This window comes from Duganella phyllosphaerae (genome assembly GCF_001758785.1).
Taxonomy (GTDB): Bacteria; Pseudomonadota; Gammaproteobacteria; order Burkholderiales; family Burkholderiaceae_D; genus Rugamonas; species Rugamonas phyllosphaerae.
The window spans coordinates 1-56,394 of the sequence record NZ_LROM01000097.1 but is presented as its reverse complement, the minus strand read 5'-3'; the positions used below and the strand labels follow the sequence as shown (position 1 = coordinate 56,394).

Genomic DNA, 56,394 nt, shown 5'->3' with positions numbered 1-56,394 from the left:
TTGGCCATGCCTTGCGACAGGCGCAGCAGCCGTGAGGCCAAAAGAGCCCGAGCCTGTGGATCGCGCAGTCCATTGGCCCACTTGTTGAATGTTTCTGATTGGATGATCTTCATCATCCATCGAGACTAGTTTAGTCAAACCGGCCGGCTTTGCTCAAGCTCTATCGTGCACAAACTTCACTGCTCGCGATGCCGTATCACCACGCGCTCGCTGGCGTGGAAGTACGCCGCCAATTTTTCGGCGATATAGACCGAGCGGTGCTGGCCGCCGGTGCAGCCCAGGGCGACGGTCAGGTAGCTGCGGTTGTCGGTCTTGAACGACGGCAGCCATTTTTCCACGAAGGCGCGGATGTCTTCGAGCATTTCTCCGGCGCTGGCTTGGGCGTCGAGGAATTCGATTACCGGCGCATCGCGGCCGGTCAGCGGGCGCAGTGACAGGTCGTAGTAGGGATTCGGCAGCGCCCGCACGTCGAAGACGAAATCGGCATCCATCGGCACACCGAGCTTGAAGGCGAACGATTCGAAGAACAGGGTCAGTGGCGCGTGTTCGAGCTCGACCAGGTCTTTGACCCAGGCGCGCAGTTTATTCGCGCTCAGCTCCGACGTATCGACCACGTGGCCCAGCTGCTCGATGGCCGAGAGCCGCTCGCGCTCTTCAAGGATGCATTCGATCAGGGTGCGGCGCGCGGCCGGGTTCTGGCCCGGACGCAGTTCGTGCGACAGCGGGTGGCTGCGCCGGGTCTCGGAAAACCGCGCCACCAGCGAGTGGGTATTGGCAGTCAAGAACATCACGCGCACGTCGTGGCCTTCCTCGCGCAGGTGCGCCACGTCGGTGGGCAAGGTCGCCAGCGACTCGGCGCTGCGCGCATCGACCGCCACCGCCAGCGAGCGCAAGCCTTCACCCACCAGGGTGGATACCAGGTGGGGCAGCAGCGCTGGCGGCAGGTTGTCCACGCAGTAATAGCCGAGGTCTTCCAGCACATTCAGGGCAACCGATTTGCCGGAACCGGAAATGCCGGTGATAAGGACGATACGCATGACTTTAGTCTCCGCTCATGGCCAGGCGTTGCCGTTCCATGAACTCTTGCAGGGTGTCGATCCCGCGCAGTTGCAAAATGGTGTTGCGCACGGCCGCTTCGAGCAGCACGGCGATGTTGCGGCCGGCTGCCACCGGGATCACGACCTTGCGGATCGGCAGGCCCAGCACGTCTTCGGTAGGGAACTGGAACGGCAGCCGTTCGACTTCCTCTTCCTGGCCGCCGCGTTTGACCAGGTGCACGATCAGTTTCAAGCGCATCTTGCGCCGCACGGCTGTCTCGCCAAAAATCGCCTTGATGTCGAGCAGGCCCAGGCCGCGCACTTCCAGCAGGTTTTGCAGCAGCGCCGGGCAGCGCCCTTCGATCATATTGGGGGCGATGCGCGAAAATTCCACCGCGTCGTCCGCCACCAGGCCGTGCGAGCGCGAAATCAGTTCCAGGCCCAGTTCGCTCTTGCCCAGTCCCGAGTCGCCGGTGATCAGCACGCCCACGCCCAGCACGTCCATGAACACGCCGTGCATGATGATGCGCTGCGCCAGCTTTTTCGACAGGTACACGCGCAGGAAGTCGATCACCTGCGCGGCCGGCAGCGGCGTGGAGAACAGCGGGATATTTTTTTCGTCGCAAATGGCCAGGATGTCGGGCGGGGTTTCCAGCCCTTGCGCGACGATCAGCGCCGGCGGATTGCCGCCGATCAGCTCGCCGATCAGGTGGGCGCGCGTGAGCGATTTGAGGCGCTGGTAGTAATTGATTTCCTGGTGGCCGAACACCTGGATGCGGCCCGGGTGGATCATGTTCAGGTGGCCGACCTGGTCGGCAGCCGAGGCCACGTCGCCGGAAATCAAGCGTTCGCCGCCGGGAAAGCCGGCAAACCAGCCGAGTTGCAAACTTTCGCGATTGTCGTCGTACAGGCGTTGTATCGTCAGCGGGGTCTGCAGCATGGGCATCGGGGTCCGAATCAGGAGAAAGAGAGCCTAGTGTACTGCAAGTTGCTGGTGGTGAATCAGCCCGCAGTTTGCAGGCTGGGCAGCCAGTTGATGATGCGCGAGTGCACTGATTTTGGATCGGGATCCTCGGTCAGCGCGGTGCGGAATGCATCATCGGAAAACATTTCCGCGATCTCGGACAGGATTTCCAGGTGTTGCTGGGTCACGTGATCGGGGATCAACAGGAAAAACAACAGGTTGACCGGCTTGCCGTCGGGCGATTCGAACGGAATCGGCTCGGACAGGCGCACAAACGCGGCCAGCGGCGACTTCAGGCTTTTCATGCCCTTGATGCGCCCGTGTGGCACGGCCACGCCGTGGCCGAGACCGGTGGAACCTAGCCGCTCGCGAGCGAACAGGTTGTCCGACACGGTCGAGCGGGCGATGCCGCAATTGTTTTCGAAAATCAGGCCAGCTTGCTCGAAAGCACGTTTTTTGCTGGACACTTCCAGGTCCAGCAGGACGTTTTCGAGGGAGAGAATTTTGCTCAGGTTGTTCATATGACGACAATAGTGTTGCGGCGCACGGCCCGAATTATAGGCTTGTTTGCGCGCCGTGTAACATGAAATCGCTCGCGTCCGAGTTGTATTTCAATCAACGGACCGAAACCCCGGCCCGACCCGTCATCATACGCCTGATTTGAATCCGATATTACTGCCGGGCGCCACGCAGGTTGGGCGGGTTGCGGCCGGTGCTGAAGTTGCTGCGCCACGGGTTGATGTCGAGGCCACCGCGCCGCGTGTAGCGGGCATACACCGCCAGTTGCTGCGGTGCGCATTCGCGCAGGATATCGACAAAGATGCGCTCGACGCACTGTTCGTGGAATTCGTTGTGCTCGCGGAAACCGATCAGATATTTCAGCAAGCTTTCCTGGTCGATCTGCGGGCCGCTGTAGTGAATTTGCACACTGGCCCAGTCCGGCTGCCCGGTAACCAGGCAGTTCGACTTGAGCAGGTGCGACACCAGTTTTTCCTCGACCGGCTCCTCGTCCAGCGCGGCCTTGAGCAGTTCCGGGGCCGGGCTGTAATGGTCGATCTCGATGTCGAGGCGGTCGAGCAGCAGGCCATCGAGCTCGCCCATGGCGATCTTGCTGAAACCGTCAGGCTGGGTCAGCACGATGTGGATGCTGGCGCCCACGGCTTTCGACAAATCCTGTTGCAGCAGCGCCTGCAGCGCATCGACACTGTCGAGCCGGGTCTGGTTGAACGAGTTCAGGTACAGTTTGAACGACTTCGATTCGATGATGTTGGGCGAATCGGCCGGCACGGTGATACGGGCAATCGCCACCTGCGGCTTGCCGCGGCTGTTGAGCCACGAGATTTCGTAGGCATTCCAGATATCGACGCCGAAGAAGGGCAGCGTGCCGGATAATCCGAGCTCGTCGCGCTTGCCCTGGCGCGGGATCGGAAACAGCAGTTCCGGCGCGTAATCGGTGCGGTAGGCGGAGGTTTTTCCCAGCGGGGACAAGTCGACGGTGTTGGTCATGGCGGTGCGGTGGTGGCGTGATAACCGCCACATTGTACATGCGCCCCTCATGGCACGCTGGCGGCACAACTGCCGCTCAGCGCAGTGCAGGGTTTAGCCCAGGAACAGCTTGTACACCGGGTTGGCCGTCTCATCCCAGTAGCGGTAACCGAGCGTGGTCAGGAATTGGCCGAACTGGTCCATCTCGCCCGGCGGCACCTGCAAGCCGATCAGGATGCGGCCGACGTCGCCGCCCTGGCTGCGGTAGTGGCACAGCGAGATATTCCAGTTTGGCGCCATGCTGTTCAAGAAGCGCATCAGCGCGCCCGGGCGTTCGGGGAACTCGAAGCGGTACAGCAGCTCGCTCTCGGCCAGCGCGCTCTTGCCGCCCACCAGGTGACGCACGTGGGCCTTGGCCAGTTCATCATGCGTGAGATCCAGGGTGCGGAAGTCGTTAGCCTCGAACGTGCGCGCCAGCGCGCTCGACTCGCTGCGGTCGGCAATCTGCACACCGACAAACACGTGGGCTTGATCCTTGTCGCTGATGCGGTAGTTGAACTCGGTGACATTGCGCGGGCCGACCAGCGCGCAGAAGCGCTTGAAGCTGCCGCGCTGCTCGGGCAGGGTCACGGCAAACAGCGCCTCGCGCGCTTCGCCCAGTTCGGCCCGTTCGGCCACGAAACGCAGGCGGTCGAAGTTCATATTGGCGCCGCAGGCGATCGTGATCAGGGTTTCGTTCCTGATCGGATTTTTCGACAGCGCCGCCCGTTCCACGTAGGCCTTGGCGCCGGCAATGGCCAGCGCGCCGGCCGGCTCCAGGATGCTGCGCGTGTCGGTAAACACGTCCTTGATGGCCGCGCTGATGGCGTCGGTATCGACGATGATGATGTCATCGACGTACTGCTGGGTCAGGCGGAAGGTTTCTTCGCCCACCAGGCGCACGGCGGTGCCGTCCGAGAACAGGCCAACGTCGGCCAGGGTGATGCGCTCGCCGGCCTTGATGCTGCGCGCCATCGCGTCCGAATCCATGGTCTGCACGCCGATGATCCTGATATCGGGACGGATCGCCTTGACGTAGGCAGCCACGCCCGAGATCAGGCCGCCGCCGCCGATGGCGACGAAAATCGCGTGGATCGGGCCCGAGTGCTGGCGCAGGATTTCCATGCCGATGGTGCCCTGGCCGGCGATCACGTCGGGATCGTCGAACGGGTGCACGAAGGTCAGCTTCTGTTCTTTCTCGAGCGTGAGTGCGTGGTTGTAGGCGTCGGTGTACGACTCGCCGTGCAGCACCACTTCGACGTCGGAGCCGCCGCGCGCCTTGACCGCGTCGATTTTTACCTGCGGGGTGGTGGTGGGCATCACGATCAGCGCCCGGCAGCCGAGCTTGGCCGCTGACAGCGCCACGCCTTGCGCATGGTTGCCGGCAGAGGCGCAAATCACGCCACGCTTGCGCTGTGCTTCGCTCAGGTGCGCCATCTTGTTGTAGGCGCCACGAATCTTGAAGCTGAACACGCTCTGCATGTCCTCGCGCTTGAAATAAATGCGGTTGTCATAGCGCTGCGACAAGGTCGGCGCCAGTTCCAGCGGGGTTTCCTGGGCAACGTCATAAACGCGCGCGGTCAGTACTTTCTTCAGATAGTCGATAGTCATGGTCTGCAAACAAGAAAAAGAGCAATGGAGCCTCAACTTCGGGGTCAGTGCCGACATTTGGACACGGTCTCAGCTTTCAGTCGCAGAGCTTGTGTCCGAATGTCGGCACTGACCCCGAAGTGGGGGGGGCTCCGCAGTGTTCGATGCTAACTATCCGGTGGGTGACCGGGTGGAGCAGGGGCGCAGGTCCGCGCGGGTGGGCATGGACCGAACTGTTCAATCGTGCGGTGTGCGGATCATTATAATGGACACCCTTATCAGACCTCAAAGAAACCGATGATCGAATCTGCAATCGCCTGGCTGCTGAACGTGATCGCCGCGCCGGAAGTGGGCCTGACGTCGGTGTTCATCATCAGTTTCATCTCGGCCACCTTGGTGCCGCTCGGTTCGGAGCCGGCCGTGTTTGCGGTGATCAAGGCCAATCCCGAACTGTTCTGGAGTGCGATTGCGGTGGCCACCGTCGGCAACACGCTGGGCGGCGCGGTCGATTACTGGATCGGCTACCAGGCCAAGCAAACCTTTGCCAAGGAGCGCAAGAGCCGCTGGTTCCACTGGCTCGAGCGCTACGGCGCCAAGACCATGTTGCTGGCCTGGCTTCCAGTGGTCGGCGATCCGCTGTGCACGCTGGGCGGCTGGCTCAAGCTGCCTTTCTGGCCCAGCCTGGCCTACATGGCGGTGGGCAAGTGCCTGCGCTATCTGACCATGACCACGCTGCTGTTGTATGTGCCGGACGGCTTCTGGCACCGGATTGGACAAATGCTGGGCTAAAACGGTGCAGCCGATCGTACTGCGGTAGCGCCAGGATACTGAATTAAATTCCGATTAACTTGCAAAGTTGAATTTAATTGCTAATAAGTCGCGGTTTTTACGTAGAAACTGTGGATTGATTGCGCGGTGAATGCCCCTCGGTGAACCGGGGGTGTACCGGCGTGGTGCGCCGCAATACGTTAAAATGATCCTCCCGGGTTCAGTAGACAAGTCCAATCGCACAATGAATGCCCCTGCACAGATCCAAGCATTACTGGCGGAAACGCCGCACGGTCCGGAGGCCTCGCGCCTGCGCGAAATCCCTTATAACTACACGTCGTTTTCCGATCGCGAGATCGTCATCCGGCTGCTGGGCGAGGAATCGTGGAGTCTGCTGGATGCACTGCGCGGCGCCCGCCAGACCGGCCGCTCGGCGCGCATGTTGTACGAAGTCCTTGGCGACATCTGGGCCGTGCGACGCAATCCGTACCTGCAGGACGACATGCTGGACAACCCCAAGCGTCGCCAGGAACTGATCGACGCCTTGCACCACCGCCTGGCCGAAGTCGATAAACGCCGGCTGACGGTGGAAGACGACGGCGCAGAGAACGATGCGCACGCGCGCCAGCGCAGCGACAACGTCGTCAAGCTGCTGCGCGCAGCCAGCAAGGCCGTGGCCGACTTCGGCGAAGAATTCAAGCAAGTCTACGACCTGCGCAAGCGCACCACCAAGGTGCTGGGCCGCTACACCGAAAAGCACAACGTCTGCTTCGACGGCATGAAGCGCATCTCTCACGTGACCGACGCCACCGACTGGCGCGTCGAGTATCCGTTCGTGGTGTTGACTCCTGATTCCGAAGAAGAAATGGCCGGCCTGGTCAAGGGCTGTATCGAACTGGGACTGACCATCATCCCGCGCGGCGGCGGCACCGGCTACACGGGCGGCGCGATTCCGCTGACGCCGATGTCGGCTGTCATCAACACCGAAAAACTGCTCAACATGGGCGCGGTGGAAATGAAGGTGCTGCCGGGCCTGGACCAGGAATATGCGACGATTTACACCGGCGCCGGCGTGATCACCAACAAGGTGTCCGAGGCGGCCGAAAAGGCCGGCTTCGTGTTCGCGGTCGATCCGACCTCGGCGCACGCGTCGTGCATCGGCGGCAATATCGCCATGAACGCGGGCGGCAAGAAAGCCGTGTTGTGGGGCACCGCGCTCGACAACCTGGCCTCGTGGCGCATGGTCGATCCGAACGGCGACTGGCTGGAAGTCACGCGCCTCGATCACAACCTGTCGAAAATCCACGATACGCCGCTGGCCCGTTTCAAGCTCGAATGGAGCCATCCGAACCGCCTGGGCGAAGTCAAGGGCGAGCCGTTCAAGACCGAGATCCTGGAAATCGAAGGCCGTAAGTTCCGCAAGGAAGGCCTGGGCAAGGACGTCACCGACAAGTTCCTGTCCGGCCTGCCCGGCATCCAGAAAGAGGGTACCGACGGCCTGATCACGTCCGGCCGCTGGATCCTGCACAAGATGCCGAAATTTGCGCGCACGGTCTGCCTGGAGTTCTTCGGCCAGGCCCGCGACGCGATTCCGTCGATCGTCGAAATCAAGGATTACCTCGACGGCCTGCCGGCCACCGGCGAGCAATTCAAAACCCTGCGCCTGGCCGGCCTCGAGCACCTGGACGAGCGCTACCTGCGCGCGGTCGGCTACGCCACCAAGTCCAAGCGCGGCGTGCTGCCGAAGATGGCGCTGTTTGGCGACATCGTCGGCGACGACGAGAACGCGGTCGCGATTGCCGCCTCCGAAGTCGTGCGCCTGGCCAATACCCGCGTCGGCGAAGGCTTTGTTGCCGTCAGCCCCGAAGCGCGCAAGAAATTCTGGCTCGACCGCGCCCGCACGGCCGCGATTGCCAAGCACACCAACGCCTTCAAGATCAACGAGGACGTGGTCATTCCCCTGAACCGCATGGGCGAGTACACCGACGGCATCGAGCGCATCAACATCGAACTGTCGATCAAGAACAAGCTGCAACTGGTCGATGAACTGCAAACCTTCTTCGCCGCTGGCAACCTGCCGATCGGCAAGAGCGACGACGCCGAAGACGCGGTCGGTGACGCTGAAATGCTGGGCGACCGCCAGCAGCAGGCCGAAGCCCTGCTCACGCAAGTGCACGCGCGCTGGACCTATTTGCTGGCCCACCTCGATTTGCCGCTGGTGGGCGTCACGAACGAACTGGCCGAACATGGCATGGAGCGCCTGCTGCCGGTCTTCGAAGAACGCCTGAAAACCCAGCCCGACGCCACCCTGTTCGACATCGTCCAGGACCGCACCATCCGCGTGACCTGGAAGCAGGAACTGCGCGCCCAGCTGCGCCAGATCTTCAATGGCGCCGCCTACAAACTGATCCTCGACGAAGCGAGCGCGATCCACAAGCGCGTGCTGCGCGGCCGGGTGTTCGTGGCGCTGCACATGCACGCTGGCGATGGCAACGTCCACACCAATTTGCCGGTCAACTCCGACCACTATGAAATGCTGCAACTGGCGCACCAGGCCGTTGCCCGCATCATGGTGCTGGCCCGTTCGCTCAACGGCGTGATCTCGGGCGAGCACGGCATCGGCATCACCAAGCTCGAGTTCCTGACTGAAGAAGAAATCGGCCCGTTCCGCGACTACAAGATGCGCGTCGATCCGGAAGGGCGCTTCAACAAGGGCAAGCTGCTGAACCTGCCCGGCATGGAAGCGGACCTGTCCAACGCGTACACGCCATCGTTCGGCCTGATGGGTCACGAATCGCTGATCATGCAGCAAAGCGATATCGGCGCGATTGCCAATAGCGTCAAGGACTGCCTGCGCTGCGGCAAGTGCAAACCGGTGTGCTCGACCCACGTGCCGCGCGCCAACTTGCTGTACTCGCCGCGCGACAAGATCCTGGCGACGTCGTCGCTGATCGAGGCGTTCCTGTACGAAGAGCAAACCCGGCGCGGCATCTCGATCAAGCACTGGGAAGAGTTCGAGGACGTGGCCGACCATTGCACCGTGTGCCACAAGTGCGTGACGCCATGCCCGGTCAATATCGACTTCGGCGACGTCTCGATGAATATGCGCAACTTGCTGCGCAAGATGGAGAAGAAGAGCTTCAAGCCGGCCCTGGCCGCCACCATGTTCTTCCTCAACGCCAGCGATCCGACCACCATCAACGCCACCCGCCAGGTGATGTCCAACTGGGGCTTCAAGGCCCAGCGTCTCGGTCACGATTTGCTGAAGAAATTTGCCAAGAAGCAGACCAAGGCGCCACCACCGACCGTCGGCAAGCCCAAGGTGCGCGAGCAGGTGATCCACTTCATCAACAAGAAAATGCCGGGCAACCTGCCGAAGAAATCGGCGCGGGCGCTGCTCGATATCGAGGACGATAAAGTCATCCCGATCATCCGCAACCCCAAGACCACCAATGCCGATACGGAAGCGGTGTTCTACTTCCCCGGCTGCGGTTCGGAGCGCCTGTTCTCGCAGGTAGGGCTGGCCACGCAGGCGATGTTGTGGGAAGTGGGCGTGCAGACCGTTTTGCCGCCGGGCTACCTGTGCTGCGGCTATCCGCAACGCGGCAACGGCGAGTTCGACAAGGCCGAGAAGATGATGACGGACAACCGCGTGCTGTTCCACCGCATGGCCAACACGCTCAATTATCTCGACATCAAGACCGTGCTGGTCTCGTGCGGCACCTGCTACGACCAGCTGGCCACCTACGAGTTCGACAAGATCTTCCCCGGTTGCCGCATCATGGACATCCATGAATACCTGCTGGAGAAAAAGGTCAAGCTCGAAGGCGTCAACGGCACCCGCTATATGTACCACGAGCCGTGCCATAACCCGATGAAGCTGCAGGAGTCGGGCAAGACCATCAACGCGCTGATTTCCACGGTCGATCACGTCAAGATCGAGAAGAACGACCGCTGCTGCGGCGACTCGGGCACCTTGCAGGTCTCGCGTCCCGACATTTCCACGCAGGTGCGTTTCCGCAAGGAAGAGGAAATGATCAAGGGCGCCGAGAAACTGCGCGCTGACGGCTTTGACGGCGAAGTCAAGATTCTGACCTCGTGCCCGTCCTGCCTGGGCGGCGTGTCGCGCTACGGCGAAGACGCCGGCACCACGGCCGACTACATCGTGGTCGAGATCGCCAAGCACCTGCTGGGTGAGAACTGGATGCCCGACTACGTCAAGCGCGCCAACGACGGCGGCATCGAACGGGTGCTCGTGTAATGGCCTGCGACCTGTGCACGCTGTTGCAGGCGCCCGGCGCGGCCCTGGTCTGGGCCGACCACCAGCTGTCGGTGGTGGCCGTCGATGAGACCGAATACCCGGGTTTTACCCGCGTGGTGTGGAACGCCCACGTCAAGGAAATGACCGACCTGGCGCCGCAAGAGCGTACCCGCGTGATGGAGGCGGTGTGGGCGGTGGAAGCGGCGCAGCGCGCGGTGATGGCGCCGGAAAAGATCAACCTGGCCAGTTTTGGTAATATGACGCCGCACGTGCACTGGCACGTGATCCCCCGTTACCTGGACGACGCGCACTTCCCGAACCCCACCTGGGCGCCGGCAGTGCGCACGTCCACGCCGGAAGTGCTGGCCGCACGGCGCGCCTTGTTGCCGGCCCTGCACGCGGCCATTGTAAAAAATCTGAAAGCATCATCATGACCAAGAATCCCACCGAACTGACCGTCCACAACCTGTCGAAGGTGCTCGACATCGCTTTCGACGACGGCGCCAAGTTCTCGATCCCGTTCGAGCTGTTGCGCGTGTATTCGCCATCGGCCGAAGTGATGGGCCACGGCCCCGGCCAGGAAGTGCTGCAAACCGGCAAGCGCGAAGTGGGCATCGCTGGCGTGGAGCCAGTGGGCAACTACGCGGTGCAGCCGACCTTCTCGGACGGCCACAACACCGGCATCTTCACCTGGGACTACCTGTACAAGCTCGGTAACGAGAAAGACGCGCTGTGGGCGACCTATATGGACCGCCTGCATGCGTCCGGCTTCGAAGGCGACAGCGGCCGCGAAGGCGGTATCTCGCTGACCGGTCCGGGGGCGGGCAACACCATCGCCAAGCAGAGTGGTGGTGGGTGTGGCAGCGGTAGCTGCGGTTGCAAGAGCTAGTACGTAATATCGTGCCGGTATAGATAGGCGAAAATCGCCTGCATGCGTGGGGGTAATTCGCGCAGCGCGGCAATATTTAGCGTCGGTGCGCGCGCGGGCCGGTGATCGCAGCGCATGCGGCCTATCATTTCCTCGTGGGTAGGAATCGCGTAGCCTTCGGCGCGCCGCCGCTCGACCAATGCATCGGCCTCTGCCTTGTCACGCAACATGGCGGCGTGCAAGGCGTCGATTTCTGCCCTGGTGTGGGTGTCGAGGTCGGGGAAGGTAAAGTCTGGCGGCATCTCAATATTGTAGATCTTCATACCTGTTCTCCATCAGCGCGAACGGTGTGACCAGCTCCGGCAGTTCGAGGTCTTTCAACATCATCAGCTTGCGGAGCACCGCGCAGTTGCGCGCATTGGCAATGTCGACACAGTTCCACGACAGCAGGACATCGATATCCTGGAACGCCGCGCTGGCGATATGCTGCGCCGGGATTCTGGCCTTGGCGTTTAGACCCCCACCCAATATCAAAAGTTCAGCGAAGGTCTGCACCTCGGGATCGGGGCGAAAATAGATCAGCTTTTCTGCAATCGCCATGCGTGCGCTGATCAATTTGGGATCGCCGGCCCTGATCTCATCGAGGACGGCGTCGGAGATATAGGTCATGGAGGGTTCGCAACGGGTGGCCCACCACTGCCGGGTGAGTTTCTGGCATCCGCGAACAACCGGATCGCGACTCAGCGGAGTGGTCAGGTAGCGGATCACTGACGTGTCGATGTAGACGGTCTGGAGCATGGAGTCGCCCTCGCGCTGGCTGCCGCGCAGTTGGCGGACCGGACCAGCGTAGCATCGAACTCATCAAGGAGTTTCGGCTACATCAATCGCGCCGCACGCCAGACCTCGGTTGCCAGGCCCATACGCGGCCGGCGATATCGACCTGCTTGGGAATCAGTTTCTGCTCGTAAAATAGATTTGCCACGCGCTGCTGGTTGGCCACGATCGCAGGCGTAACCGGCGTGGCGCCAAAGCGCGAGCGCGCCAGCCAGGTGGCGACGATGTCGGCCGGCAGCCCGGTCAGCTGCGCCAGGCTGGCGGCAGTTTGTTGCGGATGCGAATTAGCCCATTGGCCCGATGCCGACACCTGTTCCAGCAAGGTGCCCACCAGCTGCGGCGACTGCTGCACAAAGCGGCGCGAGGCGAGATAAAAGCCGTTGGCCAGCGGCAGGCCGGTGTAGTCGGCCAGCACCCGCACCTGGTAAGCCTTTTGTGCGGACGCGAAATACGGGTCCCACACCACCCACGCATCGATGCTGCCCGAGACAAACGCCGCCCGCGCATCGGACGGCGACAGGTACACCGGCACGATATCGGCAATCTTCAAGCCCGCCTGGTTCAAGGCGGAAGCGAGCAGGAAGTGCGAACCGGACCCCTTCTGGAACGCCACCCGCTTGCCCTTGAGTGCGGCGACCGTGCGCAATGGCGAATCCTTCGGCACGAAGATCGCCTCGCTGTGGACCGGCGCCGGCTCGGCGCCGACGTACAGCAGTTCGACGCCACCGGCCTGGGCAAACACGGGCGGCGGCGCGCCGGTGCTGCCGAAGTCGATGCTGCCGGCGTTGAGCGCCTCGAGCATCTGCGGCCCGGCCGGGAATTCGATCCATTTGACCTGGTGGCCCGTGAGCGCTTTTTCCATCGAGCCCTGGGCCTTGATCATGCTGAGCAGGCCGCTGCCTTTCTGGAAGCCGATTCTTATTTCAGCGCTGTGGGCGGCCAGGGGCAGGGCGGCTGCCGCGAATAGTGCAACGATCCATTTCTTCATCTTGTTTTTCATGCGCTCGCGCGCGCTATCAATTCACAGGCCAGCACGCATAGTCCAAAAAAGACATAACGATGATTTTTTTAATTCTTTGACTTCAAAACTGCACGCCTCGACACTAAAAAAGGTATCGGTGTCATCGCAGTGTAGCAAACGGCAGCTGCCTGGCTAAGTTGGTTTTGCACCGATCCAAAACGAATTTATGCATATGGCGCAAGGCGCGCTTCTCAATCAAGGGCAGAGCAATGAAGAGCAAGACGAAAAAAATCGGCGTACTGGCGACGGGCGCTCTGCTGGTCGGCAGTGCATGGGCAAACGATGCGGAAGACGCGGCGCCGATTGCGGACCGCAGCGATACCGCCTCGATTCCGTCGGTGACGGTGAGCGCCACGCGCCGCAGCGCCTCGCTGCAATCGGTGCCGGTGGCAGTGTCCGTGATCGACGGCGAGCAGCTGGCGCAGGCCAACCGTAACAGCATCGACACCATCATCCAGGAAGTGCCGAGCGCCACCTTCCGCCAGCAGGGCGGCAACAAGGACTCCACCATTTTCGTACGCGGTATCGGTACCATCTCGACGTCGCCCGGCGTGGAACCGACTGTCTCCACCGTGGTCGATGGCGTGGTGTTTGCGCGCCCCGGCCAGGCCACGCTCGACCTGCTCGATATCGACCGCATCGAAATCCTGCGCGGGCCGCAAGGCACCTTGTTCGGCAAGAATGCATCGTCGGGCGTAGTGAACGTGATCGGCCGCAAGCCGGGCGAGCAGGCCAGCGGCTATGTCGATGCGTCCTGGTACGAGGGCAACGAGAAGCGCGTACGTGCCGGCGTCTCGGGCGCGATCGCGCCGGGCGTGGTGCGCGGCTCGCTCACCGCGCTGTATGCCGACTACGACGGCAACGTCGATAACATCCATGCCGGCGGCAAGCTCAGTGGCAACCTCAACGGGTATGACCGCAAGGGCGCCCGCGCCCGCGTCGATATCACGCCGAACAAGGAGGTCGACATCACGCTGATCGCCGACTACCTGCGCTCGAATGCCTCGCCCAGCCTGACCGCCTACAAATCGACCAGCGCACCATTTTCGGCGGCGATCGCGCCGGTGGTGGCCAGCGCCGAAAACCGCCAGGTGGTCACCGACATCCCGAGCGACATCCGCGACACCAACAAGGGCCTGTCGGCACAGGTGGACTGGCGCCTGGGCGGCCACACGCTCACGTCGATCACGGCGGTGCGCGACTGGGACAACGGCCAGTACACCAGCACCTCGGCCATCGGCAATGCCGCAGAAACCGGGCGCATCACGGCAGCGTACCCGGCCACGCGCGATATCGGCACCGTGGACTTTCGCCAGGTCTCGCAGGAAGTGCGGCTGGCGTCACCCAAGGACAGGTTTTTCGATTACGTGGTGGGCGCGTACTACCTGCACGGCAAGGACCGCGAGACGTACCAGCGCCTGGTCACCACCAACTTGTTCAATGCTGGTCGCGCCGACTACGGCGTGAAAAACGACAGCTATTCGCTGTTCGGCGAAAGCACGATCAATTTTGCTGCCGACTGGCGCGCGATTGCCGGCGCCCGCTGGACGAAAGATGAACTGTCCTACGACCACGTACGCACCTCGACCTCCACCGCCGCCTTCCCCGGCGTGCAACCGGCCGTGCAAAACAGCGGCTCGACCAGTGAGGACGGCTACTCGGGCCGCCTGGGCCTGCAATACGACGTGTCATCCAGCGTCAACACCTACGCCACCTACTCGCGCGGCTACAAGGGCCCGGCCTACAACGTTTTCTTCAACATGCTGGCGCGCGACACGCTGGCGCTGAAACCGGAGACGTCCGACTCGTTCGAGCTGGGACTGAAAACCAGCGCCTTCGACCGCCGCCTGACCGCCAACCTGGCCGTGTTCCACACCAGCTACGACAACTACCAGGCCAACTTTTACGACACCGTGGGCGGCACCGTGATCACGCGCCTGATCAACGCCGGCAAGGTGTCCACCCGTGGCGTGGAGCTCGACGTCAGCGCCCGGCCCACGCGCCAATTCACGCTCTCCGGCGCGCTGGCCTACACCGATGCGAAGATCGACAACTTCAACTGCCCGCCGGCGGCTACCGCCTCGTGCAACCTCAATGGCCAGCCGCTGCCGTTCTCGCCGAAGTGGAAGGCGTTCACCCGCGCCAATTACGCGCTCACGCTGCAAAACGGCCTGATCGCCGACTTCTCGGCCGATTACGCGTACCAGTCGAAAACCCAGTTCGACCTGTTCCAGTCGCCGGATGCGATCCAGGGCGCCTACGGCATCGTCAACGCCAGCATTGCGCTGTCGTCGCCGGTGGGTGGTTGGCGTATCGCGCTGGTGGGCAAGAACCTGGCCAACAAGTCGTACGCGACCAACCTGGTCACGTCCACCGGTTACGTCACCCGCACGGTGCCGCGCGACGACGAACGCTATGTTGGCCTGACCGCCCGCAAGGAGTTCTGAGCATGAGCCGACAACTGAGCATCGCCGCCTTCATGATGCGCCACGGCCACCACGTGGCCGCATGGCGCCACCCGCAGACCGACCTGGCAACCAATCCGTTCAAGGTATTCCGCCAGCAGGTGCGCAGTGCGGAAGCGGCTTGCCTCGACGCCGTATTCTTTGCCGACAGCCTGGCGCTGACCGGCAACATCCCGTCGCTCGAACCATTGACCCTGCTTTCCGCACTGGCCGCATCGACCGAGAAGATAGGCCTGATCGGCACCGCCACCACGACCTACAACGAGCCGTACACGGTGGCGCGCCAGTTTGCGTCGCTCGACCAGTTGTCGGACGGCCGGGCAGGTTGGAACCTGGTCACGTCCGACAATGCAGCCGAAGCGGCCAACTTCGGCCGCGACCAGCACGTGGGCCACGCCGAGCGCTATGCGCGCGCCCGCGAATTTCATCAGGTTGTCACAGGACTGTGGGATAGTTGGCAGGATGGCGCGCTGGTCAACGACAAGGCGGGCGGCGTGCTGGCCGATCCTGCCCGCATCCGCAAGCTCGATCATCGCGGCGCACACTTCGCGGTGGCCGGCCCCCTGAATGTGACGCGCAGCCCGCAAGGCCGGCCGGTGGTGGTGCAGGCCGGTGGTTCGGAAGCGGGCCGGGACCTGGCGGCAGCGACCGCCGAAGTGGTGTTCACGGCCCAGCCCACGCTGGCCGGCGCGCAGGATTTTTACCGCGACATCAAGCGCCGCGTGGCGGACAAGGGCCGCCATCCGGAATCGCTCAAGATCATGCCCGGCCTGTTTGCCGTGGTGGGCGCATCGCAAGCGGAGGCGGACGACAAGTTTGGCATGCTGCAATGCCTGATCGAGCCGAAGGCAGGGCTGGCGCTGCTGGGGCGCATGATCGGCAACTTCGACCTGTCCGGCTATCCGCTCGACGGCCCGCTGCCCGAGCTGCCGCAAACCGAGGACGGCCAGCGCAGCCGCCAGCAGTTGCTGACCAACCTGGCGCAGGGCGAAAACCTGTCGATTCGCCAGCTGTACGCGCGCATCGCCGGCGGGCGCGGCCACTTTACCGTGATCGGCACCGCGCAGACGGTGGCCGACCAGATGCAGGCCTGGTTCGAGGGCGGGGCGGCCGACGGTTTCAACTTCATGGCGCCGGCGCTGCCGGACGGCCTTGACGATTTTCTGGCGCTGGTAGTGCCCGAGTTGCAGCGGCGCGGCTTGTTCCGCACCGCGTACACGGGCACCACCTTGCGCGAACACTTGGGATTACAGGAGTAGCGATGAATGCAGTGAGCAGGTTAGTGGCGGTAGCGCTGGTATTGATGATGAACGCGGCCAGCGCCCAGGAATATTTCGGCGACGCGCGGCCGGATGCACCGGAACTGGCCGCGCGCGGTCCGGCCAAGGTGGGCGTGCGTACGCTGGTGGCCGAGCACCGCGACCAGCTCGACGTGCTGCGCGTGACCGAACAGGCGCCGAACCCGCGCACCACGCGCAAGCTCACGCTCGAAGTCTGGTACCCGGCCGCGCTGGCCAACGGCCAGATCGAACATACCGTTTATACCGATGTCCTGGGCTCCGGCCCCAACGATCCCAAGCGGCCGAACACGCCGTTCCAGTTCAACGGCCGCGCGGTGCGCGATGCTGCGCCAGCCGCTGCTGCACCTAACGTCCGCTACCCGCTGGTCATCGTCTCCCACGGTTACCCTGGCTCGCGACTGCAAATGAGCTACCTGACCGAGAACCTGGCCTCCAAGGGCTACGTGGTGGTCGCCATCGACCATCCCGAATCCACGCGCGCCGACAAGGCCGGCTTTGCCAGCACCTTGCTCAACCGCCGGCTCGACGACCTGTTCGTGCTCGATACCGTGGCAGCGTGGGCGAAGCCGGGCAGCGGCAACTTCCTGGCCGGACTGGTCGATGTGGACCGTAGCGCGCTGGTCGGTTACTCGATGGGCGGGTACGGCGCATTGAACACGGTGGGCGCAGGCGTGAGCGCGGCCGCCGTGGCCTTTGTCCCGGGCGGCAAGCTGGCTGTCAACCAGCAGGGTAACGCCGAGTATGCCCAGCAACGTGACGGCCGTATCAAGGCGGTGGTGGCGTTCGCGCCATGGGGCGGCGCGCACAAGATATGGGATGCCGACGGCCTGGCCGGCGTGCGCACGCCGGTGCTGTTCATCAGCGGCGACCAGGATGACGTGGCCGGTTACAAGGACGGGGTACAGCGCCTGTTCGAAGGTGCAGTGAACGCCGACCGCTACCTGCTGACGTACGTGGGCGGGCGCCATAACAGTGCGCCGAACCCGCCGTCGCCGGCCATGTGGAGCAACGCCGACGACTTCCAGTCGTACTCCGAGCCGGTGTGGGACAGCCGCCGCATCAACAACATCAACCAGCACTTCGTCACAGCGTTCCTCGGTATCCAGCTCAAGCAGCAGCCGCTGCAAGCGTACCTGGAGCTGCCGCCACTGGCCGCCGACGGCACCATCAAGCCCGACCCCGGCCTGTGGAAAGGCTTCCCCAAGCGCGCCGCGCTGGGGCTGGAGTGGCGGCATCTGCCGGCGCGGTGACTATTCTTTCAACTTGCTGTTCTGGCACCCGGAGCTATTGCATTCACGTACCCGGTCCTGCAAAAACTGCGAGCGCTTGATGGTGGTGTCGGTGGCGCACTGGAGGTTGACGAAGAAGCCCCGGGCCTCGCGGCGCGAGCAGTTGTCGTTGCGGTCCTGGATCCAGGCCAGTTGGCCGCTTTTCAACGCCTTCTTGCCCTCGGCATCGAGCTTGGGGCTTAATGCCTGGTAGTTGGTATTGAGTTCCCTGTCCGCTTCCTGGTAGACCTTGTTGAGGCAATACAGCCCGTCGAAATCGCTTTTCGGCTTGTCGCAGGCGGAGTTGGCAAACGCGGCGCCCGATGCGCACAGCAGGAGGGCGGCAATCACTGTTTTCATGTCGATGTATCCGGGAGCATCCGGTCAGGTGGGATTGCCAAGTTTGCCACGTTTCCCCTGCGCTCACAAGTTTCCCTACCTTGTATAATGCAGCCAAACTAACAGGCCTGCCACCATGACCAATACCACTCATTTCGGTTACAAAACCGTCGCGGAAGACGACAAAGTCCGCGAAGTCGCCAAGGTTTTCCATTCTGTCGCCGCCAAGTACGACATCATGAACGACGTCATGTCCGGTGGCCTGCACCGCATCTGGAAAATTTTCACCATCGCCAACGCCGGCGTGCGTCCGGGCTTCAAGTGCCTCGACATCGCCGGTGGCACGGGCGACCTGGCCAAGGCGTTTGCCAAGCAGGCCGGCCCGACTGGCGAAGTCTGGCTCACCGACATCAACGAATCGATGTTGCGCGTGGGGCGCGATCGCCTCTTGAATCGCGGCCTGATGACACCCACCTTGCTGTGCGATGCCGAGAAGCTGCCGTTCCCCGACAATTATTTCGACCGCGTGAGCGTGGCCTTCGGCCTGCGCAACATGACCCACAAGGACCAGGCCCTGGCGGAAATGCGCCGCGTGCTCAAGCCGGGCGGCAAGTTGCTGGTGCTGGAGTTCTCGAAAGTGATCGAGCCGCTGCAAAAGCCGTACGATCTGTATTCGTTCAAGGTGCTGCCGTGGATGGGCCAGAAGATCGCTGGCGATGCCGAAAGCTATCGCTACCTGGCCGAATCGATCCGCATGCATCCCGACCAGGAAACGCTGAAAACCATGATGGAGACGGCCGGACTGGAAAGCGTCAAGTATTACAACCTGACGGCAGGTGTGGCGGCATTGCACACCGGCATTAAGCTGTAACTAAGCCTGTCCGGCCCCATTGCGGGTAAGCTGACGGCTCGAAGGACACCGGACCGGCCGCATTCCAATCGACTGCGTACAACAACAGGCTCCGGGTCCCCGCAACGAGCAATGACTTTGTAGGGTAGAGACCATGACTGTTAAAAAATTCCTGATGACCGCTGTGCTGGCTGTCTCCGTCTTCTCGATGGTGTCCGAAGCCATCGCCCGTCCTGCCGGCGGTGGCCGTTCGATTGGCCGCCAGTCGCAAAACGTCCAGCGCATGCCGCCGGCCGCCGCGCCGCAGCAGGCTCCGCAAGGCGCGCAGCGCCAGGCGCCTGCCGCCACGCCCAACGCGGCCACGCCGCCAAAACCGGCCAGCCCCTGGAAAGGTATCCTGGGCGGCGCCTTGCTGGGCCTGGGCCTGGGCGCACTGTTCTCGCACCTTGGTTTGAGCGGTGCGTTGGGTAGCGCCATCGGCACCATCCTGATGCTGGCGCTGCTGGCTGGCGCGGTATTCTTCATCGTGCGCATGATCCGCCGTAAATCGCAGCCGCAACCGGCGCCTGCGGCCTTTGGCGGCAACGGCGGCTTCGGTGGCAATGGTGGCAATGGTGGCAACAATAGCTACAACGACAACGTCAAGCCGTTCACGCCAGCCCAGCAGCCTGCGCAATTCAATACCGGCAATAGCAACAACACCAACAACGCCACGCCGGAAATCGGTTCGGGTCTGCAGTCCGGCCAGAACTACCAGTACCAGCCGGCTGCCGTGCCTGCCCATCAAAAATGGGGCGTGCCGGCCGACTTCGACGAAGCGTCGTTCCTGCGTGTGGCAAAAGGCAACTTCATTCGCCTGCAGGCCGCGTGGGACAAGGGTGATACCGCCGATATTCGCGAATTCACCACCCCGGAAGTGTTTGCCGAGATGAGCTTGCAGCTGTCCGAGCGCACCCAGGCCGACTACACCGAAGTGGTCAGCATCGATGCCGAACTGCTGGGCATCGAAACCACTGCCACAGATTACCTGGCCAGCGTGCGCTTCACGGGCATGGTCAAACCGGCCCGCGATGCACTGGCCGAGCCACTGAACGAAGTGTGGAACCTGAGCAAACCAGTGTCCGGTTCGGCCGGTTGGCTGCTGGCTGGCATTCAACAGCTAGCCTGACAGTGGTTTTTCCCACGAAATGGTAAGATCGAAACCGCCCGCTCATGGGCGGTTTTGTTTTGTGGCCCTGTTTTGATAGCGTACCGAATGACGATCCCCAATCCCAGTGTTCTTTCCGCCGCCGCGCCTGCCAGCGCCGTGATCAATCACCTGCTGGCGCAAGAGCCGTGGGCGCGCCGCGAATTGCAGCGCCATGCCGGCAAGGTGGCTGCCATCGACGCCGGCGTGGCAAGCCTGCGCCTGCGCGTGACCGTCGACGGCCTGCTCGAAGCGGCCCCGGCCGAAGCAGTGGCCAGCGTCACCATCCGCGTCAAACCCACCGACTTGCCGCTGATCGTGCAGGACCGCGAGCGGGCATTTTCCTACGTGCGCATCGAGGGCGATGCCGAGTTCGCCAATGCTTTGTCGAGCCTGAGCCAGTCGCTGCGCTGGGAGGCCGAGGTGGACCTGGAGAAGGTGGTGGGGCCTCTGGCGGCCAACCGCATGGTGTCGGGCGCGCGCGCTGCGCTCGGTGCAGTCAAGGCCGGCCACCAGAAAATCGCTGAAAACGTCGCCGAGTACCTGCTCGACGAAAAACAACTGCTGGTGCGTCCGCACGCGGTGGAAGAATTATCGGCCGACGTGACGCGCCTGCGCGACGACGTCGAGCGCGCTGCCAAGCGCCTGGCCAAACTGGAACAGAAACTGGGAATCCAATGATTTTGAAATTACTCCGCTTCATGAAGATCATTCGGGTGGCGATCAAGTACGGCCTCGACGAAATAGCGATTTCCGGCTTCAAGGTGCCGCGCACGGCGCGCTTCATCGACACCGTGATTTTCTGGCGCGACCTGTCGTCCCCGCGCGGCGTGCGCCTGCGCCTGGCGCTGGAAGACCTGGGGCCGATCTTTATCAAGTTCGGCCAGGTGCTCTCCACCCGCAGCGACCTGATTCCCCCCGATATCGCGGTGGAACTGGCGCGCTTGCAGGACCGGGTGCCGCCGTTCGACTCCGACATCGCCATTGCGCAAATCCACAAGTCGCTCGGCGCCCACCCGGACCAGCTGTTCGCCTCGTTCGAGCGTACGCCGGTGGCCTCGGCCTCGATCGCCCAGGTGCACTTTGCCACGCTCAAGGACGGCAAGCAGGTGGCCGTCAAAGTGCTGCGTCCGGGCATGAAGAAAACCATCGACGAGGACGTGGCGCTGATGCAGATTGCCGCCGACCTGGCCAGCCGCCTGTGGGCCGACAGCAAGCGCCTCAAACCCAAGGAGGTGGTGGCCGAGTTCGACAAGTACCTGCATGACGAGCTGGACCTGATGCGCGAGGCCGCCAACGCCAGCCAGCTGCGCCGCAACTTTGCCGATTCCAATTTGCTGCTGGTGCCGGAAATGCACTGGGACTATTGCTCGAGCAACGTGATCGTGATGGAGCGCATGCACGGCATCCCGGTCTCGCAGATCGACCGCCTGGCAGCGGCCGGCGTGGACCTGAAAAAACTGTCGAGCGACGGCGTGGAGATTTTCTTCACCCAGGTCTTTCGCGACGGCTTTTTCCATGCCGATATGCACCCCGGTAACATCCTGGTCTCGATCGAGCCAGAAACCTTCGGCCGCTATATCGCGCTCGACTTCGGCATCGTCGGCACGCTGACCGACTACGACAAGGACTACCTGTCGCAAAACTTCCTGGCCTTCTTCCGCCGCGACTACAAGCGCGTGGCCGAAGCCCATATCGAATCGGGCTGGGCGCCGAAAGAAACCCGCGTTGACGAGCTCGAATCAGCCGTGCGCGCCTGCTGCGAGCCGATTTTTGATCGGCCGTTGAAAGATATCTCGTTCGGCCAGATCCTGCTGCGCCTGTTCCAGACCTCGCGCCGCTTCAACGTCGAAGTGCAGCCGCAACTGGTGCTGCTGCAAAAGACGCTGCTCAATATCGAAGGCCTGGGCCGCCAGCTCGACCCCGACCTCGACCTGTGGAAAACCGCCAAGCCGTACCTGGAAAACTGGATGGCCGAGCAGGTGGGCTGGCAAGGCCTGTACCAGAAGCTCAAGGCCGAGGCGCCGCGTTACGCCCAGATCTTCCCGCAATTGCCGCGTTTGCTGCACCGGGCGCTGGAGCAGCAGGGTGAGCGTCCCAACGACAACACCGAGTTGCTCAAGGTCCTGATTCACGAACAGCAAAAAACCAATCGCTTCCTGAGCGGGGCGACCTGGACCATCACCCTGGTGGTGCTGGCGCTGGTGTCCTACGAGTTCTGGCCGCATCTGACCCACCTGCTGCCGCGTTAAGGGTCCGAAATAAGATGGCCGACTTCGCCCAGCGCGATCCGCTGTTGCCGGCATTCTGGGACGAGCGCTTCGCGCGCCGTTTTACGCCGTGGGACCGGGGCGCCGCACCGCAGGCGCTGCGCGAGTTTGTAACCGCCCACGCGCCCATGTCCACCCTGATCCCGGGCTGCGGCGCCGCCCGCGAACTGGTGCTGCTGCGCGAAGCGTGCTGGAACGCCACCGCCATCGACTTCTCGCCGGCTGCCGTGGCGACCGCCAGGCAGCTGGCCGGGCCGCACGCGCAGCACGTAGTGGAAGCCGATTTTTTCGCCTGGCAGCCGGCGCAACCGCTGCAACTGGTGTACGAGCAGGCGTTCCTGTGCGCCATGCCGCCGGCCATGTGGCCACGGGTGGCCGCGCGCTGGGCAGAACTGTTGCCGCCTGGCGCGCTGCTGGCCGGCTATTTCTTTTTCGACGATGGCGTGAAGGGGCCGCCATTCGGCATCGCCCGCAGCGCGCTGGACGCGCTGTTGCAGGCCGATTTTGTCTGCGAAGCGGACAACGCCGTCAGCGATTCGATCGCGGTCTTTGAAGGCAAGGAACGCTGGATGGTCTGGCGCCGGCGCCAGCACTAAGGGCCATCCGGTGCTTGGCCATAGGAAACAGGCTTGGGGCGCCCAAAAGGCTTTATAATTCAGGGTTTTGATGATTTTTGCGGAGTAATAGATGCCGATCTACGCTTACCGCTGCGAGGCATGTGGTTTTGCCAAGGATGTCTTGCAGAAGATTTCCGACCCGCAGCTGACTGTCTGCCCAGAATGTGGCAAGGACTCGTTCAAGAAACAACTGACCGCCGCCGGCTTCCAGCTGAAGGGCTCGGGCTGGTATGTCACCGATTTCCGCGGCGGCACCCCGCCGGCCACCGGCGTGTCGAGCCCGTCGGGTGCGATCGCTTCGTCGGCCCCGGCCAAGTCGGAGGCGCCTGCTGCTACTGCTGCGGCTCCGGCCGCGGCACCGTCCAGCACCACCAAGGGAGATTGATCCCATGACCAGGGCAATCGATGCGTAAATACTTCATTACCGGCCTGCTGATCCTGGTGCCGCTGGCGATTACCGCCTGGGTGCTGAACCTGGTAATCAGCACCATGGACCAGTCGCTGCTGTTCGTGCCCGAGCGCTGGCAGCCGCGCACGCTGTTCGGGTTTAATATCCCGGGCCTGGGCACCTTGCTCACCGTGGTGATCATCTTCCTGACCGGCCTGCTGACCAACAACCTGGTCGGCAACTACGTGTTGCGCGTGTGGGAAAAGCTGCTCAAGCGTATCCCGCTGGTGAACTCGCTGTATTCGAGCGTCAAGCAGGTGTCCGACACCTTGCTGTCCTCGTCCGGCAACGCGTTCCGCAAGGCGGTGATGATTCCATATCCGCACCAGAATTCGTACACCATCGCTTTTCTTACCGGCACCCCCGGCGGCGACGTGAAAAATCACCTGGTGGGCGACTACGTGAGCGTGTACGTGCCCACCACGCCCAACCCGACGTCGGGATTTTTCCTGATGATGGCGCGCAAGGACGTGGTCGAGCTCGACATGACCGTCGATGCCGCCCTGAAATACATCGTCTCGATGGGTGTGGTGGCGCCGGAAGATGTTTCGCCAACCATCGCCTTGCCGGACAGCGTCACCAAACAATCCGAACTCTCTGCGTAATTTAACCTGAACCGAGAAATAATCATGTCCTCAATGCGTACTCACTACTGCGGCCTCACCACTGAAGCGCTGCTTGGCCAAACCGTCAGCCTGTGCGGCTGGGTACACCGTCGCCGCGACCACGGCGGCGTGATCTTCATCGACCTGCGCGACCGCGAAGGCCTGGTGCAGATCGTCTGCAATCCCGAGCAAGCCGAAGTGTTCAAGGCCGCCGAAGCCGTACGTAACGAGTTCTGCCTGCGCGTGACCGGCGTGGTCAAGGACCGCCTGGCCGGCACCGTCAACAACAACCTGAAATCGGGCAAGATCGAAGTGGTTTGCTCGCAGCTGGAAGTGCTGAACCCGTCCGTGGCCGTGCCGTTCCAGCTCGACGACGACAACCTGTCGGAAACCACCCGCCTGACCCACCGCGTGCTGGACCTGCGTCGTCCGCAAATGCAGAACAACCTGCGCCTGCGCTACAAGGTGACGATGGAAGTGCGTAAATACCTGGACGACCTGGGCTTCATCGACATCGAAACCCCGATGCTGACCAAGTCCACCCCGGAAGGCGCGCGCGACTACCTGGTGCCATCGCGCGTGAACGCCGGCAGTTTCTTCGCGCTGCCGCAGTCGCCGCAGCTGTTCAAGCAGCTGCTGATGGTCGCCAACTTCGACCGTTACTACCAGATCACCAAGTGCTTCCGCGACGAAGACCTGCGCGCCGACCGCCAGCCGGAATTCACCCAGATCGACTGCGAAACCTCGTTCCTGACCGAACAGGAGATCCGCGACCTGTTCGAAAACATGATCCGCATCGTGTTCAAGAACACCATGGACGTCGATCTGCCTAACCCGTTCCCGGTGATGGACTTCTCCGAAGCGATGGGCAAATACGGTTCGGACAAGCCGGACATGCGCGTCAAGCTCGAGTTCACCGAACTGACCGACGTGGTCAAGAACGTCGAATTCAAGATCTTCAACAGCGCCGCCAACCTGCCGAACGGCCGCGTGGTCGGCATGCGCGTACCGAAAGGTGGCGCGATGCCACGTTCGGAAATCGACGCGTACACCCAGTTCGTCGCGATTTATGGCGCGCGTGGCCTGGCGTACATCAAGGTCAACGAGAAGGCCAAGGGCCGTGACGGCCTGCAGTCGCCGATCGTCAAGAGCATCGACGACGAAACCCTGGCCAAGATCCTGGAACTGACGGGCGCGCAAGACGGCGACCTGATCTTCTTCGGCGCCGACAAGGCCAAGGTCGTCAACGACGCCATCGGCGCGCTGCGCGTGAAAATCGGCCACTCGGAATTCGGCAAGAACGCCGGCCTGTTCGACGACGTCTGGTCGCCGCTGTGGGTGATCGACTTCCCGATGTTCGAATACGACGAAGAATCGGACCGCTGGACCGCCACCCACCACCCGTTCACCGCGCCAAAAGACGGCCACGAAGACTGGCTCGAAACCAACCCGGGCGCCTGTATCGCCAAGGCCTACGACATGGTGCTGAACGGCTGGGAACTGGGCGGCGGTTCGATCCGTATCCACCGCGAGGAAGTGCAGTCGAAAGTATTCCGCGCCCTGAAGATCGATGCCGATGAAGCCCGCCTGAAGTTCGGCTTCCTGCTCGACGCGCTGCAATACGGCGCGCCGCCGCACGGTGGCCTGGCCTTCGGCCTGGACCGCATCGTCACCCTGATGACCAAGTCCGATTCGATCCGCGACGTGATCGCCTTCCCGAAAACCCAGCGCGCCCAGGATCTGCTGACCCAGGCGCCGTCGGAAGTCGACGAGAAGCAACTGAAGGAACTGCACATCCGCCTGCGTGCGGCTGAGCCCAAGGTGGTGAGCTGAATAGATGGCTAGCTGATTTCAGTTAGCGATCTGGCATAATGAAAAGGCGCCCGGGATACCGAGGCGCCTTTTCTTTTGCCCTGAACATGAAGCCATACAAGATCCCCGAATCCGTACTGGTCGTGATCCACACCGCCGACCTGCAAGTGCTGCTCATCGAACGCGCCGACCGTCCCGGTTTCTGGCAATCGGTCACCGGCTCGATCGACACGCTCGGCGAGCCGTTCATCGATGCCGCCAGGCGTGAACTGTTCGAGGAAACCGGCATCGTCGCCGACGGCGAACGCATCGTGCTGCGCGACTGGCAGCTGTCGAACATCTACACCATCTATCCCGAATGGCGCCACCGCTACGCGCCCGGCGTAGTCGAAAATACCGAACACCTCTTTAGCGTGGAAGTCCCGCGCGACACGCCCATCATGCTGTCGCCTCGCGAGCACATCAACCACGCCTGGCTGCCGCACCTGGAGGCGGCTGACAAGTGTTTTTCGTCGTCGAATGCGGAGGCGATCCTGCTGCTGCCTCGGCAGATAGGGTAGGGCTGAGCTGGCAAAAATTCCTATGTGCGGCGGCGAACGTACAGGTGCGCGGACTCAGGGTTACAATGTTTCCATGAAAATCCGTGTTGCCACATATAACATCCATAAAGGGGTGTCCTCGATCCGGGCCGAGCCGCGTGTTTTGGCGCTAAAGCAGGCTATCGGCATGTTTGATGCGGATGTGGTTTTTCTGCAGGAAGTCCAGGGCAAGCATGATTTAAAAGCTGCCAAATATGGCGCCGAACACCTGGGTACCAAGCACTGGCCCGCTGCGTCGCAGCACGAGTATTTTGCCGGCGAATCGCGCCACCTGCACGCCGCCTACGGCATGAACGCGGTGTACGACCACGGCCACCACGGCAATGCGCTGCTCAGTGCCTTCCCGATCGCCAATATGGCCAATCACGATGTTTCCGACCACGCGTACGAGCAGCGCGGCATCCTGCATTGCGTGCTCAATACGCCGCACGGCCTGGTCCACTGCTACGTGGTGCACCTGGGCCTGTTCGAAGCAGGGCGCCGGCGCCAGACCCAGGCCCTGATTTCCGCAGTACGCGCCTCGGCGCCCGATGGCGAACCGGTGATCATCGCCGGCGACTTCAATGACTGGCGTAATACCCTGTCTGCCGAGTTGCGCAATTGCCTGGGCGTGGTGGAAGCGTTCGATCAGCTGGGCAGCAAGTCTGCGCTGAGCGACATCATGCGCACCCTGCGCCGCAAGGCGTCGGTCAATCCGGCTCGCACCTTCCCGTCGGCGCTGCCGTTTTTCCGTTTGGATCGGATTTACGTGCGCGGCTTCAAGGTCGATACGGCCGAGGTCTTGCACGGGCCGCTGTGGGCCAAGCTGTCGGATCACGCGCCGATTGTCGCGTCGCTGTCACTTGGGTAGCACGCTGCTAGAATGGCGCCATGGGCCTCTCTGTCAACTTCCTCGCCGATAACGAAGTCAAGCTCCTGCACACCGGCACGGACTATTTTCCCGCGCTGATTGCAGCGATCGACAACGCCCGCGTCGAAGTCTATTTCGAAACCTATATCTTCGCCCCCGACGAAACCGGCCAGCGCGTGCTGGCGGCCTTGATCGCGGCGGCCCAGCGCGGCATCCACGTGCGCATGATCACCGACTGGTGGGGCACCGGCCGGCGCCAGGTCAACAGCATGCACGAGCAGCTGGTCGCTGGTGGCGTCGAGCACCGCGTGTTCAATCCGTGGTTCAAGCGCGGCGTGACGCGCACCCACCGCAAGATCTGCGTGGTGGACCGCGAGATCGCCTTGGTGGGCGGCATCAACATCAACGACGACATGTTTTGTGATTACAACCATGCGATTCCACTCGAGTTTCCGCGCTGGGATTTTGCGGTGCAGGTGCGTGGGCCGCTGGTGGCGTCGGTGCAAAAAGAGCAGGAAGCCCAGTGGCGCCGGTTGGGCAAGATGACCCTGATCAAGCGCATCAATCTCTATCGCGACATGCGCAAGGTGAACCAGGCGGCCGCCAAGAACATGGTGCAGGCCGGCTTCGTGGTGCGCGACAACCTGCGCAACCGCAGCACCATCCAGCGCGCGTACTTGCAGGCGCTGGGCCGTGCGCGCAAAAGCGTGCTGCTGGCCAATCCGTATTTTGCGCCGGGTCGCAAGTTCCGCCACGCGCTGGCCAACGCTGCCGAGCGCGGCGTCGATGTCACGCTGTTGATCGGCGTGGGCGAAATCTGGCTGCAGGATGCCGTGGCCCATTCGTTCTATCCGAAGCTGCTGGCCGCCGGCGTCAAGATCGTGGAATACCGCAAGACGCAGCTGCACGCCAAGGTGGCGGTGATCGACGACGACTGGGCTACCGTGGGGTCGAGCAATGTCGATGGCCTGTCGCTGTTTTTGAACCAGGAAGCGAACGTGGTAATCAAGGACGCCGCCTTTGCGCAAAGCCTGCGTGAACATATCGAGGCCGCTGTCGCCGATGGCGTGCCGATTCATTATGCCGACTTCGAGCACGTCGGCCGTTTTCGCCGCATCGGTTACGAGATCGCGTTCGTGTTCTACCGGACCGTGATGCGCCTGTTCTCGGTAGGAAAATATGCATGAGTGACACTGTACGACTTGACAAGTGGCTGTGGGCCGCGCGCTTCTTCAAAACCCGTACCCTGGCTACCGACGCCATCGACAGCGGTAAAGTCAAAGTCAACGGCGACAAGGTCAAGCCGGCACGCAACGTGCACATCGGCGACCAGCTCGACATCGACAACGGCTCGGACCGCTGGGAAGTCGATGTGATGAATTTGTCCGACGTGCGCGCTGCCGCGCCGATCGCGCGCAACCTGTACGAAGAAACCGACGCCAGCGTGCAACGACGGGCACTGGTGGCGGAAAACCGCCGCCTGTTCCGCGAGCCGACCGCCGACTTCAAGGGCCGCCCGACCAAGCGCGACCGCCGCCAGATGGGCAAACTCTGAGCATTCCCTCCTGAGCCAGCGTCCGCTGGCTTCTTTGCGCCATGCTGCGCCGCAGCAATAGAACCTCGACTCTAAACGTAGCGTTTGACTTTTGTCACGCGCTGGATAATAGTACGAGCGTTCGCAATTCTTTTCACACGGAGTAAATTTAAGTGGCGCAGAATACTTTGCTCCACGCACGAATTCACTTTGGGATCCTTTCTTATTAATACCTCAACTAAATTTATGCGCAAGGGCGAACTGACACGGGCGGCGATACTCGACGTGGCGCTGGACCTGGCCAGCCGGGACGGCCTCGAAGGCCTGACCATCGGCCTGCTCGCTGACAAGATGAACATGAGCAAGTCCGGCGTGTTCGCGCATTTCGGCTCGCGTGAAGATTTGCAGTTGGAAGTACTGAAGCTGTATCACCACCGTTTTGAGCAGGAAGTGTTTTTCCCCAGCGTGAAGGAACCACGCGGCATCGCACGCTTGCGTGCCATGTACGCGCGCTGGGTCAAGCGCGTGAGCGTGGAAGTGGCCTCGGGCTGTATCTATATCAGCGGTGCGGTCGAGTACGACGACCGCCCGGGTCCGATCCGCGAAGAGTTGATGGCCATGGTCGGCGCCTGGCAGGCCGCGCTGCTGCGCTGCGTGCAGCAATGCATCGAAGTCGGCGACTTGAAAGCCGGCAGCGATGCCCAGCAGATGGTCTACGAGATGTACGGCCTGATCCTGGCGCTGCACCACGATGCGCGCTTCCTGCGCATTCCCGGCAGCCTGGAGCGGGCCGGTACCGGCTTTGAACGGTTGATCGTGTCGTACCAGAATGAGCAAGAAGATTAGCAAAGCAGTTCGCAACATACATAGCGCAAGCCACCATTTTTGCAGTCAATAAAAGTCATCAGGAGAAAACCATGGGTCAATACGTCGCGCCAATCCGGGATATGCAATTCGTGCTGCACGAACTGCTCAACGTGCAGGAAGAACTGAAAGCGCTGCCGGACTACGCCGAAATCGATGCCGACATCATCAACCAGGTACTGGAAGAGGGCGGCAAGTTCACGTCGGAAGTGCTGTTCCCGCTGAACCATTCGGGCGACCGCGAAGGCTGCAAGCTCGACGTGGCGACCAACTCCGTGACCACGCCTAAAGGTTTCAAGGAAGCCTACAAGCAGTACGTCGAAGGCGGCTGGGCGGCGCTGGCGTGCGATCCGGAATACGGCGGCCAGGGTTTGCCGGTGCTGCTGAACAATTCGTTCTACGAAATGCTGAACTCGGCCAACCAGGCCTGGACCATGTACCCGGGCCTGTCGCACGGCGCTTACGAGTGCCTGAAGGAACACGGCACCGACGAACAGAAATCGACCTATCTGCCGAAGCTGGTATCGGGTGAATGGACCGGCACCATGTGCCTGACCGAACCGCACTGCGGCACCGACCTGGGCATGCTGCGCTCGAAAGCGCTGCCACAGGAAGACGGCTCGTGGCTGATCACCGGCAACAAGATCTTCATCTCGGCCGGCGAACACGACATGGCTGAAAACATTGTGCACCTGGTGCTGGCCCGCGTGCCGGACGCTCCGGAAGGCTCGAAAGGCATTTCGCTGTTCCTGGTACCGAAGTTCCTGCCCAATGCAGACGGCACCGTCGGCGCGCGCAACCCGATCACCTGCGGCGCCATCGAAGAAAAAATGGGCATCCACGGCAACTCCACCTGCCAGATGAACCTGGACGGCGCAAAAGGCTGGATCATCGGCCAGCCGAACAAGGGCCTGAACGCCATGTTCGTGTTCATGAACGCGGCCCGCCTGGGCGTGGGCATGCAGTCGCTGGGCCTGACCGAAGTGGCGTATCAAAACGCCCTGGTCTACGCCAAGGACCGCATCCAGATGCGTTCGCTGTCGGGCGTGAAAGCACCGGACAAGCCAGCCGATCCGATCATCGTGCACCCTGACGTGCGCCGCATGCTGCTCACCGCCAAGGCATACGCCGAAGGTGGCCGCGCGTTCACGTCGTACGTGGCGCTGCAGATCGACCGCGAACTGCACCACCCGGACGCCGACGTGCGCAAGGAAGCTGCCGACGAAGTCGCGCTGCTGACCCCGATCGTCAAGGCCTTCATTACCGATAACGGCTGGATCGCCACCTCGGAAGCGATGCAGGTGTTCGGCGGCCACGGCTACATCGCCGAATGGGGTATGGAGCAGTACGTGCGCGACGCCCGCATCAACATGATCTATGAAGGCACCAACACCATCCAGTCGCTGGACCTGCTGGGCCGCAAGATTCTGGGCGACAACGGCGCCAAGCTGCGCAAGTTCGGCGAGAAGATCAAGAACTTCGTCGAAGAAAACGGCACCGACGAAGCGATGAGCGAATTCATTACCCCGCTGGGCGACCTCGGCGACAAGGTCACCAAGCTGACCATGGAAATCGGCATGAAAGCCTTCCAGAACCCGGACGAAGTCGGTGCTGCCTGCGTACCGTACCTGCGCGTGGTCGGTCACCTGGTGTACAGTTACCTGTTCGCGCAAATGGCCAAGATCGCACTGGCCAAGGAAGACAGCGGCGACAACTTCTACAAGGCAAAACTGGCCACGACGCGCTTCTACTTCGCCCGTCTGCAGCCAGAGACCGCCACCCTGATCCGCCAGGCTCGCTCGGGTTCCGCCAACCTGATGGCTCTCGACGCCGACCTGTTCTAAGAGACTAGAGGATAAGACATGACCAATTTCATCGTTAAAAAAGTAGCCGTGCTGGGCGCCGGCGTGATGGGCGCGCAAATCGCCGCCCACTGCGTCAACGCCAAAGTGCCTGTCGTGCTGTTCGACCTGCCGGCCAAGGAAGGCCCGAAAAACGGCATCGTCCTCAAGGCCATCGAAGGCCTGAAGAAACTGTCGCCGGCACCCTTGGGCAACAAGGACCACGCCGCGCTGATCGAAGTGGCCAACTACGAAGACGACCTGGCCAAGCTGGAAGAGTGCGACCTGATCATCGAAGCAATCGCCGAGCGCATGGACTGGAAGCACGACCTGTACAAGAAGGTCGCGCCGCACATCGGCGCCAACGCCATCTTTGCCTCGAACACCTCGGGCCTGTCGATCACCACGCTGTCCGAAGGTTTCGACGCCGACCTGAAATCGCGCTACTGCGGCGTGCACTTCTTCAATCCGCCGCGCTATATGCACCTGGTCGAGATCATTCCGACCGAGTCCACCCGCCCTGAAATCGCTGACCAGCTCGAAGGTTTCCTGACCACCACCCTGGGCAAGGGCGTGGTTCGCGCCAAGGACACGCCGAACTTCATCGCCAACCGCGTGGGCGTGTTCGGCATCCTGGCCATCGTCCACGAAGCCGAGAAATTCGGTTTGTCGGTGGACGTGGTCGATGACCTGACCGGCGCCAAGCTCGGCCGCGCCAAGTCGGGCACGTTCCGTACCGCCGACGTCGTGGGCCTCGACACCATGGGCCACGTGATCAAGACCATGCAGGACAACCTGCCGAACGATCCGTTCGCATCCGTGTACAAAACCCCGGAAGTGCTGGCCAAGCTGGTGGAAAAGGGCGCCCTGGGCCAGAAGTCCGGCGCCGGTTTCTACAAAAAAGTCGGCAAGGACATCCTGCGCCTGGATTTTGCCACCGGTGAATACGTGCCCGGCGGCGGCAAGGCTGCCGACATCATCGGCCGCATTCTGAAGGAAAAAGATCCGGTCAAGAAAATGAAAGCGCTGCGCGAATCGACCAATCCACAGGGCCAGTTCCTGTGGGCGATCTTCCGCGACGCCTTCCACTACATCGCCGTGCACCTCGACACCGTGGCCGACAACGCCCGCGACATCGACTTCGCCATGCGCTGGGGCTTCGGCTGGACCGTCGGTCCGTTCGAAACCTGGCAGGCTTCGGGCTGGTCGCAAGTGGCGCAGTGGGTCAAGGAAGACATCGACGCCGGCCAGGCTTTGAGCACCGCACCGCTGCCGGCCTGGGTATTCGAAGGCCCGGTCGCCGACAAGGGCGGCGTGCACACGCCTGAAGGTTCGTGGTCGGCTGCATCGCAATCGTTCGTGCCACGCTCCAACCTGGCGGTGTACGAGCGCCAGGCGTTCCGTGCGCCAGTCGTTGGCGCTGGCGCCATCGACGGCCGCACGGCCGGCACCACGTTCCACGAGGACGACTCGGTGCGCATCTGGCACATGGACGACGAAGTGCTGGTCATTTCGCTCAAGACCAAGATGCACGTGATCAGCCCGGACGTGATCACCGGCTTTAACAAGGCACTGGCTGAAGCGGAGAAAAACTTCAAGGGCCTGGTGATCTGGAATGCGGACGCAGCCGAAGGCGGCGCCTTCTCGGCCGGCGCCGACCTGCAATCGGCTCTGCCTGCGTTCATGCAGGGCGGCGCCAAGGCGGTCGATCCGATCATCAAGGACCTGCAGGACGCGTTCATGTCGCTCAAGTACGCCAACGTGCCGGTGGTTGCTGCGGTCGCTGGCCTGGCGCTGGGCGGCGGTTGCGAACTGGTGTTGCACGCATCGAAGCGCGTGGCCTCGATCGAGTCGTACATCGGCCTGGTGGAAGTGGGCGTGGGCCTGATTCCTGCCGGCGGCGGCCTGAAGGAAGCGGCATCGCGCGCTTACAAAGAAGCCAAGGGCAACGACATCCTGCAATTCCTGAAAACCGGTTTCACCAATGCGGCGACTGCCAACGTGTCGAAGTCGGCACTGGAAGCGCAGGCCATGGGTTACCTGAAGGAAGACGACGTGATCGTGTTCAACGCCTACGAGCTGCTGCACGTGGCCAAGGTAGAAGCGCGCGCCATGTTCGACAAGGGCTACCGTCCACCGGTGAAGGCGCCGATCCAGGTCACCGGCCGCTACGGCTGGGCCACTATCAAGGCGCAGCTGGTCAATATGCGCGACGGCGGCTTCATTTCGGCGCACGACTTCAAGCTGGGCGACATGATCGCCGAGATCGTCTCTGGCGGCGACATCGACCAGGGTTCGTTCGTCAGCGAGCAGTGGATTTTGGATCGCGAACGCAAGGCCTTCCTCGAGCTGTTGAATCATCCAAAGACGCAAGAACGGATCATGGGCATGCTGCAGACCGGCAAGCCGGTACGCAACTAATCTAGGAAGAACATAATGACCAAACAACTTCAAGACGCATACATCGTCTCTGCCACCCGCACCCCGATCGGCAAGGCGCCGCGCGGCATGTTCAACAAAACCCGCCCGGACGACCTGCTGGTGCGCGTGATTCAGTCGGCGCTGGCGCAAGCGCCGGGCCTCGATCCGGCCCTGATCACCGACGCCATCATCGGTTGCTCGTTCCCGGAAGCCGAGCAGGGCTTCAACATCGCCCGCCAGGCCGTGCTGCTGGCCGGCCTGCCGAAAACCGTCGGCGGCGTCACCATCAACCGTTACTGCGCCTCGGGCATTACCGCCCTGGCCATGGCAGCCGACCGCATCCGCGTCGGTGAAGCGGACGCCATGATTGCCGGCGGCGTGGAATCGATGTCGATGGTACCGATGATGGGCAACAAGCCATCGATGAACATGAATATGTTCTCGGACGAAAACGTGGGCATGGCCTACGGCATGGGCCTGACCGCTGAAAAAGTGGCGACCCAGTGGAAAGTCTCGCGTGAAGCGCAGGACGCGTTCGCCGTGGAATCTCACCGCCGGGCTATTGCTGCCCAGCAGGCCGGTTTCTTCAAGGACGAAACCACGCCGGTCGAAATCATCACCCGCACGCCTAACCTGGCCACCGGCGAAATCGACATCAAGACCCGCACCGTCGATACTGACGAAGGCGCGCGCGCCGATTCCACCGTGGAGTCGCTGGCCAAGCTGAAACCGGTGTTTGCCGCCAAGGGTTCGGTTACCGCCGCCAACAGCTCGCAGATGTCCGACGGCGCCGGCGCGCTGCTGGTCGTGTCCGAGCGTTTCCTGCGCGAACACAACCTGACCCCGCTGGCGAAATTCTCGTCGTTCGCGGTCAAGGGCGTGCCGCCGGAAATCATGGGCATCGGTCCGAAGTTCGCGATTCCCGACGCCTGCAAGGCAGCCGGCATCACCCAGGACCAGCTGGACTGGATCGAGCTGAACGAAGCGTTTGCAGCGCAAGCACTGGCCGTGATCGGCGACCTGGGCCTGGATCCGGCCAAGGTCAACCCGATGGGCGGCGCGATTGCCCTCGGTCACCCGCTGGGCGCCACCGGCGCCATCCGCGCGGCTACCGTGGTGCACGCACTGCGCCGTAACAACCTGAAGTACGGCATGGTCACGATGTGCGTGGGCGCCGGCATGGGCGCGGCAGGTATCATCGAACGCGTGTAACCCCACTTCGCTGTTAGCGATACGCACCCCAACCACTAGGGGTCGGACCCTGTATAGGGTCCGACCCCGGTGGGGGCTGCGGGTTTATTAGAGGGCGCTGTGCCAAACACAGCGCCCTCATCACATGGAGACAAAGATGGACATACTGAGCACCAAGCAAGACGGCATCCTGACCCTGGAATTCAACCGCCCCGAGCGCAAGAACGCGATCACCGCCGCTATGTACCAGGCCATGGCCGACGCCATCATCGACGCCGAAGCCGACGTAGCGGTGCGCGCGATCCTGATCACCGGCAAGCCCGAAATCTTCACGGCCGGCAACGACCTCGAAGACTTCATGAAAAACGCGCCCACCAGCGGCGACCTGGAAGACCGCGCGGTCTATAAATTCATGCTGGCGCTGTCCGGCGCGACCAAGCCGGTGGTCGCTGCCGTTTCGGGCGCTGCCGTGGGCATCGGCACCACGCTGCTGATGCACTGCGACCTGGTGTACGCGGCCGACAACGCCAGGTTTTCGATGCCGTTCGCGCAACTGGGCCTGTGCCCGGAATTCGGCTCGAGCCTTTTGTTCACGCAAATTGCCGGCTACCCGCGCGCGGCCGAAAAGCTGATGCTGGGCGAAGCGTTCCTGGCTGCCGAGGCGCTGGAAATGGGACTGGTGTCGAAAGTGGTGCCAGCCGACGAACTGCTGGCCTTTGCCCAGGGCCAGGCCGCCAAGCTGGTGGCCCTGCCAGCGAGCTCGATCCGCACCACCAAGCAGTTGATGAAAGCCAGCCGCAACAACGCGATTGCCGACACCATTGCGGCCGAGAACAAGCATTTCGGCGCGATGCTGTTGTCACCGGAAGCGCGCGAGGCGTTTACGGCATTCTTCGAGAAGCGCAAGCCGGACTTTACCAAGTTTGCTTGAGCATTGCGCGGTGGTTAGCCTCGTCGTTTAGTGAGGAGGGTGCTGTTCGCCACTGCTCCAGGTCATCTTGCCAGTTTATTTGCCGCGTCCTGCAACCCCGCCAGAATTGTTTCGGCCACCAGGTCGGGGAAGTCATTCGGCAGCTGTGCGCGCACGGCCTTGATTACGGCCGTGGTGCGCTCGACCAGGTCATCGAGCACTGCCGCAACTGGCCGGCCGTCTGGCGTGACAATGCCGTAACGTTCACCGACGGCGATCCAATGTCGACGCAAGATGTCGCGCATCTTGTAGTGAGTGTTTGCAGAGCGCACCGCCATCGCCATCTTGGCCATGAAGGGAGACACCTGGTGTGATCCGGTGCCGAGCACCGGATACGCCGACAGCACGTCATGCAGCGGCGTCATCGCGAAAGTACTCTTTGCTCTCAGGAAAATACTGAAGTTCTTCGCATGACCGTCTGTAGCGCAGAGCATCCAGAATACGACCTGCGACTGGAAAAAAACCAGGCGGTCCGCAGTCCGATTGGAGGAGCCTTGCAGAAGTTTCATGATGTCTTCGACTCCGGGGCCGCCATGGCTCTCATATTTCAGCCCCGACGGGGTGCCCGTGGCCTGGCACATGTCTTCCTGCGGCAACCTCCGCAGATGGTCGGCTGATTCTCCCCACCACCGGCAGTCGAACCGCTCAACTGCCAGAGCCTTCGTCTCCTCGAAACGCACCGGCGTACACTTGGCCACCGGCAGCCCGTAAGCGTCGAGTATCAAAGAACACAGCCATTCGTTCTCCACCGAGGAGCTCATGTCGGCGCGCATAGCGCCGACCAGGCCGAGGGGCAGCTTCAAGATATGGGAAGTAGGCGTCGAGCCTAACGGTCTCTGCCATTTGCCCTGGTAAAAAAGCAGCGCCGTTTTTTCCTGTGCACCGGCGATGGAAATGCGGAACGCATCGTTGTCATCATCGCTCGCGCCCAGTACATTTTGCGGTGTGACGGTCGCCTGCAGAATACGTGCGACCTCACCTTCATCCAGCGCGGTGGCCTGTAGCGGGCCCGGACCGGCGGGTACTATCCCGGCCGGCATGCGCTGTAATGCGCCGACGCAGTCACGGCCAATCTCGGCGAGCAGGTCGAAGGCGCCGGTCGATGCGGTGTGGTATCGGCGCGCCACCCGCTCACGAATCTCTTTGCTGTCTGGCAGCAGATTTTCGAACCAGGCCTCTACGGCTGGTCCGGAATAAGGCCGGTTTCCCGGCCTGAATGGCAGAGATCGGGAGAGCGGCCGGCCAGCGTGGTGCTGGACCCATTCATCTGCGTACTGCAAGGTTTCGCCATGTGACGTCCACGTGCCTAAGAAGAACCCGTTCATCCACAGGCCAAGTGACTGCGAGTGAGATTTGCGGCCCATTGGTCACCAGGGCAGAGTGTTGCTGCCGGCGTCAGAAGGCGCAGCATTCCCGGGGCGCCTGAGCACCAACTCCACGCCCAGCACACTCAACAGGGCTAGTACACGCTCGGCACTGGCGCTGCTGGCGTTCAGTTCCAGATAAGACAGTTTCTGTTGTGTCAGTCCCATGCGGGAAGCGACCTCGGTTTGCGACAAGCCCGATTCCTTGCGAAATGCCTGTAGCACGCCAGGCAATTGGTCGGCAGTGCGAATAGGAAATTCTGTACTCATACTTATATTCCTTGGTAATCTCAATTTACCAAAATATATTGGTAAATTGAGATTGCCGACATAATCCGGTAAAGTCAAACTACCAAGAAATTCAAGTACCAAGAACACCCGATCCGGTTGCCGATTTCATCGTCACGTCATATAAAAATCCTAAGCTTGCCAGCTCACAAATGATCGGAGCAAGCATGACTTCATCGATTTCGCGTCGCAGTTTTCTGGCCCAGGGTGGGGCATTGGTCGGCAGTTCGGCATTGGGCGGCTCGCTGCTGCTGGCCGGGTGCGGCGGCAGCAGCAACAGTCAGGCCGCCATCGGGGTCAGTGACAAGGAGCGGCCCAAGATGCCGTCGGGAATACAATTCGGCGATATTACCGATAACCGGGCGATCATCTGGAGCCGCAGCGACCGCAACGCGCAGATGATCGTCGAATACGATACCAGCGAGCGTTTCAACAACGCCAGCCGCATTGTCGGTCCCGTTGCCAGCGACGCCACCGATTTCACCACCCGTGTCGATTTGAGCGGCTTGCCCACCGGCCAATCGGTATTCGTGCGGGTGCGCTACGTAGATCCCAATAATTCGAGAATCGAAAGCGAAACCATCGCGGGACAATTTCGGACCACGCCGGCTGCCGATGCAACCCGCGCCGTGCGCTTTCACTGGAGCGGCGACCAGTGCGGCCAGGGCTGGGGTATCAATACCGATTTTGGCGGCATGAAAATTTATGAAGCGATGCGCTTGCGCGACCCGGACTTTTTCATCCACAACGGCGACACGATTTATGCCGACGGCCCGATCCTGGCCCAGGCCACGGCGGAAAACGGCCAGGTGTGGCGCAACCTGGTCACGGAAGAGGTGAGCAAGGTCGCGGAAACGCTCAAGGAATTCCGTGGCCGCCATGCCTACAATATGCTCGATGCGAACTTTCGCAAGTTTGCCGCCCAGGTGCCGCAGGTCTGGCAATGGGACGATCACGAGGTGACCAATAACTACAGCGCGTCCAAGGATTTGTCGGCCGATGCGCGCTACACCGAAAAAAGCATCGCCACCCTCACCACCCGTGGCCGGCGCGCCTTCCTCGAATATGCGCCCATGCGCTATTACAAGCAAAGCGAACCACAGCGCATTTATCGCACCATCTCGCACGGTCCGCTGCTGGACGTGTTCGTGGTGGACATGCGCAGCTACCGGGGGCCGAACAGCACCAACCTGCAAACCGCGGAAGACGCCAGCTCGGCCTTCATGGGGCGCGACCAGGTGGAGTGGCTGATCGCCGCGCTGAAAGCCTCGACCGCGACCTGGAAAGTCATCTCGGCCGACATGCCCATCGGCCTGAACGTCGGCGACGGCAAGAACGCCCAGGGCGAAGCGCTCTGGGAAGCGCTGGCCAACGGCAACGACGGCGTGCCGCTCGGGCGCGAACTGGAAATGGCCCGCCTGCTCAGCAGTATCAAGGCAGTGCCGAACGTGGTCTGGATCACCACCGACGTCCACTACTGCGCCGCCCACTACTACGATCCGGCCCAGGCCCGGTACACCAACTTTTCGCCGTTCTGGGAATTCGTCGCCGGCCCGATGAATGCCGGCGCCTTCGGTCCGGGCGTGCTCGACAAAACCTTCGGGCCCACCGCAGTATTTTCAAAAGCGCCGCTGATCCAGAACTCGTCGCCGTTTGCCGGCTACCAGTTCTTCGGTGAGGTCAATATCGACCCACGCACCAAGGCGATGAAGGTCGAGCTGTTCAACCTCGACGGCGTTTCGCAATTTGCCCAGACGCTGCCGGCGGTGGGTGTGTAAAGCGTCGGCCGTCTGCTAAGGCTCGGCGGCTTCGCCCAGCGCAGCCTGGGCATGGGCAGACGCTGAAATAGCCGCTGGAAAGCCTGCATAAAATGCCAGGTGCGTGATGGCAGCGGCCAGTTCCTTGCGCGTGACACCATGCTCGATGGCGCGGTGCAGGTGGGCGGGCAGTTCGTCCATGTGGTTGAGTGCAACCAGGCAGGCGATGGTGATCAGGCTGCGATCGCGCGGCGCCAGGTCGGGGTCGGCCCAGACTTGCGAAAACAGCGGCTGCTCGACCAGGTCCGCCAGCTTGGGCGTGAAAGGCCGGGCAGCGGCGCGGGGGCTGGTGAAATCGATGGCTGGCATGGATTGCTCCTGGAAGTCTGAAACGCGGCCGCAGCACGGCTGCAACCGCCAAGCTGAAGTGTTATCGGTCAGGCCGCGCGCGCTGCACGGGCGATGCTCTCGGCAAACAGCGGGGTTTCGCGGCGGTTATGGTCGCCCGACGACTCCTGGCGGTCGGCGCACGCTTTTTCCCACGAAATGCCGTGCTCCCTGATAAAGGCCAGGAATTCCTCGGTCGGGTGCGACACCACGCCGTTGGTGTACTCGCAGCGGTGGTCGTCGATCTTCTTCACGCTCAAATCCCAGATCACCTGCACCTTGGTGCGGCCGTTGGGCGTGAATACGTCCGAGGTGGACACCATGCGGCAGTGCGATGCTTCGGTGATCTCGCCCACGTAGTGCTGCACTACCAGGCCGGTGCCGATCATCTCGACGTTGATCGACATGCGGCGGCCGTCGTCGGTAAAGGTGGCGCCGGCGGCGATGTGGTCGGGCGGGGCGCAGCGCTGGTATTCGGCGTCGGGCAGCGTGAACAGCCACTTGGCGATATCGACTTTCTCGAACGGCACGTCGATGATGTGGCTGAATGCGGATTGCGACAGAATCAGGTCGGAACGGATGGTGGTCATGGCAAAACTCCTAAAGTCAGTGAGGCTCGCGGCAGCTGGAAATGTGCTGCAAGCGTGTAGTGAGAATAGCGAGATCGCCGCGTGGCGAAAACTGTCCAGCAGAGTCGGTTCGGGGCCAACTTTTGGCAAAACCAGCGCACTTGTTCCTGCGCACGATTGAGTCCCTGCATTTATGCAAGTAAATGAAATGTATTCCATAATACAATCAATATGAAACTTGGTTCATACAACCCAACTTTGACCATCATGAAAATACCGTTTGCAATGATCAAACTGGCCGCCGTTGCAGCCGCACTGGTGGCAGCATCGACCGCACAGGCGACCACCAACAGCTCCGCTCCGCAGGACTGGCGGCTGGTGCCGGGGCAGTCGTTCAATGGCGTGGCCGGTGCGATGGACGGCGTCGGCCGGCTGAGCATTACCACGTCCGGCGGCGTGTCCCTGTGCTCCGGCTCGCTCCTGTCGGGCGGCCAGTACATGGTCACGTCAGCGCATTGCGTGACCGATCTGAAGTCGGTCAACGTGTCGTTTGGCTGGGCTGGCGGCAGCGTCAGCGAGACCCGCAAGGTGTTGCCCTCTGGCGTGTATGTGCATCCCAAGTGGACCGGCGACAACGTCGATAGCGGCGCCGATATCGCACTCATCAAGCTCGATCATGCCGTCACCGACATCAAGGGCTACAACCTGAGCACGAGCAACGATGTGGGCAAGGAGTTCCTGCTGGCCGGCTATGGCCGCTCCGGCCTGGGCGGCAGCACGACCCAGCCCGATTCGGGTGACCGCTTGTGGGGCCACTACGGCTACAACACTTACGACGTGGACAGCAAAACCTTCAACCAGGTCAGCGACAAGGCGGTACCCGGTTTTGGCTACGATGCGGCCTTCTACGCGCCAGGCGTGACCTATCGCAGCGATTACGATGACGGTACCGCCGCCCACAATACCCTGGGCCGCATCGCCGACGCTACCGGCCACGCCTGGACCAGCGGCACCGGGCTGGGCGCGCGCGAAGCGATGGGCACGGACGGCGATTCCGGCGGTGGCGAGTTCGTCTGGAGTGGCAAGGAGTGGCTGCTGTCGGGAGTGCACGAGTGGAACTTGCCGGGGGATTTTTCTTGCGTCGATTACAAGCTGACCGGCTGCGATGCGCGCCCCACCAACGACTTCAGCTACGGCGATCTGTCCGGCTCCACCGCGACGTTTTCGCACGTCGCCTGGATCCGCTCCATCACGGCCGTGCCGGAGGCCGATACCTCGGCGCTGATGTTTGCCGGTCTGGCGCTGATGGGCACGATCGCGCGCCGTCGTCGTCAGGCTGCCTGACCGGGCGCGCGCCGCGTGGACAGGATGAACCGCTCCAGGTCGCGGCTGGCATGTTCGATATGCCGCTTGAGCAGGCTTGCTGCGCCGCGCACGTCGCCGGCGCGGCACAGCCCGACCAGTTCTTCGTGCTCCTGCTGGGCCTGGCGAATGCTGTCGGCGCTCAGCGACAATTGCATGCGCGTATAACGGTCGGTTTGCTGCAGCAGGGTGGCAACGATGGCGGCCGTCCTCGGCTGGTCGGCGCGTGACAGCAGCACGTCGTGCAAACGCGTGTTGAGTTCGCCCCAGCGGGTGGTGTGCTGGGCCAGCAATTCCACCTTGTAGTCGGCCAGGATGGCGTCGAGCCGGGCGTAGTCGTCCGGCGTGAGCTTCGGCGCCGACTTCTTCAACAGCAGGGGTTCCAGCACGCTGCGCAGCATGAACAGCTCGCTGATCTCGTCGATCGACAAGCCCGCCACCACCGCGCCCTTGTGGGCGACGATCCTGACCAGCCCTTCGCCCTCGAGCTGCACCAGCGCCTCGCGCAGCGGGATCCGGCTGATGCCGAACTCGGCGGCAAGCGCATCCTGGCGCAAGGAACAACCTTCGGCCAGCTCGCCCGACATGATCTTGCGGCGCAGCGCGTCGGCCGCCTGGTCGGCAACGGTGGTCACCGCCAGGCTTGTTTGTTTCACGCAGCCACTTCCCGGCTCCAGTCGGCGTACCAGTCGCGGAACAGCGTGTACTGGGTTTCGGCGTAGCGGCGCTGGCTGGCGCTCAGGGCGTCGGTCTCGTTGAAGTGCAGCGTGTACTCGGTGTCGCCGTTGAGCACCATCAGGTACTTGTAGAACAGCACCAGGTCGGTGCCCTCGTCGAACGACGACAGCACCAGCAGCGCCGCTTCCAGTTCGCGGGCCTGGCGGCGCGCTACGGCGTTGCCGGCGGCGGCCTGGCGCGACAGGTCCACCAGTTGCAGCACTTCGCGCGGCAGCGCATTGCCGATGCCGGTAATGGCGCCGGTGGCGCCGCAGTTGACGAAGCCGTGCACCACCTGGGTGTCCACGCCCACCATCAGGGTGACGTTATCGTCCTGGCTGGTGATGTGTTCGGCCGCATAACGCAGGTCGGCGGCGCCGCCGAATTCCTTGAAACCGATCAGGTTGGGATGCTGGGCGCGCAGTTCGAAGAACAGGTCGGCGCGGGTGGCAAAGCCATAGTACGGGCTGTTGTAGATCACGGCCGGCAGCGCCGGTGCGGCCTGCAAAATGGCCGAGAAGTGGGCCTTTTGCGCCGCCGGCGACGAGCCGCGCGACAGCAGGCGCGGAATCACCATCAGGCCTTGCGCGCCCACGTTGGCGGCGTGCGCGGCATGCGACACCGCCTCTTTCGAATTGACCGCGCCGGTACCGACGATGGTCGGCACCCCGGCCGCCACCAGGCGCGCCACGCCTTGCTGGCGTTGCGCTTCGGTCAGCAGCGGCCAGTCGCCCATCGAACCGCAATACACCACGGCGCTCATGCCGGCATCGACCAGCTCGCGGCCCTTGCGCACCAGGGCGTCGAAGTCTGGCGTGCGGTCGGCGTTGCAAGGGGTCATCAGGGCCGGGATGGTGCCGGTGAAAATATTGTCGCTCATGGGGTTTCCTTCAGTTCAAGAGGGGAGGAGGGCATGGGCGACAGCATACTGCGGTTTTGGATATTTTATACAATCTGACCTGGGGTTATGCCGATTTCGTCGTGGAAGGTGCGCAGTTCCAGCGCGCCTGTTGCGCGCAGCATGGCGATGCCGGCAGCGATGCGCGCAGGGGCGCCGGCCACAATCGCCGCCACCGGCTCGCCCAGCATGGCGCGCAGCAGCAACGGCGCCAGCACCGTGTCGATGAACTGGTCGGCAGCATTCATCGCCATCGCCATGGCCGCAGCACCAGGCTCGTGCAGCGCGATCACCCGCGCGACGCGCCGCACGCCCGACTGCCAGAACAGCTTGTCCGCGCGGGCGCCGTCACCGAGCCGGGGCAGCTCGGTTACCAGCAGGCGCAGCAGCGCCAGCGCGTCGGGCGCCAGCGCATCCTCGACGACCTGCATGCCGACCGCAGCGAGCCGCTCATCGAGGCTGCGGTCTTCGGCAACCGTGTCTTGCGCCGGCGACCCCGTCAGCAGGCGATCGATCACTGCCGAAAACAGCGCCGCCTTGTTGGCGTAGCGGGCATAAATGCTGGCCTTGCCCGCGCCGGCGTCGAGCGCGACCTGGTCGCAACTGGTGCCGTCATAGCCGCGCTCGAGGAACAGCCGGGTGGCTGCCGCCAGCAGGCGCGCTTCCACGTCGCCTGCGCTATCGGCCGGCGGCCTGCCGCGCCGCCTGGGCATTTGTCCTGCTTCCACCATACCGCTTCTTTCCCATTTCAATCGAATCCGCTTTACAAATGACGTCTTGATGATTAATCTAGACTAGTCAGTTCATTTAAATCATCCGGTGTACGCCGGTCCGTAACATAGCATGCCCGGGAGGCATTTTGTCCGATACCACCATCCATCCATTTCACCTGGCCATCCCCGATGCCGCCCTGGCCGACCTGCAGGCGCGGCTTGCCCTCACGCGCTGGCCAGATGCCGAGACTGTGGCCGACGCCAGCCAGGGGCCGCAACTGGCCAAGCTGCGCGCCCTGGTCGCACGCTGGCAGGACGGCTACGACTGGCGCCGGTGCGAGGCGCTGCTCAACAGTTTCAACCAGCACCACACCGAGATCGACGGCGTGGACATCCACTTCCTGCACGTGCGTTCGCCCGAGGCTGGCGCCATGCCGCTGCTGCTCACGCACGGCTGGCCCGGTTCGGTACTGGAATTTCGCGACATGATCGGCCCGCTCACCGACCCGGTGGCCCACGGCGGCCAGGCAAGCGATGCGTTTCACCTGGTGATTCCATCGCTGCCCGGCTTCGGCTTTTCCGGCCAGCCCGCGGAGGCCGGCTGGAACGTCAACCGCATTGCCGACGCCTGGATCGCACTGATGGCCCGCCTGGGCTACGACCGGTATGCGGCGCAGGGCGGCGACTGGGGCGGCGCGGTGACGACCACCATCGGCTACAAGGCGCCGCCGGGCCTGGCCGGCATCCACCTGAACATGCTGATGTTCCAGCCCACCGACCAGGAACGGGCCGAGGCCACACCGCACGAGCAGGCCATGCTCGACGATGCGCAGCGCTACGACCAGCAGTTTTCCGGTTACTTCAAGGTGCAGGCCACGCGGCCGCAATCGGTGGGTTTTGCGCTGGCCGATTCGCCGGTGGGACTGGCAGCGTGGATTTACGCCTTGTTCCAGGATGTGTCCGACAATGACGGCGACGTGGAGAGCGTGTTCGCGCTCGACGCCATCATCGACAACATCATGCTCTACTGGCTGCCCAATACCGGCGCCAGTTCCGCGCGGCTGTACTGGGAAACCATGCAGGCCATGCGCCACGGCGGCATGCCGGCGGCGCCGATGACCACGCCGGCCGGCATCAGCATGTTCCCCGGGGAGCAGGTGCGCGTGTCGCAGCGCTGGGCGCAGCGGCGCTTTGCCAATCTCGTGCATTTCAATGAACTCGACCGTGGTGGGCACTTCGCGGACATGGAGCAGCCGGCGCTGCTGGTCGAGGAGGTGCGGACCACGTTCCGCACGGTGCGGTAGCCGTCAGCGAGCGGTGGGCGGGCTGTCATCGGCCTGCGCTATCAGATCGATGAATGCCCGCAACGTGGCCGGCATCAACCGGCTCGGGAAATACAGTCGCGGCCCGTCGAACTGCTGCCACCAGTCCGGCAGCACCGGCACCAGTTCGCCGCTGGCGAAATGCGGTGCGAGCCAGTTGCCGAAGGTGCAGATCATGCCGTGGCCGGCGCACGCCAGGCTGATCGCCGCCGGCGCCGCTTCCACGCCGATGGTCAGCCGGCTCGGTGGATCGATGGTCACGCGTTCGCCGGCGTGCTCGAATTCCCACGCGGTGAGGGCGCCGCTGGAAAAGCGCATGCGGATGCAATCGTGGTCCAGCAAGTCGCGCGGATGGGCCGGGTGGCCGCGCCGCGCCAGGTAGGCCGGCGCGGCGGCCAGCGCCAGCTGCTGGTAACGGGGGCCAATCGGCACGGCGATCATGTCCTGGGCCAGGCGTTCGCCGTAGCGGATGCCGGCCGTGCAGCCATCGGCAATGGCGTCGACAAACCGGTCGTCCACCACCACTTCAACCTGGACGGCAGGGTAGGCCGCAAGAAACCGGTCGATCAATGGCGGCAGGATATCGACCATCACGGCGCCGGCCACGTTCAGTTTCAGCAAACCCTGGACTTCGCGCCCGGCATCGACCACGTCGTGCAGGGCGGCGCGGGTTGCGGCAAACAGGGGCGTGAGGCGCGCTGCGAGCGCCTGCCCGGCCTCGGTCGGCACCACGCTGCGCGTATTGCGGGTGAGCAGCGGCACGCCCAGCATGGTTTCGATGCGGGCAATGGTGTCGCTCACGTTCGACGGCGACATGCCCAGCCGCGTGGCGGCAGCCCGAAACCCGCCCGCCTTGCAGACGGCCAGGAACACGGCCAGGTCATCGAGTGACGGTTCACGATTGTTCTTCATGCGCGACAGTCTACGCGAACCTGGCAGCAAGTTAAGCTGGCACGGCCGCCGGCATTGCGCGCCGCTCCATCAGCACCGACACCCCCAGCACCACAATCCCGCCCAGCGCCAGCATCGCCCCCACCAGCCCGGTCGATTGCAGGCCCAGGCCATGGGCGATCGCCATGCCGCCGAACCAGGCGCCAGCCGCGTTGGCGCAGTTGAAGGCCGAGTGGTTCAGTGCTGCGGTGACGGTCTGGGCGTCGCCAGCCACGTCCATCAGGCGGGTTTGCACCGCTGGCGCCACGGCGATGCCGCAGCCGATCAGGAACAGGTTGATTGCCACGGCCCAGGCGTTGGCGCTGGTGTAGTAAAAGGCGGTGAGCGCCACCACGTTCCACACCAGCGCACCGAAAATGGTCCACAGGCGCGAGCGGTCGGCCAGCCAGCCGCCCACCAGGTTACCGAGTGTCATGCCGACGCCGATCAGGGCCAGCAGCACCGCCACCATGTTGGGCGATACCCTGGTAATTTCCAGCAGCGTTGGCGTGACGTACGTGTACACCGCGAACAGGCCGCCAAAGCCCACCGACACCATCAGCAACGTCACCCACACCTGGGCGCGGCGAAACACGCCGAGCTCGCGGCGCACGCTGGCGTCGCCGGCGGCGATGAAGGGCACGTAGCGGCGCACCATCAGCGCAGTGACCACGCCCAGCACGCCGACGACCAGGAACGCCGAGCGCCAGCCGAAGGCCTGGCTCAGCCAGGTGGCCAGCGGCACGCCGAAGATGTTGGCAATGGTCAGACCCAGCAGCACACGCGAGACGGCCTGGCCGCGTTTTTCCGGCACCGCCATGGCGGCTGCTACCAGCGCGGCCACGCCGAAATAGGCGCCGTGCGGAATGCCGGCCACGAAGCGCGCCAGCAGCAGCGAGCCGTAGGCCGGTGCGGCGGCGCTAAGCAGGTTGCCGGCCGCGTACAGCGCCATCAGCATCACCAGCATGGCTTTTTTCGGCATGCGCGCCAGGAAGATGGCGATCAGCGGTGCGCCGAATACCACGCCCAGCGCGTAAGCGCTGATCATGTGGCCCATGTGCGGCAGGTCGGTGTGCAGGTCGGCAGCGACGATCGGCAAGATGCTCATCGAGGCGAATTCGCCGGTGCCAATGGCCAGGCCGCCGATGGCCAGGGCGAAGTTGGCCATGCCGGCGCCATGCGGCGCGGCAATCGGAACCGGGGGGAGGGAGGTGCTGGAAACAGGGTCGGAATGCATCGGGAGTGGCTCGAAAATCAGTGGCAAAAAGGGTCCACCTTAGCATGTCTGGCCAACTTTCGTTGGTCACGGCCCGGACTGCGTAGTGCTACTTAGATGCTGAGAGCAAAAAAAACGGCAGGCGTTATGCACGCCTGCCGTTGATCGATGTGAAACTGGTATTGCTTAGAACTTGTAGCGCAGACCGATCGAAACCATGTTGGCTTTCAGGTTGTCATCGCTGTCTTCGAACTTGGCGATCTTGCCGAAGTATTCGTACTCAGCTACAACGCTGAAGTTGGCGTTGATCGCGTATGCAGCGCCAACCGACAGGTAAGCGGAGGTACGGTTGGCTTTGTCGTTGACGTTGAAGCCACCGGCCGAAGCGTTGGCTTTCACGTCGGAACGGACGGCACCGGCTTTACCGATCAGCGAGAACTGCGCGTCCAGCGGCACGGTGCCGGTGGCAGCGAAATACACGGCGGTTGGCTCGAACGAAGCGCGTGCGCCGAAGCCCGAGCGTTCCAGCTTGCCCATATCGACGTAGCCGCCTTCGAGGCCGAAGTTCTGGTTGAAGTTGTAGCCTCCGAACAGCTTGAAGCCGGTGTCGTGGTCTTTGGTCGAACCGATCGACAGTTTTTGTTCTGCACGGCCGACGCTGCCGCCGACGTAAGCGCCTTGCGATTGAGCGGCGGCGGTGCCGGCCAGTGCTGCCAGCATGGCGAACAAGATGGTATTTTTCATATTTACTCTCAAAAGTGGGTCAAATCACGAAGTGGTTTAGTTGGTATTTCGTGAACGCAACATTATATATATAAATCAATGCTTGCGCCGGAATTGCTTCAATCTGGTGCGCAATCGTGCGCGTTCCTGGTGCGCTCGGCATGCCCGGTCATGTTTCTGATAACATTTCTATCGAGTAAATTATTGAAAGGTAGTGATGCATTCCTTCATCAAAAGTGCAGTGACCGCCGTGGCGCTCACCATCCTGGGCGCCATGCCCGCGCAGGCCCAGGAACGCCCGCTGTGTGTCGAGCAGGCTTGCCTGGGCATGACCCTTGCCGAGGCCGCATCGCTCAAGCTGGCGCCGGCCGGCATGCTGGCCTTCAAACTCGATGATCAGCATGGGCAAAGTTATGGCCTCGACGGCGCCGGTCAGCGCGTCAGGTTGGCCGACCAGGGCGATATGGATGGCGACGTGATCCGGCAGTTCACGGCACGGGTAAACACCATCTGCCGCTTCGAGAGCGCCGGCGCGCGCCTCAAGGTGGGCGACGACCAGCACGTGCTGGTGTTCAATCCGGTGATGCGCAACGGCAAGGGCCAGCTGGTGCTGACCGAAATCGCGCGCATGCTGCCCAAGAAAATGACCAGCGAGCAGGTACAGCAAGCGGTGGCACAGGCGCAAAAGCAGTATGGCGGCGCCTACACTGCGCAATGGACCAAGACGGTTACCCGGCCCAACGTGGCCTTGTACGACGAAATGATCATGGCCCGCTCCATCGTGCTGCGCATTCCCACCGAGAACGTGGCGGACGCCCTGATGGCGCAACCGGGCTGCGCCGGAAAATAAGGCCGCAGGTGGGCATCGTCCGTGCGTCTGTGCGTGTGTGTTGCCACAGACGCCGGGCGATAATTTCTGCATGATGGCAACGTCAGCCAACCAGCCAGCAGGATACCACCATGGATTTTCCCACCCGTCATCTGAAGCAACCATTGCCCTACGATCCCTCCTACGAAGTACTGGAGGAGGACGAGGCCGAAACCATCGCCGGCTTGCAGGAGCAGATGCGCGATATTGCCGGCACCGTCCACCAGGACAGCGGCCACGCGCCGCGCGGCGTGCACGCCAAGAGCCACGGCTTGCTGCGCGGCACCCTGCGCGTGCTCGACAACCTGCCACCCGATTACTCGCAAGGACTGTTTGCCGCCAGCGGCGACTACCCGGTCGTGATGCGCCTGTCCACCACGCCGGGCGACCTGCTCGACGATAAGGTATCGACCCCGCGCGGCATGGCCATCAAGGTGATCGGCGTGCCCGGCGAGCGCCTGGCCGACGGCCAGGGCGACGTCACCCAGGATTTCATCATGGTCAACGGCCCGACCTTCCAGGCGCCCACGGCCAAGAAGTTTCTCGGCAGCGTCAAGCTGCTCGCCGCCACCACCGACAAGGCGCCCGGTTTGAAAAAAGCCTTGTCGGCCGCTTTGCAGGGCGCCGAAAAAGTGATCGAAGCGGTGGGCGGCGAGAGCGCCACCCTGGTCAGCCTGGGCGGCCATCCGCAAACCCACATCCTGGGAGAAACCTTCTTCAGCCAGGTGCCTATCCTGTTCGGCCGCTACATGGCCAAGCTGCAACTGGTGCCGGTCTCGCCCGAACTGGCCATGCTCAAGGACCAGACGGTCGATCTTGACCACAAGCCCAACGGTTTGCGCGGTGCGGTGGTCGATTTCATGACCGAGCACGCGGCCGAGTGGGAATTGCGGGTGCAGCTGTGCACCGACCTCGACGAGACGCCGATCGAAGACCCGACCGTGGAATGGACCACGCCGTGGGTGGCGGTGGCGCGCATCGCAGCCCCGGCCCAGGCCGGCTGGACGCACGGCCTGTCGGTGCTGGTGGATGACGGCATGCAGTTCAGCCCGTGGCATTGCATCGCCGCGCATCGCCCGCTCGGTTCCATCATGCGCGTGCGCCGCGCCGTGTACGCAGCCTCGGCCCGCTTCCGCGCCGAACGCAACGGCACGCCGTTAGCCGAACCGCACAACCTCGACCACTGGCAAGAACACTAATACTTGTAATTCATCCCCACTACGAAAGTCCGGCCCGAATGCACATACAGCAGCGTGTCGTTGCGCTGGCTGTCGCGGCCGTAGCGCAGCGGCGTGTCGTTGAGGTTCTGGCCCTCGAAGCTCAGGCGCAGTTGCGGCGTGAGGTTGTACGACATGCTGAAGTCCACGTTGGTCGAACCATCGACGGTGGTGAAATCGTGGCCCTGCACGTCGCCGAGCACGTTGAGCAGGTAGGCCGAACGGTGCGCAGCGGACACCCTGGCGCTGAACTTCTTGTCCTCGTAGAACAAGGTCAGGTTGTGCGCTTTTGGCGACAGCCCGGTGAAGTTGGCGCGCTTGGTCAGCTGCTCGTTGGCTGGCGTGTTCGGATTGTCCACCCGCGTGATGTAGGTAATCTTCGAATCGACGTAGGTGTAGTTCGCCAGCAGGCCGAAGTTGCTCCAGATGCCGGGCAGGAAGCTGAACGGCGCCTGCAGGTTGAACTCGTAGCCGGTCAGCGGACCGCCCGGGGTGTTCACTTGCCGGTTCACCACCACCGTCGTGTTGGGCAAAGTGGCGCAGGCCGGCGTGCCGCCGGTGATGCTGCAGCCGCCGCCGAGCAGGACCGATTCCGGCAGGCCAAGGCTCGAGAACACGGCGCGGTCCGACACGCCCTGGATGAAGGTGCCGATCTTCTTGTGGAAGGCGCCCACCGAGACCATGGCGTTCTTGTCGTAGTACCACTCGGCCTGCAGGTCGAAGGTCTTGGCGCGGATCGGCGACAGGTTGGGGTTGCCGATGGTGACGGTCTGCACCTGCGTGTTAAGCGTGCTCGACGGCGCCAGGTCGGTGTACTCGGGCCGCGCCAGGGTTTTGCCGGCCGAGAAGCGCAGCATCACGTCCTTGTGCAGGGTGGCCGAGACGTTCAGCGCCGGCAGGTAGTCGTTGTAGCGGTTGCGCCCGCGCACCCGTTCCAGCGCGCCATTGGCGTTGACCAGCGCGAACGAGTTCATCTCGGTGCGCGCGTGGCGTATACCGACGTTGCCGCGCAGCGGGATGTTGAACAGGTCGTAATTAAAATCGGCCATCAGGAAGGCGGCATCGATCTTTTCCTCGACACCGCGGTTGGCCTGGTTCAGGTAGTTGTACTCGGAACCGGGAACGGCAGCGCAATGGCACTCGATGTTGTACACGGACAGAAACTTGTCCAGGTCCACCGCCGCCCACGAGCCCGGTACCCCGGAACCGCCGAGGCCCTTGCCGAAGCCGCTGATCTGGCGCGAGATGGCATCCATGGTTACGCCGGCCGGCAGGGTGAGGCCGTTGCCGCCGGAGCCGATTTCCACGTTGGTCCAGCTGTTGTTGCGGCGCGAGAGGCCGGTGCGCAGGGTCAGGTTGTCGCTGGCCTCGTACGCGGCGGTGACCTGGTTGGTTTTCAGCGTATTGCGGGTGTGCAGGTAGCGGCCCACGAACTGGCCGTGGAAGGTGCCGTCCGCTTCCTGCGGCGCGAACGAGAAGTTGTTCGGGTTGGTCACGTCGATGCCGAAGTTAATCGACGGCACGTTGCGGTTGTTGCGGAAGTCGAAAGAATAGCCGTTGGCATTGGGCGAATCGAACTGCACCGTGGTGCGTTGCGGCTCGTCCAGGTCCGAGCGTGAGCGCCCGCTCAAAAAATCGAGTTTGAGGCGGTCGGTCACGTCGTGGCGACCCGACAGCACGTATTGCTTGAACGTGGTCGAGTACACGTCGAGCAGGCCCTCGGTGCGGATGTCGACCGCGTTGAAGCGGCCGTAGTCCCAGCTGCCGTTGTCGTTGAAGTGGGCATCGACGATCGAGGTCTGCGGCTTGCCGTTGGACTGGCCCATGCTGCGCCCGAACGAAATCGCCGAGATGTAGTTGTCGTAGCGCTTGTTGTTGAACTTGCCGCCCATGAGGTCGAGGTTCAACTCGGTGGCGCTGCTCGGGCGCCATTGCAGCGCGCCGGTCAGGCCGGTGCGCTCGTACTCGGTGAGCGAACGGCGAAAGCGCGGAATGCGCGGTGCGAACGCGCCGGAGCCGGGCAGCGGATTGGCCACCGTGCCGCCATAGTTATCGGTGCGGCCCATGACGTCGTTGTAGGCGGTGGGGTTGGACGTGCGCGGCACGCCGAAGCCGCAGCTGGCGGCGGTCACGCCCTTGACTGTATTGTTGGCCGGATTCTGCACGCCCGCACCCAGCGGCGAGCAGAAACCGCCGTCGTTGCTGGCGCTGAGCAGTTCCACTGCTTCGTAGCCTTCTTCCTGTGCGGTGCGCTTGGAGTAGGCGCCCGAGATCAGCGCGCCGAACTGGCCGTACGATGTCTTCCAGCGGTCCGAGTACAGGGCAGTGACGCGCGGGTCGCGGGTCTTGGAGACCGAGTTGTGCATGCCCTGGGCGCCGATGCTGAAGGTGCGGCCCTTGAAGTCGAACGGCCGGCCGGTGCGCAGGTCGACGGTGGCGCCGAGCGAGCCTTCCTCCACGGCCGCCTCCGACGTCTTGCGCACTTCCAGGCTGTTGAACAGTTCCGAGGCGAACACCGAGAAGTCGAAGCCGCGGCCGCGATTGGTGCTGCCGTTGATGTCGGAGGCGCCGGTGGCGGTCACGCCCTCGATGCCGTTGATGCGCACCCGGGTAAAACCGGCGTTCAGGCCGCGCACGGTAATCTGCTTGCCTTCGCCGCCGTCGCCGCGCGTGAGCGAGACGCCGGGCACCCGTTGCAGCGATTCGGCCAGGTTGGCGTCGGGGAACTTGGCGATGTCTTCGGCCTTGATCACGTCGACGATGCCGTCGCTGGCGCGCTTGGTGTTGAGAGCGCTGTTCAGGCTGGCGCGAAAGCCGCTCACGACCACGACCTGTTCTTCGGCGCTGTTGGCCTCGGTGGTAGTGGTGGCGGGCGCGGTGGTTTCCTGTGCCTGGGCGCCGATGGCGGCCAGCACGCCGATGACGGCCAGCACGGACGGCTTGAGCGGACTGCGATGGTTGCGGTTCTGCATGCTTATCCTCTTATAGTATGTTTCGTCTCCCCCTTGCGGGTGAACCGATCATATCGAGGCATCCGGACCCGCAACCGCAGCTGCGGGAAACAGTCACGCAGTTGATTTTATTGATACTGCTTTTGGCATGACCGCATCCATGGATGGGCTCGCTCGTTGCGCGCTCACGACAGTTGCGCAGCCGGGCCGGTTCGGGCACCAGTCGGCATGCCACAAAAGCAATGAAAAATCATGCAGCTGAACAGCTGATTCTCCACGGATAACGACCCGCCTATCGTGCGCCGCGCCAGTACCCAATTGCTACACTTCTGCTTTCCTCAGATAAATAGATCATGACGGCCTTACCCGTTTCCTCCCTGCCGGCAGTACCCTCGCACCGCTTCATCGGCGCCGGTACGCCGATGCGCGACCTGGTGCGCGCCTACCCGTGGCACACCACGGCGCTCGGCGCCATCGACAGCTGGCCGGCGTCGCTGCGCACCTGCGTGGGCGTGGTGCTGCACGCGGCGCAGCCGATGTTTTTGTACTGGGGCGAGGAACTGGTGCAGGTGTATAACGACGCCTTCGTGCCGTGCTTTGGCGCCGACAAGCATCCGGCCGCGCTGGGCCAGAGCGGTCCCGCGTGCTGGGCCGAAGCCTGGCCCACGGTCGGCCCGCAAATCGAGCACGTGCGGCGCGGCGGCGAGCCGCAGCTCTATGCCAACCAGCTGGTGCCCATCGTGCGCAACGGCCGCCTGGAAGACGTGTACTGGAATTACAGCTACACCCCGGTGTTCGACGACCGCGACCGCGTGGGCGGCGTGCTGGTGGTGTGCACCGAAACCACTACCCAGGTGCTGGCTGAACGCCGCCGCCATGCGCTCGACCTGCTGGGCCGGGCCTTGCTGGCCTGCCGCACCGATGCCGACGTGGCTGCCGCCATTGCCCGCTGTGCGGCCGACCATCCGCGCGATCTGCGCGGCGTGGAGATGCTGCGCGGGGAGTCATCCGCCACGGTCGTTTCCGACCTCGATGCCGGCCTGGTCGTGGTGCAGGGCGCCGAGCTGCAACTGTGCGCCGAGCTGGCGCTGGTGTTCGACGTCGCGCCGCAGGTGCCGGTGGATGGCGCCTGCCGCCAGTTCCTGGCGCAGTTTACCGCCAGCGTGTGCGCCACGCTCAGCCGGCTGGAGGCCGACCGCGCGCTGGCGCTGGCCATGGCCGAAAGCGACCGCCTGCACGGCGACCTCGACGCCACGGCGCGCATCAAGGATGAATTTTTGGCCGTGCTGGGCCACGAGCTGCGCAACCCGCTGGCGCCCATCGTCACCGCGCTCAAGCTGATGAAGCTGGGTGCCGCCCATGCCGCCGATACCGGCCACCAGCAGGACGTGATCGAGCGCCAGGTCGATCACCTGGTGCGGCTGGTGGACGACTTGCTCGACGTCTCGCGCTTGGCGCGCGGCAAGGTCGAGCTGCGCAAGCAAACCACGCCGCTGGCCGACATCCTCAACCGCGCGATCGAACTGACCGCACCGCTGATCGAGCAAAAGCAGCACCGCCTGCTGGTGGACGTGCCCACCGTGGGATGGCATGGCGATCCGGCGCGGCTGGCGCAGGTGGTCGCCAACTTGCTCAACAACGCCGCGCGCTACACGCCGCACGGCGGCCACATCACCGTCTCCACGCGGGTGCGCGGGGCCGACCTGCACATCCAGGTGACCGACGACGGCAACGGCATCCCGGCCAGCCTGATGCCGCATATTTTTGACCTGTTCGTCCAGGGCAGCCGCAAACTCGACCGCGCCAAGGGCGGCCTCGGCATCGGGCTGGCGCTGGCGCACAACCTGGTGCGCATGCACGGCGGCGCCATCCAGGCCTACAGCGGCGGCGAGGGGCGCGGCAGCACCTTTACCATCCATCTGCCCGATTCGGTGGTGGTGGAGGCCGAACCGATAGCGGTGGCGGCACCCGCGGCGTCGGCCGCGCAGGCAGCGTCCGCATCGCAACCGGGCGCCAGCGTGCGCGTGCTGGTGGTGGACGACAACCAGGACGCCGCCGATTCCCTGGCCGAGCTGCTTGGCGCACTCGGCTACGAGGCCAGCGTGGCCTACGATCCGGCCCAGGCCATCGCCGCCGCCAGCGTCGCGATGCCGCAAGTGGCCATCCTCGACATCGGCCTGCCCGGCATGGACGGCTTCGAGCTGGCCGGCCGCCTGCGCGCCTTGCCGCACGGCGCGGCGGTCACCCTGATCGCGCTGTCCGGCTACGGCAGGGCGGACGACAAGGCGCGCAGCAGTGCAGCCGGTTTCAACGCCCACCTGGTCAAGCCGGTCAATCTCGGCGACCTGCAAACCGCGTTGCCCTGAGATGGTATTGTTGCCATAAAGCGTTAACTTCTGCCAGCGGCTTCCAGCGACCCGGTGTCCGGGGGATACCCGGTATCGGGGCCGCGCTATTGCGTTCATGCCCCGCCTGGACGAGAATAAGCGCGTGCTCTGGTGTTGCAGCGGCGAAGACCTTCCAGCCGCCGTGCTGCCAGCCGATTGCCGCGACTGACCTCAGCCGCCTGCCTGCCGCCCGAAGGAACCCTTTGACCTCTCCGCTGGAAATCGCCGCCAATGCCGTCATGACGGTTTCTATCTTTCTTGCCGGGCGCAACAATGTGCATTCGTGGTGGCTGGGCATCATCGGCTGCGTCCTGTTTGCCGTGCTGTTTTACGAATCGCGCCTGTATGCCGACGTCACCCTGCAACTGTTCTTCATCGTCACCTGCGTGATCGGCTGGTGGCGCTGGCTGCGCGGCGGTACCGGCGC

At 63.0% G+C, this 56,394-nt stretch carries 52 protein-coding genes (1 of these 52 only partly in view); 31 read left to right on the top strand and 21 right to left on the bottom strand.

Translation table 11 applies throughout. The features are described 5' to 3' along the window. The 6 genes from DUPY_RS17895 to ilvA all read right to left on the bottom strand — a co-directional run. A protein-coding gene (locus DUPY_RS17895; protein WP_229255414.1) for a type II toxin-antitoxin system RelE/ParE family toxin crosses the window boundary here: on the bottom strand, positions 1-113 show its beginning. The gene continues 190 nt to the left of window position 1, outside the view; 113 of the gene's 303 nt are visible here — the first part of the coding sequence; it begins with the start codon at positions 111-113; its stop codon lies beyond the left edge, outside the window. Positions 114-176: 63 nt separating this feature from the next. Continuing rightward, complete coding sequence (gene rapZ / locus DUPY_RS17890; protein WP_070249746.1) at positions 177-1,037, bottom strand: RNase adapter RapZ; 861 nt, start codon at positions 1,035-1,037, stop codon at positions 177-179. A gap of 4 nt (positions 1,038-1,041) precedes the next feature. Beyond that, positions 1,042-1,977 carry an HPr(Ser) kinase/phosphatase gene (gene hprK / locus DUPY_RS17885; protein ID WP_040378044.1) on the bottom strand — a complete coding sequence of 312 codons (936 nt, stop codon included), beginning with the start codon at positions 1,975-1,977 and terminating at the stop codon, positions 1,042-1,044. Between the two features lie 62 nt (positions 1,978-2,039). Next, positions 2,040-2,522: a PTS sugar transporter subunit IIA gene (locus DUPY_RS17880; RefSeq protein ID WP_070249745.1), complete on the bottom strand. Its 483-nt coding sequence runs from the start codon at positions 2,520-2,522 to the stop codon at positions 2,040-2,042. Positions 2,523-2,673: 151 nt separating this feature from the next. Then, complete coding sequence (gene queF / locus DUPY_RS17875) at positions 2,674-3,507, bottom strand: NADPH-dependent 7-cyano-7-deazaguanine reductase QueF (protein ID WP_070249744.1); 834 nt, start codon at positions 3,505-3,507, stop codon at positions 2,674-2,676. 93 nt (positions 3,508-3,600) lie between these two features. After that, positions 3,601-5,136, bottom strand: coding sequence for a threonine ammonia-lyase, biosynthetic (gene ilvA, locus DUPY_RS17870; protein ID WP_070249743.1), 1,536 nt, complete (start codon positions 5,134-5,136; stop codon positions 3,601-3,603). A gap of 276 nt (positions 5,137-5,412) precedes the next feature. Here ilvA and DUPY_RS17865 point away from each other — a divergent pair, with 276 nt between their 5' ends. The 4 genes from DUPY_RS17865 (at position 5,413) to DUPY_RS17850 (ending at position 11,033) form a co-directional block, all read left to right on the top strand. Beyond that, a complete protein-coding gene (locus DUPY_RS17865; RefSeq protein WP_070249742.1) occupies positions 5,413-5,904 on the top strand; it encodes a YqaA family protein in 492 nt (163 codons plus the stop codon). A 223-nt stretch (positions 5,905-6,127) separates the two neighbouring features. Next, a complete protein-coding gene (locus tag DUPY_RS17860) occupies positions 6,128-10,144 on the top strand; it encodes a DUF3683 domain-containing protein (protein ID WP_070249741.1) in 4,017 nt (1,338 codons plus the stop codon). Beyond that, positions 10,144-10,578, top strand: a complete 435-nt coding sequence (locus DUPY_RS17855; RefSeq protein WP_070249740.1) for an HIT family protein — start codon at positions 10,144-10,146, stop codon at positions 10,576-10,578. The genes DUPY_RS17860 and DUPY_RS17855 overlap by 1 nt, the downstream gene beginning before the upstream one ends. Next, positions 10,575-11,033, top strand: a complete 459-nt coding sequence (locus DUPY_RS17850; RefSeq protein WP_070249739.1) for a gamma-butyrobetaine hydroxylase family protein — start codon at positions 10,575-10,577, stop codon at positions 11,031-11,033. Before DUPY_RS17855 ends, DUPY_RS17850 begins: the two co-directional genes overlap by 4 nt. Here the strand turns inward: DUPY_RS17850 and DUPY_RS17845 are convergent. The 3 genes from DUPY_RS17845 to DUPY_RS17835 all read right to left on the bottom strand — a co-directional run bounded on the left by DUPY_RS17845 (position 11,030) and on the right by DUPY_RS17835 (position 12,846). Continuing rightward, positions 11,030-11,335, bottom strand: a complete 306-nt coding sequence (locus DUPY_RS17845) for a hypothetical protein (protein WP_141749594.1) — start codon at positions 11,333-11,335, stop codon at positions 11,030-11,032. The genes DUPY_RS17850 and DUPY_RS17845 overlap by 4 nt on opposite strands. Beyond that, positions 11,316-11,810: a PIN domain-containing protein gene (locus tag DUPY_RS17840; RefSeq protein WP_070249737.1), complete on the bottom strand. Its 495-nt coding sequence runs from the start codon at positions 11,808-11,810 to the stop codon at positions 11,316-11,318. The genes DUPY_RS17845 and DUPY_RS17840 overlap by 20 nt, the downstream gene beginning before the upstream one ends. An 82-nt stretch (positions 11,811-11,892) precedes the next feature. Next, complete coding sequence (locus tag DUPY_RS17835; RefSeq protein WP_229255413.1) at positions 11,893-12,846, bottom strand: sulfonate ABC transporter substrate-binding protein; 954 nt, start codon at positions 12,844-12,846, stop codon at positions 11,893-11,895. Between the two features lie 230 nt (positions 12,847-13,076). On the opposite strand from DUPY_RS17835, the gene DUPY_RS17830 reads away from it, so the two are divergent. Genes DUPY_RS17830 through DUPY_RS17820 form a run of 3 tightly spaced genes read left to right on the top strand, consistent with a single transcriptional unit; the run spans position 13,077 to position 17,883 of the window. Beyond that, positions 13,077-15,314 (top strand): TonB-dependent receptor, encoded by a 2,238-nt coding sequence (locus tag DUPY_RS17830; protein WP_070249736.1) that lies wholly within the window; start codon positions 13,077-13,079, stop codon positions 15,312-15,314. 2 nt (positions 15,315-15,316) lie between these two features. Next, a complete protein-coding gene (locus DUPY_RS17825; protein WP_070249735.1) occupies positions 15,317-16,591 on the top strand; it encodes an LLM class flavin-dependent oxidoreductase in 1,275 nt (424 codons plus the stop codon). A gap of 2 nt (positions 16,592-16,593) precedes the next feature. Next, positions 16,594-17,883, top strand: a complete 1,290-nt coding sequence (locus DUPY_RS17820) for an alpha/beta hydrolase family protein (protein ID WP_070249734.1) — start codon at positions 16,594-16,596, stop codon at positions 17,881-17,883. Here the strand turns inward: DUPY_RS17820 and DUPY_RS17815 are convergent, their stop codons facing one another. Then, a complete protein-coding gene (locus DUPY_RS17815; RefSeq protein WP_070249733.1) occupies positions 17,884-18,261 on the bottom strand; it encodes a lysozyme inhibitor LprI family protein in 378 nt (125 codons plus the stop codon). It lies immediately after the preceding gene. A gap of 115 nt (positions 18,262-18,376) precedes the next feature. Here DUPY_RS17815 and ubiE point away from each other — a divergent pair, with 115 nt between their 5' ends. The 17 genes from ubiE (at position 18,377) to DUPY_RS17730 (ending at position 36,259) form a co-directional block, all read left to right on the top strand. Beyond that, positions 18,377-19,111, top strand: coding sequence for a bifunctional demethylmenaquinone methyltransferase/2-methoxy-6-polyprenyl-1,4-benzoquinol methylase UbiE (ubiE, locus tag DUPY_RS17810; protein WP_070249732.1), 735 nt, complete (start codon positions 18,377-18,379; stop codon positions 19,109-19,111). Positions 19,112-19,244: 133 nt separating this feature from the next. Continuing rightward, positions 19,245-20,258, top strand: a complete 1,014-nt coding sequence (locus tag DUPY_RS17805; protein ID WP_070249731.1) for a Tim44 domain-containing protein — start codon at positions 19,245-19,247, stop codon at positions 20,256-20,258. Positions 20,259-20,345: 87 nt separating this feature from the next. Next, positions 20,346-20,957 (top strand): ubiquinone biosynthesis accessory factor UbiJ, encoded by a 612-nt coding sequence (locus tag DUPY_RS17800; RefSeq protein WP_070249730.1) that lies wholly within the window; start codon positions 20,346-20,348, stop codon positions 20,955-20,957. Further along, positions 20,954-22,528: a ubiquinone biosynthesis regulatory protein kinase UbiB gene (ubiB, locus tag DUPY_RS17795; RefSeq protein ID WP_070249729.1), complete on the top strand. Its 1,575-nt coding sequence runs from the start codon at positions 20,954-20,956 to the stop codon at positions 22,526-22,528. Before DUPY_RS17800 ends, ubiB begins: the two co-directional genes overlap by 4 nt. A 14-nt stretch (positions 22,529-22,542) precedes the next feature. Further along, a complete protein-coding gene (locus tag DUPY_RS17790) occupies positions 22,543-23,142 on the top strand; it encodes a methyltransferase domain-containing protein (protein ID WP_070249728.1) in 600 nt (199 codons plus the stop codon). A 91-nt stretch (positions 23,143-23,233) separates the two neighbouring features. Beyond that, positions 23,234-23,548, top strand: coding sequence for an FmdB family zinc ribbon protein (locus DUPY_RS17785; RefSeq protein WP_070249727.1), 315 nt, complete (start codon positions 23,234-23,236; stop codon positions 23,546-23,548). Positions 23,549-23,568: 20 nt separating this feature from the next. Then, the gene (locus DUPY_RS17780; protein WP_070249726.1) at positions 23,569-24,216 is read left to right on the top strand and encodes a DUF502 domain-containing protein; all 648 of its coding nucleotides are present in this window, start codon (positions 23,569-23,571) and stop codon (positions 24,214-24,216) included. Between the two features lie 33 nt (positions 24,217-24,249). Next, complete coding sequence (gene aspS / locus DUPY_RS17775; protein ID WP_208600065.1) at positions 24,250-26,049, top strand: aspartate--tRNA ligase; 1,800 nt, start codon at positions 24,250-24,252, stop codon at positions 26,047-26,049. 86 nt (positions 26,050-26,135) lie between these two features. Next, a complete protein-coding gene (nudB, locus tag DUPY_RS17770) occupies positions 26,136-26,588 on the top strand; it encodes a dihydroneopterin triphosphate diphosphatase (protein WP_070249724.1) in 453 nt (150 codons plus the stop codon). Between the two features lie 73 nt (positions 26,589-26,661). Beyond that, a complete protein-coding gene (locus tag DUPY_RS17765; RefSeq protein WP_070249723.1) occupies positions 26,662-27,477 on the top strand; it encodes an endonuclease/exonuclease/phosphatase family protein in 816 nt (271 codons plus the stop codon). A 20-nt stretch (positions 27,478-27,497) separates the two neighbouring features. After that, positions 27,498-28,664: a cardiolipin synthase ClsB gene (gene clsB / locus DUPY_RS17760; RefSeq protein ID WP_070249722.1), complete on the top strand. Its 1,167-nt coding sequence runs from the start codon at positions 27,498-27,500 to the stop codon at positions 28,662-28,664. Continuing rightward, positions 28,661-29,032, top strand: coding sequence for an RNA-binding S4 domain-containing protein (locus DUPY_RS17755; protein ID WP_070249721.1), 372 nt, complete (start codon positions 28,661-28,663; stop codon positions 29,030-29,032). Before clsB ends, DUPY_RS17755 begins: the two co-directional genes overlap by 4 nt. Positions 29,033-29,257: 225 nt before the next feature. Continuing rightward, the gene (locus DUPY_RS17750) at positions 29,258-29,857 is read left to right on the top strand and encodes a TetR/AcrR family transcriptional regulator (RefSeq protein ID WP_070249720.1); all 600 of its coding nucleotides are present in this window, start codon (positions 29,258-29,260) and stop codon (positions 29,855-29,857) included. A gap of 71 nt (positions 29,858-29,928) precedes the next feature. Continuing rightward, positions 29,929-31,719 (top strand): acyl-CoA dehydrogenase C-terminal domain-containing protein, encoded by a 1,791-nt coding sequence (locus DUPY_RS17745; protein ID WP_070249719.1) that lies wholly within the window; start codon positions 29,929-29,931, stop codon positions 31,717-31,719. 18 nt (positions 31,720-31,737) lie between these two features. Further along, positions 31,738-34,137 carry a 3-hydroxyacyl-CoA dehydrogenase/enoyl-CoA hydratase family protein gene (locus tag DUPY_RS17740; RefSeq protein ID WP_070249718.1) on the top strand — a complete coding sequence of 800 codons (2,400 nt, stop codon included), beginning with the start codon at positions 31,738-31,740 and terminating at the stop codon, positions 34,135-34,137. A 15-nt stretch (positions 34,138-34,152) separates the two neighbouring features. Beyond that, positions 34,153-35,349 (top strand): acetyl-CoA C-acyltransferase, encoded by a 1,197-nt coding sequence (locus DUPY_RS17735; protein ID WP_070249717.1) that lies wholly within the window; start codon positions 34,153-34,155, stop codon positions 35,347-35,349. Positions 35,350-35,485: 136 nt separating this feature from the next. Then, positions 35,486-36,259: an enoyl-CoA hydratase gene (locus DUPY_RS17730; RefSeq protein WP_070249716.1), complete on the top strand. Its 774-nt coding sequence runs from the start codon at positions 35,486-35,488 to the stop codon at positions 36,257-36,259. Positions 36,260-36,321: 62 nt separating this feature from the next. On the opposite strand, the gene DUPY_RS17725 is transcribed toward DUPY_RS17730, so the two are convergent. After that, complete coding sequence (locus DUPY_RS17725; RefSeq protein ID WP_070249715.1) at positions 36,322-37,662, bottom strand: type II toxin-antitoxin system HipA family toxin; 1,341 nt, start codon at positions 37,660-37,662, stop codon at positions 36,322-36,324. A gap of 3 nt (positions 37,663-37,665) precedes the next feature. Beyond that, positions 37,666-37,932: a helix-turn-helix domain-containing protein gene (locus tag DUPY_RS17720; RefSeq protein ID WP_070249714.1), complete on the bottom strand. Its 267-nt coding sequence runs from the start codon at positions 37,930-37,932 to the stop codon at positions 37,666-37,668. Between the two features lie 185 nt (positions 37,933-38,117). Between DUPY_RS17720 and DUPY_RS17715 the strand changes: the two genes are divergently transcribed. Further along, positions 38,118-39,728 carry an alkaline phosphatase D family protein gene (locus DUPY_RS17715; RefSeq protein ID WP_070249713.1) on the top strand — a complete coding sequence of 537 codons (1,611 nt, stop codon included), beginning with the start codon at positions 38,118-38,120 and terminating at the stop codon, positions 39,726-39,728. A gap of 15 nt (positions 39,729-39,743) precedes the next feature. Here DUPY_RS17715 and DUPY_RS17710 read toward each other — a convergent pair whose 3' ends face one another. Next, complete coding sequence (locus DUPY_RS17710) at positions 39,744-40,076, bottom strand: carboxymuconolactone decarboxylase family protein (protein WP_070249712.1); 333 nt, start codon at positions 40,074-40,076, stop codon at positions 39,744-39,746. Between the two features lie 68 nt (positions 40,077-40,144). Next, a complete protein-coding gene (locus DUPY_RS17705) occupies positions 40,145-40,684 on the bottom strand; it encodes a hypothetical protein (protein ID WP_070249711.1) in 540 nt (179 codons plus the stop codon). Between the two features lie 246 nt (positions 40,685-40,930). On the opposite strand from DUPY_RS17705, the gene DUPY_RS17700 reads away from it, so the two are divergent. Then, positions 40,931-42,007, top strand: coding sequence for a trypsin-like serine protease (locus DUPY_RS17700; protein ID WP_070249762.1), 1,077 nt, complete (start codon positions 40,931-40,933; stop codon positions 42,005-42,007). Here DUPY_RS17700 and DUPY_RS17695 read toward each other — a convergent pair. The 3 genes from DUPY_RS17695 to DUPY_RS17685 all read right to left on the bottom strand — a co-directional run bounded on the left by DUPY_RS17695 (position 41,995) and on the right by DUPY_RS17685 (position 44,353). Then, complete coding sequence (locus DUPY_RS17695; RefSeq protein WP_070249710.1) at positions 41,995-42,681, bottom strand: GntR family transcriptional regulator; 687 nt, start codon at positions 42,679-42,681, stop codon at positions 41,995-41,997. The two genes, DUPY_RS17700 and DUPY_RS17695, sit on opposite strands and share 13 nt — an antisense overlap. After that, positions 42,678-43,622, bottom strand: coding sequence for a dihydrodipicolinate synthase family protein (locus DUPY_RS17690; RefSeq protein WP_070249709.1), 945 nt, complete (start codon positions 43,620-43,622; stop codon positions 42,678-42,680). Before DUPY_RS17690 ends, DUPY_RS17695 begins: the two co-directional genes overlap by 4 nt. 65 nt (positions 43,623-43,687) lie before the next feature. After that, entirely contained in the window at positions 43,688-44,353 is a 666-nt protein-coding gene (locus tag DUPY_RS17685) for a TetR/AcrR family transcriptional regulator (protein WP_167359082.1), read from the bottom strand. 146 nt (positions 44,354-44,499) lie between these two features. Here DUPY_RS17685 and DUPY_RS17680 point away from each other — a divergent pair, with 146 nt between their 5' ends. Beyond that, positions 44,500-45,657 carry an epoxide hydrolase family protein gene (locus DUPY_RS17680; RefSeq protein WP_070249708.1) on the top strand — a complete coding sequence of 386 codons (1,158 nt, stop codon included), beginning with the start codon at positions 44,500-44,502 and terminating at the stop codon, positions 45,655-45,657. A gap of 3 nt (positions 45,658-45,660) precedes the next feature. Here the strand turns inward: DUPY_RS17680 and DUPY_RS17675 are convergent, their stop codons facing one another. The 3 genes from DUPY_RS17675 to DUPY_RS17665 form a co-directional block, all read right to left on the bottom strand. Beyond that, positions 45,661-46,587 (bottom strand): LysR family transcriptional regulator, encoded by a 927-nt coding sequence (locus DUPY_RS17675; protein ID WP_070249760.1) that lies wholly within the window; start codon positions 46,585-46,587, stop codon positions 45,661-45,663. A gap of 31 nt (positions 46,588-46,618) precedes the next feature. Further along, positions 46,619-47,842 carry an MFS transporter gene (locus DUPY_RS17670; protein WP_084640774.1) on the bottom strand — a complete coding sequence of 408 codons (1,224 nt, stop codon included), beginning with the start codon at positions 47,840-47,842 and terminating at the stop codon, positions 46,619-46,621. 165 nt (positions 47,843-48,007) lie between these two features. Next, a complete protein-coding gene (locus DUPY_RS17665; RefSeq protein WP_070249706.1) occupies positions 48,008-48,565 on the bottom strand; it encodes an outer membrane beta-barrel protein in 558 nt (185 codons plus the stop codon). Between the two features lie 196 nt (positions 48,566-48,761). Between DUPY_RS17665 and DUPY_RS17660 the strand changes: the two genes are divergently transcribed. Then, a complete protein-coding gene (locus tag DUPY_RS17660; RefSeq protein WP_070249705.1) occupies positions 48,762-49,394 on the top strand; it encodes a hypothetical protein in 633 nt (210 codons plus the stop codon). Between the two features lie 110 nt (positions 49,395-49,504). Beyond that, positions 49,505-50,611 (top strand): catalase family protein, encoded by a 1,107-nt coding sequence (locus tag DUPY_RS17655; RefSeq protein ID WP_070249704.1) that lies wholly within the window; start codon positions 49,505-49,507, stop codon positions 50,609-50,611. On the opposite strand, the gene DUPY_RS17650 is transcribed toward DUPY_RS17655, so the two are convergent. Next, positions 50,608-53,601, bottom strand: a complete 2,994-nt coding sequence (locus DUPY_RS17650; protein ID WP_070249703.1) for a TonB-dependent receptor — start codon at positions 53,599-53,601, stop codon at positions 50,608-50,610. The two genes, DUPY_RS17655 and DUPY_RS17650, sit on opposite strands and share 4 nt — an antisense overlap. Before the next feature lie 332 nt (positions 53,602-53,933). On the opposite strand from DUPY_RS17650, the gene DUPY_RS17645 reads away from it, so the two are divergent. After that, complete coding sequence (locus DUPY_RS17645) at positions 53,934-55,946, top strand: hybrid sensor histidine kinase/response regulator (protein ID WP_070249702.1); 2,013 nt, start codon at positions 53,934-53,936, stop codon at positions 55,944-55,946. Between the two features lie 224 nt (positions 55,947-56,170). Further along, the coding region (locus DUPY_RS17640) for a nicotinamide mononucleotide transporter family protein (protein ID WP_141749593.1) at positions 56,171-56,394 on the top strand (224 nt) is incomplete at its 3' end.

Coding starts and splice junctions, on each gene's coding strand:
- DUPY_RS17865 (WP_070249742.1), top strand. CDS start 5,413: ATGATCGAATCTGCAATCGCCTGGCTGCTGAACGTGATCGCCGCGCCG.
- DUPY_RS17710 (WP_070249712.1), bottom strand. CDS start 40,076: ATGCCAGCCATCGATTTCACCAGCCCCCGCGCCGCTGCCCGGCCTTTC.
- DUPY_RS17660 (WP_070249705.1), top strand. CDS start 48,762: ATGCATTCCTTCATCAAAAGTGCAGTGACCGCCGTGGCGCTCACCATC.
- DUPY_RS17745 (WP_070249719.1), top strand. CDS start 29,929: ATGGGTCAATACGTCGCGCCAATCCGGGATATGCAATTCGTGCTGCAC.
- rapZ (WP_070249746.1), bottom strand. CDS start 1,037: ATGCGTATCGTCCTTATCACCGGCATTTCCGGTTCCGGCAAATCGGTT.
- DUPY_RS17655 (WP_070249704.1), top strand. CDS start 49,505: ATGGATTTTCCCACCCGTCATCTGAAGCAACCATTGCCCTACGATCCC.
- DUPY_RS17800 (WP_070249730.1), top strand. CDS start 20,346: ATGACGATCCCCAATCCCAGTGTTCTTTCCGCCGCCGCGCCTGCCAGC.
- nudB (WP_070249724.1), top strand. CDS start 26,136: ATGAAGCCATACAAGATCCCCGAATCCGTACTGGTCGTGATCCACACC.
- DUPY_RS17715 (WP_070249713.1), top strand. CDS start 38,118: ATGACTTCATCGATTTCGCGTCGCAGTTTTCTGGCCCAGGGTGGGGCA.
- queF (WP_070249744.1), bottom strand. CDS start 3,507: ATGACCAACACCGTCGACTTGTCCCCGCTGGGAAAAACCTCCGCCTAC.
- ubiB (WP_070249729.1), top strand. CDS start 20,954: ATGATTTTGAAATTACTCCGCTTCATGAAGATCATTCGGGTGGCGATC.
- DUPY_RS17735 (WP_070249717.1), top strand. CDS start 34,153: ATGACCAAACAACTTCAAGACGCATACATCGTCTCTGCCACCCGCACC.
- DUPY_RS17835 (WP_229255413.1), bottom strand. CDS start 12,846: ATGAAAAACAAGATGAAGAAATGGATCGTTGCACTATTCGCGGCAGCC.
- aspS (WP_208600065.1), top strand. CDS start 24,250: ATGCGTACTCACTACTGCGGCCTCACCACTGAAGCGCTGCTTGGCCAA.
- DUPY_RS17720 (WP_070249714.1), bottom strand. CDS start 37,932: ATGAGTACAGAATTTCCTATTCGCACTGCCGACCAATTGCCTGGCGTG.
- DUPY_RS17815 (WP_070249733.1), bottom strand. CDS start 18,261: ATGAAAACAGTGATTGCCGCCCTCCTGCTGTGCGCATCGGGCGCCGCG.
- DUPY_RS17790 (WP_070249728.1), top strand. CDS start 22,543: ATGGCCGACTTCGCCCAGCGCGATCCGCTGTTGCCGGCATTCTGGGAC.
- DUPY_RS17675 (WP_070249760.1), bottom strand. CDS start 46,587: ATGAAGAACAATCGTGAACCGTCACTCGATGACCTGGCCGTGTTCCTG.
- DUPY_RS17700 (WP_070249762.1), top strand. CDS start 40,931: ATGAAAATACCGTTTGCAATGATCAAACTGGCCGCCGTTGCAGCCGCA.
- DUPY_RS17860 (WP_070249741.1), top strand. CDS start 6,128: ATGAATGCCCCTGCACAGATCCAAGCATTACTGGCGGAAACGCCGCAC.
- DUPY_RS17840 (WP_070249737.1), bottom strand. CDS start 11,810: ATGCTCCAGACCGTCTACATCGACACGTCAGTGATCCGCTACCTGACC.
- DUPY_RS17855 (WP_070249740.1), top strand. CDS start 10,144: ATGGCCTGCGACCTGTGCACGCTGTTGCAGGCGCCCGGCGCGGCCCTG.
- DUPY_RS17850 (WP_070249739.1), top strand. CDS start 10,575: ATGACCAAGAATCCCACCGAACTGACCGTCCACAACCTGTCGAAGGTG.
- DUPY_RS17880 (WP_070249745.1), bottom strand. CDS start 2,522: ATGAACAACCTGAGCAAAATTCTCTCCCTCGAAAACGTCCTGCTGGAC.
- DUPY_RS17845 (WP_141749594.1), bottom strand. CDS start 11,335: ATGAAGATCTACAATATTGAGATGCCGCCAGACTTTACCTTCCCCGAC.
- hprK (WP_040378044.1), bottom strand. CDS start 1,977: ATGCTGCAGACCCCGCTGACGATACAACGCCTGTACGACGACAATCGC.
- DUPY_RS17740 (WP_070249718.1), top strand. CDS start 31,738: ATGACCAATTTCATCGTTAAAAAAGTAGCCGTGCTGGGCGCCGGCGTG.
- DUPY_RS17645 (WP_070249702.1), top strand. CDS start 53,934: ATGACGGCCTTACCCGTTTCCTCCCTGCCGGCAGTACCCTCGCACCGC.
- DUPY_RS17755 (WP_070249721.1), top strand. CDS start 28,661: ATGAGTGACACTGTACGACTTGACAAGTGGCTGTGGGCCGCGCGCTTC.
- DUPY_RS17765 (WP_070249723.1), top strand. CDS start 26,662: ATGAAAATCCGTGTTGCCACATATAACATCCATAAAGGGGTGTCCTCG.
- DUPY_RS17825 (WP_070249735.1), top strand. CDS start 15,317: ATGAGCCGACAACTGAGCATCGCCGCCTTCATGATGCGCCACGGCCAC.
- DUPY_RS17725 (WP_070249715.1), bottom strand. CDS start 37,662: ATGGGCCGCAAATCTCACTCGCAGTCACTTGGCCTGTGGATGAACGGG.
- DUPY_RS17690 (WP_070249709.1), bottom strand. CDS start 43,622: ATGAGCGACAATATTTTCACCGGCACCATCCCGGCCCTGATGACCCCT.
- DUPY_RS17665 (WP_070249706.1), bottom strand. CDS start 48,565: ATGAAAAATACCATCTTGTTCGCCATGCTGGCAGCACTGGCCGGCACC.
- DUPY_RS17650 (WP_070249703.1), bottom strand. CDS start 53,601: ATGCAGAACCGCAACCATCGCAGTCCGCTCAAGCCGTCCGTGCTGGCC.
- DUPY_RS17750 (WP_070249720.1), top strand. CDS start 29,258: ATGCGCAAGGGCGAACTGACACGGGCGGCGATACTCGACGTGGCGCTG.
- DUPY_RS17780 (WP_070249726.1), top strand. CDS start 23,569: ATGCGTAAATACTTCATTACCGGCCTGCTGATCCTGGTGCCGCTGGCG.
- ubiE (WP_070249732.1), top strand. CDS start 18,377: ATGACCAATACCACTCATTTCGGTTACAAAACCGTCGCGGAAGACGAC.
- DUPY_RS17830 (WP_070249736.1), top strand. CDS start 13,077: ATGAAGAGCAAGACGAAAAAAATCGGCGTACTGGCGACGGGCGCTCTG.
- clsB (WP_070249722.1), top strand. CDS start 27,498: ATGGGCCTCTCTGTCAACTTCCTCGCCGATAACGAAGTCAAGCTCCTG.
- ilvA (WP_070249743.1), bottom strand. CDS start 5,136: ATGACTATCGACTATCTGAAGAAAGTACTGACCGCGCGCGTTTATGAC.
- DUPY_RS17805 (WP_070249731.1), top strand. CDS start 19,245: ATGACTGTTAAAAAATTCCTGATGACCGCTGTGCTGGCTGTCTCCGTC.
- DUPY_RS17785 (WP_070249727.1), top strand. CDS start 23,234: ATGCCGATCTACGCTTACCGCTGCGAGGCATGTGGTTTTGCCAAGGAT.
- DUPY_RS17705 (WP_070249711.1), bottom strand. CDS start 40,684: ATGACCACCATCCGTTCCGACCTGATTCTGTCGCAATCCGCATTCAGC.
- DUPY_RS17820 (WP_070249734.1), top strand. CDS start 16,594: ATGAATGCAGTGAGCAGGTTAGTGGCGGTAGCGCTGGTATTGATGATG.
- DUPY_RS17730 (WP_070249716.1), top strand. CDS start 35,486: ATGGACATACTGAGCACCAAGCAAGACGGCATCCTGACCCTGGAATTC.
- DUPY_RS17685 (WP_167359082.1), bottom strand. CDS start 44,353: ATGCCCAGGCGGCGCGGCAGGCCGCCGGCCGATAGCGCAGGCGACGTG.
- DUPY_RS17670 (WP_084640774.1), bottom strand. CDS start 47,842: ATGCATTCCGACCCTGTTTCCAGCACCTCCCTCCCCCCGGTTCCGATT.